General features: G+C 59.8%; 51 protein-coding genes, 3 tRNA genes, 1 pseudogene and 1 riboswitch (1 of these 56 only partly in view). Of the genes and pseudogenes, 12 read left to right on the top strand and 43 right to left on the bottom strand.

Annotated features, from left to right (window positions below; all coding sequences use genetic code 11):
* Positions 1-182: hypothetical protein (locus DM08_RS13095; protein ID WP_237560196.1), on the top strand; the 182-nt coding region annotated here is incomplete at its 5' end.
* 136 nt (positions 183-318) lie between these two features.
* Here DM08_RS13095 and DM08_RS13100 read toward each other — a convergent pair.
* The 5 genes and pseudogenes from DM08_RS13100 to DM08_RS00020 all read right to left on the bottom strand — a co-directional run.
* A pseudogene (locus DM08_RS13100) lies at positions 319-447 on the bottom strand (alkene reductase); the annotation flags it as partial.
* 53 nt (positions 448-500) lie between these two features.
* Complete coding sequence (locus DM08_RS00005; protein WP_035382487.1) at positions 501-1,067, bottom strand: YceI family protein; 567 nt, start codon at positions 1,065-1,067, stop codon at positions 501-503.
* Positions 1,068-1,092: 25 nt separating this feature from the next.
* Positions 1,093-1,656 (bottom strand): YceI family protein, encoded by a 564-nt coding sequence (locus DM08_RS00010; protein ID WP_035382489.1) that lies wholly within the window; start codon positions 1,654-1,656, stop codon positions 1,093-1,095.
* Entirely contained in the window at positions 1,649-2,191 is a 543-nt protein-coding gene (locus tag DM08_RS00015; protein ID WP_035382490.1) for a cytochrome b, read from the bottom strand. The genes DM08_RS00010 and DM08_RS00015 overlap by 8 nt, the downstream gene beginning before the upstream one ends.
* 191 nt (positions 2,192-2,382) lie before the next feature.
* On the bottom strand, positions 2,383-3,249 hold the full coding sequence (locus tag DM08_RS00020) for a pirin family protein (RefSeq protein WP_035382491.1): 867 nt from the start codon (positions 3,247-3,249) through the stop codon (positions 2,383-2,385).
* Positions 3,250-3,333: 84 nt separating this feature from the next.
* Here DM08_RS00020 and DM08_RS00025 point away from each other — a divergent pair, with 84 nt between their 5' ends.
* The 4 genes from DM08_RS00025 to DM08_RS00040 all read left to right on the top strand — a co-directional run bounded on the left by DM08_RS00025 (position 3,334) and on the right by DM08_RS00040 (position 5,962).
* Positions 3,334-4,239, top strand: coding sequence for a LysR family transcriptional regulator (locus DM08_RS00025; protein WP_035382492.1), 906 nt, complete (start codon positions 3,334-3,336; stop codon positions 4,237-4,239).
* Between the two features lie 80 nt (positions 4,240-4,319).
* Positions 4,320-5,717 carry a glutamate--tRNA ligase gene (gene gltX, locus DM08_RS00030; RefSeq protein ID WP_035382497.1) on the top strand — a complete coding sequence of 466 codons (1,398 nt, stop codon included), beginning with the start codon at positions 4,320-4,322 and terminating at the stop codon, positions 5,715-5,717.
* Between the two features lie 69 nt (positions 5,718-5,786).
* Positions 5,787-5,862 (top strand) — tRNA-Ala (locus tag DM08_RS00035).
* Positions 5,863-5,886: 24 nt separating this feature from the next.
* Positions 5,887-5,962 (top strand) — tRNA-Glu (locus tag DM08_RS00040).
* 611 nt (positions 5,963-6,573) lie between these two features.
* Here DM08_RS00040 and DM08_RS00045 read toward each other — a convergent pair.
* On the bottom strand, positions 6,574-7,011 hold the full coding sequence (locus tag DM08_RS00045) for a hypothetical protein (protein WP_035382503.1): 438 nt from the start codon (positions 7,009-7,011) through the stop codon (positions 6,574-6,576).
* 121 nt (positions 7,012-7,132) lie between these two features.
* A complete protein-coding gene (locus DM08_RS00050) occupies positions 7,133-7,969 on the bottom strand; it encodes a MobA/MobL family protein (RefSeq protein ID WP_035382504.1) in 837 nt (278 codons plus the stop codon).
* Between the two features lie 314 nt (positions 7,970-8,283).
* Between DM08_RS00050 and DM08_RS00055 the strand changes: the two genes are divergently transcribed.
* Positions 8,284-8,553, top strand: coding sequence for a hypothetical protein (locus tag DM08_RS00055; protein ID WP_035382513.1), 270 nt, complete (start codon positions 8,284-8,286; stop codon positions 8,551-8,553).
* Positions 8,554-9,313: 760 nt separating this feature from the next.
* Here DM08_RS00055 and DM08_RS12750 read toward each other — a convergent pair.
* From DM08_RS12750 to DM08_RS00080, 5 genes are all read right to left on the bottom strand, one after another.
* Positions 9,314-9,844 (bottom strand): hypothetical protein, encoded by a 531-nt coding sequence (locus DM08_RS12750; protein WP_152555740.1) that lies wholly within the window; start codon positions 9,842-9,844, stop codon positions 9,314-9,316.
* Positions 9,845-9,968: 124 nt separating this feature from the next.
* Positions 9,969-11,486, bottom strand: coding sequence for a DNA primase family protein (locus DM08_RS00065; protein ID WP_051937677.1), 1,518 nt, complete (start codon positions 11,484-11,486; stop codon positions 9,969-9,971).
* Between the two features lie 73 nt (positions 11,487-11,559).
* Complete coding sequence (locus tag DM08_RS00070; protein ID WP_035382516.1) at positions 11,560-11,847, bottom strand: ribbon-helix-helix domain-containing protein; 288 nt, start codon at positions 11,845-11,847, stop codon at positions 11,560-11,562.
* A gap of 409 nt (positions 11,848-12,256) precedes the next feature.
* Positions 12,257-13,789 (bottom strand): tyrosine-type recombinase/integrase, encoded by a 1,533-nt coding sequence (locus DM08_RS00075; protein ID WP_035382517.1) that lies wholly within the window; start codon positions 13,787-13,789, stop codon positions 12,257-12,259.
* Positions 13,790-13,878: 89 nt separating this feature from the next.
* Positions 13,879-13,969: transfer RNA gene (locus tag DM08_RS00080), tRNA-Ser, on the bottom strand.
* A gap of 86 nt (positions 13,970-14,055) precedes the next feature.
* Between DM08_RS00080 and mltF the strand changes: the two genes are divergently transcribed.
* Complete coding sequence (gene mltF / locus DM08_RS00085; protein WP_051937678.1) at positions 14,056-15,414, top strand: membrane-bound lytic murein transglycosylase MltF; 1,359 nt, start codon at positions 14,056-14,058, stop codon at positions 15,412-15,414.
* Here the strand turns inward: mltF and DM08_RS13255 are convergent.
* The 12 genes from DM08_RS13255 to DM08_RS00140 form a co-directional block, all read right to left on the bottom strand.
* Positions 15,411-15,545 carry a hypothetical protein gene (locus DM08_RS13255; protein WP_255358295.1) on the bottom strand — a complete coding sequence of 45 codons (135 nt, stop codon included), beginning with the start codon at positions 15,543-15,545 and terminating at the stop codon, positions 15,411-15,413. The genes mltF and DM08_RS13255 overlap by 4 nt on opposite strands.
* A 186-nt stretch (positions 15,546-15,731) precedes the next feature.
* The gene (gene serS / locus DM08_RS00090; RefSeq protein WP_035382518.1) at positions 15,732-17,090 is read right to left on the bottom strand and encodes a serine--tRNA ligase; all 1,359 of its coding nucleotides are present in this window, start codon (positions 17,088-17,090) and stop codon (positions 15,732-15,734) included.
* Positions 17,091-17,139: 49 nt separating this feature from the next.
* A complete protein-coding gene (locus tag DM08_RS00095; RefSeq protein ID WP_051937679.1) occupies positions 17,140-18,351 on the bottom strand; it encodes a hypothetical protein in 1,212 nt (403 codons plus the stop codon).
* A 2-nt stretch (positions 18,352-18,353) separates the two neighbouring features.
* Positions 18,354-19,907: an MBOAT family O-acyltransferase gene (locus tag DM08_RS00100; protein ID WP_035382519.1), complete on the bottom strand. Its 1,554-nt coding sequence runs from the start codon at positions 19,905-19,907 to the stop codon at positions 18,354-18,356.
* An 87-nt stretch (positions 19,908-19,994) separates the two neighbouring features.
* On the bottom strand, positions 19,995-21,692 hold the full coding sequence (locus DM08_RS00105) for a carbamoyltransferase family protein (protein WP_051937680.1): 1,698 nt from the start codon (positions 21,690-21,692) through the stop codon (positions 19,995-19,997).
* A gap of 30 nt (positions 21,693-21,722) precedes the next feature.
* A complete protein-coding gene (locus DM08_RS00110; RefSeq protein WP_275451037.1) occupies positions 21,723-23,039 on the bottom strand; it encodes a replication-associated recombination protein A in 1,317 nt (438 codons plus the stop codon).
* A 51-nt stretch (positions 23,040-23,090) separates the two neighbouring features.
* Positions 23,091-23,816 (bottom strand): UDP-2,3-diacylglucosamine diphosphatase, encoded by a 726-nt coding sequence (locus tag DM08_RS00115; RefSeq protein WP_035382520.1) that lies wholly within the window; start codon positions 23,814-23,816, stop codon positions 23,091-23,093.
* Between the two features lie 75 nt (positions 23,817-23,891).
* The gene (locus DM08_RS00120) at positions 23,892-24,386 is read right to left on the bottom strand and encodes a peptidylprolyl isomerase (RefSeq protein ID WP_035382521.1); all 495 of its coding nucleotides are present in this window, start codon (positions 24,384-24,386) and stop codon (positions 23,892-23,894) included.
* 125 nt (positions 24,387-24,511) lie between these two features.
* The gene (locus tag DM08_RS00125) at positions 24,512-25,678 is read right to left on the bottom strand and encodes a L,D-transpeptidase family protein (RefSeq protein WP_035382523.1); all 1,167 of its coding nucleotides are present in this window, start codon (positions 25,676-25,678) and stop codon (positions 24,512-24,514) included.
* A 5-nt stretch (positions 25,679-25,683) separates the two neighbouring features.
* Positions 25,684-26,631: a nuclear transport factor 2 family protein gene (locus DM08_RS00130; protein WP_035382525.1), complete on the bottom strand. Its 948-nt coding sequence runs from the start codon at positions 26,629-26,631 to the stop codon at positions 25,684-25,686.
* Positions 26,632-26,780: 149 nt separating this feature from the next.
* Positions 26,781-28,535, bottom strand: a complete 1,755-nt coding sequence (lpdA, locus tag DM08_RS00135; protein WP_035382527.1) for a dihydrolipoyl dehydrogenase — start codon at positions 28,533-28,535, stop codon at positions 26,781-26,783.
* A gap of 9 nt (positions 28,536-28,544) precedes the next feature.
* On the bottom strand, positions 28,545-29,804 hold the full coding sequence (locus DM08_RS00140) for a glutamate-5-semialdehyde dehydrogenase (protein ID WP_035382529.1): 1,260 nt from the start codon (positions 29,802-29,804) through the stop codon (positions 28,545-28,547).
* An 81-nt stretch (positions 29,805-29,885) separates the two neighbouring features.
* Here DM08_RS00140 and trpC point away from each other — a divergent pair, with 81 nt between their 5' ends.
* Entirely contained in the window at positions 29,886-30,701 is an 816-nt protein-coding gene (trpC, locus tag DM08_RS00145) for an indole-3-glycerol phosphate synthase TrpC (RefSeq protein WP_035382531.1), read from the top strand.
* Positions 30,702-30,818: 117 nt separating this feature from the next.
* Here the strand turns inward: trpC and DM08_RS00150 are convergent, their stop codons facing one another.
* Positions 30,819-32,048 (bottom strand): porin, encoded by a 1,230-nt coding sequence (locus DM08_RS00150; protein ID WP_035382533.1) that lies wholly within the window; start codon positions 32,046-32,048, stop codon positions 30,819-30,821.
* A 218-nt stretch (positions 32,049-32,266) separates the two neighbouring features.
* Here DM08_RS00150 and coq7 point away from each other — a divergent pair, with 218 nt between their 5' ends.
* Positions 32,267-32,893, top strand: coding sequence for a 2-polyprenyl-3-methyl-6-methoxy-1,4-benzoquinone monooxygenase (gene coq7 / locus DM08_RS00155; protein ID WP_035382535.1), 627 nt, complete (start codon positions 32,267-32,269; stop codon positions 32,891-32,893).
* Here the strand turns inward: coq7 and DM08_RS00160 are convergent.
* From DM08_RS00160 to DM08_RS00215, 12 genes are all read right to left on the bottom strand, one after another.
* Entirely contained in the window at positions 32,890-34,389 is a 1,500-nt protein-coding gene (locus DM08_RS00160; protein ID WP_035382537.1) for a YifB family Mg chelatase-like AAA ATPase, read from the bottom strand. The two genes, coq7 and DM08_RS00160, sit on opposite strands and share 4 nt — an antisense overlap.
* Before the next feature lie 18 nt (positions 34,390-34,407).
* Positions 34,408-34,680, bottom strand: coding sequence for an accessory factor UbiK family protein (locus DM08_RS00165; protein WP_035382539.1), 273 nt, complete (start codon positions 34,678-34,680; stop codon positions 34,408-34,410).
* Positions 34,681-34,821: 141 nt separating this feature from the next.
* On the bottom strand, positions 34,822-35,667 hold the full coding sequence (locus DM08_RS00170) for a sugar phosphate isomerase/epimerase (RefSeq protein WP_035382541.1): 846 nt from the start codon (positions 35,665-35,667) through the stop codon (positions 34,822-34,824).
* On the bottom strand, positions 35,667-37,415 hold the full coding sequence (gene atzF / locus DM08_RS00175; protein WP_035382542.1) for an allophanate hydrolase: 1,749 nt from the start codon (positions 37,413-37,415) through the stop codon (positions 35,667-35,669). The genes DM08_RS00170 and atzF overlap by 1 nt, the downstream gene beginning before the upstream one ends.
* Entirely contained in the window at positions 37,412-41,032 is a 3,621-nt protein-coding gene (gene uca, locus DM08_RS00180) for an urea carboxylase (protein ID WP_035382544.1), read from the bottom strand. The genes atzF and uca overlap by 4 nt, the downstream gene beginning before the upstream one ends.
* A 67-nt stretch (positions 41,033-41,099) precedes the next feature.
* On the bottom strand, positions 41,100-41,753 hold the full coding sequence (locus tag DM08_RS00185) for an urea amidolyase associated protein UAAP2 (RefSeq protein ID WP_035382546.1): 654 nt from the start codon (positions 41,751-41,753) through the stop codon (positions 41,100-41,102).
* Positions 41,750-42,478, bottom strand: coding sequence for an urea amidolyase associated protein UAAP1 (locus DM08_RS00190; protein ID WP_035382551.1), 729 nt, complete (start codon positions 42,476-42,478; stop codon positions 41,750-41,752). The genes DM08_RS00185 and DM08_RS00190 overlap by 4 nt, the downstream gene beginning before the upstream one ends.
* Before the next feature lie 11 nt (positions 42,479-42,489).
* Positions 42,490-43,845, bottom strand: coding sequence for a type III glutamate--ammonia ligase (gene glnT, locus DM08_RS00195; protein ID WP_035382553.1), 1,356 nt, complete (start codon positions 43,843-43,845; stop codon positions 42,490-42,492).
* 34 nt (positions 43,846-43,879) lie between these two features.
* Positions 43,880-44,641, bottom strand: a complete 762-nt coding sequence (locus DM08_RS00200) for a creatininase family protein (RefSeq protein ID WP_035382555.1) — start codon at positions 44,639-44,641, stop codon at positions 43,880-43,882.
* Positions 44,642-44,650: 9 nt separating this feature from the next.
* Entirely contained in the window at positions 44,651-45,568 is a 918-nt protein-coding gene (locus DM08_RS00205; RefSeq protein WP_035382993.1) for an ABC transporter ATP-binding protein, read from the bottom strand.
* A gap of 10 nt (positions 45,569-45,578) precedes the next feature.
* Positions 45,579-46,514 (bottom strand): ABC transporter permease, encoded by a 936-nt coding sequence (locus DM08_RS00210; protein WP_088177582.1) that lies wholly within the window; start codon positions 46,512-46,514, stop codon positions 45,579-45,581.
* A gap of 64 nt (positions 46,515-46,578) precedes the next feature.
* A complete protein-coding gene (locus DM08_RS00215; RefSeq protein WP_035382559.1) occupies positions 46,579-47,565 on the bottom strand; it encodes an ABC transporter substrate-binding protein in 987 nt (328 codons plus the stop codon).
* A gap of 57 nt (positions 47,566-47,622) precedes the next feature.
* Positions 47,623-47,731: riboswitch (guanidine-I (ykkC/yxkD leader) on the bottom strand.
* Positions 47,732-48,428: 697 nt separating this feature from the next.
* Here DM08_RS00215 and DM08_RS00220 point away from each other — a divergent pair.
* The 3 genes from DM08_RS00220 to DM08_RS00230 are packed head-to-tail and all read left to right on the top strand — an operon-like array spanning position 48,429 to position 51,092.
* Positions 48,429-49,232 carry a TorF family putative porin gene (locus DM08_RS00220; RefSeq protein WP_035382561.1) on the top strand — a complete coding sequence of 268 codons (804 nt, stop codon included), beginning with the start codon at positions 48,429-48,431 and terminating at the stop codon, positions 49,230-49,232.
* A 44-nt stretch (positions 49,233-49,276) separates the two neighbouring features.
* Entirely contained in the window at positions 49,277-49,615 is a 339-nt protein-coding gene (gene glnK / locus DM08_RS00225) for a P-II family nitrogen regulator (protein ID WP_035382563.1), read from the top strand.
* A 10-nt stretch (positions 49,616-49,625) separates the two neighbouring features.
* Positions 49,626-51,092, top strand: coding sequence for an ammonium transporter (locus DM08_RS00230; RefSeq protein ID WP_035382565.1), 1,467 nt, complete (start codon positions 49,626-49,628; stop codon positions 51,090-51,092).
* A 64-nt stretch (positions 51,093-51,156) separates the two neighbouring features.
* Here the strand turns inward: DM08_RS00230 and DM08_RS00235 are convergent, their stop codons facing one another.
* The 6 genes from DM08_RS00235 to DM08_RS00260 all read right to left on the bottom strand — a co-directional run.
* Positions 51,157-52,284, bottom strand: coding sequence for a deoxyguanosinetriphosphate triphosphohydrolase (locus tag DM08_RS00235; RefSeq protein ID WP_035382569.1), 1,128 nt, complete (start codon positions 52,282-52,284; stop codon positions 51,157-51,159).
* Positions 52,277-53,356, bottom strand: coding sequence for a 3-dehydroquinate synthase (gene aroB / locus DM08_RS00240; RefSeq protein ID WP_035382571.1), 1,080 nt, complete (start codon positions 53,354-53,356; stop codon positions 52,277-52,279). Before aroB ends, DM08_RS00235 begins: the two co-directional genes overlap by 8 nt.
* Positions 53,344-53,919 (bottom strand): shikimate kinase, encoded by a 576-nt coding sequence (locus DM08_RS00245; RefSeq protein WP_051937681.1) that lies wholly within the window; start codon positions 53,917-53,919, stop codon positions 53,344-53,346. The genes aroB and DM08_RS00245 overlap by 13 nt, the downstream gene beginning before the upstream one ends.
* A 93-nt stretch (positions 53,920-54,012) precedes the next feature.
* Positions 54,013-56,121: a type IV pilus secretin PilQ gene (gene pilQ, locus DM08_RS00250; protein WP_035382573.1), complete on the bottom strand. Its 2,109-nt coding sequence runs from the start codon at positions 56,119-56,121 to the stop codon at positions 54,013-54,015.
* Between the two features lie 13 nt (positions 56,122-56,134).
* On the bottom strand, positions 56,135-56,641 hold the full coding sequence (locus DM08_RS00255; RefSeq protein WP_035382575.1) for a pilus assembly protein PilP: 507 nt from the start codon (positions 56,639-56,641) through the stop codon (positions 56,135-56,137).
* A protein-coding gene (locus tag DM08_RS00260; RefSeq protein WP_035382577.1) for a type IV pilus inner membrane component PilO crosses the window boundary here: on the bottom strand, positions 56,638-56,793 show its end. 474 nt of this gene lie beyond the right edge of the window; only the last 156 of its 630 coding nucleotides appear in the window; its start codon lies off the right edge, out of view — the gene reads right to left on this strand; it ends in the stop codon at positions 56,638-56,640. The genes DM08_RS00255 and DM08_RS00260 overlap by 4 nt, the downstream gene beginning before the upstream one ends.

Genomic DNA, 56,793 nt, shown 5'->3' on the forward strand with positions numbered 1-56,793 from the left:
TAGAAATAACAGGGCTGCTCGCAAGCGGAAGCAAACGGGCAGCAGACAACAGAGTTTTAGCAGGAGACAACCGACAGCGATTGCATGGCAAACGAATTGATGGCAAACAGGTCAGACCGGCGCAGGCAATTCAGTTAATTGCGATGGCTCCCTGCCGCAGCAACACACGGCAAAGCCGCTAGGGCGATTTGAAACTTGCGCGCGAATTCCATCATGGCTCGGACGGCTCGCCGCCCAACAGGAAGCCGGATATACGGAAGCAGTTGCACCCAAAACCATCAACACGCGTTGCTTGCAAAACGGGAGGTGTCCATATACGTAGTAACGCGCCATCAGCGCATTCGGCGTATTGCCGAGCGCGCGGCTGCGCGTCATCGGGGCCATCACCACGCGATTGGGCAATCGCAGCGGGCCGAGTGTGGTGGGAGTGAATAAGGTTGATGTCATGGCGGCTCCTAAAACAGGTGAGGAATTCCCGCCCTAAAGGGCGGACAGTCTGGTTATTGCTTGATCGCTTCAACCGGCAGCGTCAGCGTGACTTCGTCGCTCACGTAAGGCACGGCCTTGCTCATGTTGAATTCGCTGCGTTTCACCTTGGTCGTGGCGGTCGCGCCGCAGGCATCTTTTTTCAACATCGGGTGCGGCATGCAGTGGAAGGAGTTCACCGTCAGCGTCACCGGGCGGGTCACGCCCTTGACGGTCAGATCGCCATCCACCGAGGCCACCTTGTCGCCATCGAAGCTCACCTTGCTCGACTTGAAAGTGATGGTCGGATACTTGGCGGTGGCGAACAGTTCGTCGCCCTGAATGTGCTCGTTGAACAGCGCGTAGCCGGTATTGACCGACTTGGCGTCGATGGTCACGTCCACCGCGCCGGTTTTGGCGGCGCGATCCAGCGTGATGGTGCCGCTGATCTTGTCGAAGCGGCTCAGCTGGATGGAGTAGCCGAGGTGGTTGTACTCGAAGCGCGGCAGCGAGTGCGTCGGCTCGATGGAGTAGGTCTCCGGGGCGGCGAGGGCGGTGCCGGACAGGGCAGAGGCGCAAACGAGGGCGAGGATGTTTTTCATGACGTTCTCCTGATGGTGGGTTGAGTTACTTCTTGCCGGGTGTGGCGGTGACGACGAGGTGGAACTTGATCTGGACTTCATTGGCGACAGCGCTGACGTCGGCCCATTCGCCTTCGCCGATCTTGTAATCGAGGCGGCGGATGCTGAAAGCACCGTCGAACGCGCCTTTCGCGCCATTGGTCGAGAAGGTGACCGGCGTGACGATGTCCAACGTGCGGCCCTTGAGGGTCAGCTTGCCGCTGGCCTCGTAGCGGTTGCCGCCCAGCGCCTTGATGCCGCTGGAAACGAAACTGGCCGTGGGAAAGGCGGCGGTGTTGAACCACAACTTGCCCGCCGCCTCCTGGTCGGCCTCGGCCACGCCGGTATCCAGGCTGGCCAGTGCGATGTCCAGCCGCGCCTGCGCGGTGGTCAATTTAGCCGGGTCAAAGCTGAGCTGCGCGTTGAACTTGCCGAACCTGCCTTCCATCGGCACGCCCATCTGTTTGTAGGCGAACGTTACCGAGCTTTCGGCGGGCAGCAGCTGCTTGAATTCGGCGGCGCCAGCAGATGAGGCCAAACAGAGCAGCAGGGCGGACAACAACTTATTCATTTCTTCCTCCGGGCAACATGCGTTGCAAGATCGTATCGCGGTCGATGAATCGATGTTTGATGACGGCGGCGAGATGCAGTCCGACCAGCAACAACAGGATGATGTTCAGTGCCTCATGCACTTCGGTCAGCAGTTTGCCGAGCTCTTTGTCCTTGCCGACCAGATCGGGCAGCGGCAGCACGCCGAACCACACCGTCTGGAAACCCTTGGCCGAACTCATCAGCCAGCCCGACAGCGGCACGGCCAGCATCAGGCCGTACAGCGCCAGATGGGTGAGGTGGCTGACGGTGATTTCCCACTGCGGTGTGCCCTGCGGCAACGGCGGCGGCGTGTGCGTCGCCCGCCAGATGACACGCAGCACAACCAGCATGAACACGCTGACGCCCAGCCATTTGTGGTAACTGTACAACTGCAACTTGGTCGGTGATAGCGGCAGGTCGTGCATGTACACGCCGAGCGGGAAAGCGGCGAAGATCAGCAGCGCCACCAGCCAGTGCAGGGCGATGGCGGGAGCGGTGTAGCGTGCGATGGACATGGCAATCTCCTTATTCCTGACAACTCGGCGGCGCCGTCATTCCCGCGTAGGCGGGAATCCAGCGAGGAAAATACTCCGCGCAGCGGACAAAATCTTCCGTCTGGCCCCGCCATGCGGGGACTTTTCAAGCGACTGGATTCCCGCCTGCGCGGGAATGACGAACGCTTGATTCTTCGGGTATTCAAACTTACTCACGCAAACCGCCCCGCGCGGAAATCGTCCAGCGCCTGATGGATCTCTTGCTGGGTGTTCATCACGAACGGGCCGTATTGCACGATGGGTTGGTTCAGCGGTTTGCCGGCGACCAGAATCAGCCGCGCCGCTTCCGGTGCGTGGATGGTCACGCCGTCCGCCTCGGGCGCGTTATCCAGTATCGCCATGCGTTGCGCTGCCACCCATGTCCCACCGATGTCCGCTGCTCCGCGATACACGTAGAGGAAGGCGTTGTGCGTGGCGGGCAGCGCGGCGGTGAAGTTGCTGCCTGCGGGCAGGTGCAGATCAAGGTAGAGCGGCTCGGTCTCGGCGCGCTGCACTGCGCCTGTCACGCTGCCGCTGGCACCCGCCAGTACGCGCACCGTCACGCCCTCCGGTGTGGTGTAGCCGGGGATCTCGGCGCTGGCGAAATCCTTGTACCAAGGCGCGGCCATCTTGGCGTGGGCGGGCAGGTTAAGCCAGAGCTGGAAACCTTCCATCACGCCGTCCTGCTGTTCGGGGATCTCGGAATGGATCACGCCGCGCCCGGCGGTCATCCACTGCATGCCGCCGTTCTCCAGCAGGCCTTCGTGTCCGGCGCTATCGCGGTGGTGCATGCGCCCGGCCAGCATGTAGGTGATGGTCTCGAAGCCACGATGCGGGTGGTCGGGGAAGCCGGCGATGTAGTCGTCCGGGTCGTCGCTGCCGAAGGCATCCAGCATCAGGAATGGGTCAAGGCGGTGTTGCAGTTTGCCGGTGAGCACGCGCGTCAGCTTCACGCCCGCGCCATCCGAAGTGGCGATGCCTTCGATCAGGCGTTCGATGCCGCGCGTGGTCGGCGGGGTCGGGGATGGGGTGGATGCCATATTGTTCTCCTCAAGTATGCGAGGCATGGTAGGCGCAATGAATCGATAGATAAAGCCGTCAAAGCGGGATAGACTGTTTCATCTATGGAACAAAACCAACTCTTTGCTGATGATTGTCTGCTGTTCGTTGCTATTGCCGAGCAGGGCAGTCTGGTGGGCGCGGCAGAATACCTCGCCATGCCCAAGGCCACCGTGTCGCGTCGTCTGGCTGGACTGGAGGCGACGCTGGGCCAGCGTCTGCTGCTGCGTACCACACGCCGTCTGGCGCTGACCGATTTTGGTCGCGACTTCCTCGACCACTGCCGCCGCGTGGCCGAGGAAGTCGCCCTGACGCAGGATTTCGTGCGCAGCCAGGCGTTGCAGCCGCGCGGGCCGTTGCGCGTCTCCATGCCGGAGGATTACGCCCGCCAGCGGCTCGCCTGTGCCATCGCCACGTTCATCGATGCCTGGCCCGAAGTGCAGCTCGATCTGGATCTGACCGCACGCCGGGTGGATCTGATCGGTGAGCGCTTCGATCTGGCGATCCGCATGGGGCAACTGGCGGACGATTCCGCGCTGGTGGCGCGCAAGATCGATGAGCAGTGCATGGGCTTGTACGCCAGTCCCATCTATCTGGCACTGCGCCCCGCACCGCAGCATCCGGACGAGCTGCTGCGGCACACTGCCGTGCGCATGGTGTCGGCCAGCGGCGCGCCTGTGCCGTGGCAGTTGGCGCGCGGCAAGGAAAACTGGGAGGGGGTGATGCCGGGCCGGTTGAGCGTGAACGCCCCCAGTACCATCCAGCAGTTGCTGCTCGGCGGCGCAGGCATCGGGCTGCTACCGGAACTGACAGCGGCGGACGAGGTCAGCAAGCAGCGGCTGGTGCGGATATTGCCGGAGTGGCAGCTGCCGGTCGTGCCGGTGTGGGCGGTGATGCCGATGCGGCGCTATCTGCCGCTCAAGACCTCGGCCTTCCTGACGCATATCGAGGGCTATTTGGCGGCTGCTTGAAGCGGCGCTGGCGGTGATTCAGTTACGCGGCCTACCGAGCTGACGTAAAATGCCGCATCTTCAATCTCTCGCATCGCACCATGACCGTACGCACCCGCTTCGCCCCCAGTCCCACCGGTTACCTCCACATCGGTGGTGCGCGCACCGCACTGTTCTCCTGGGCATATGCTCGCCGTCATGAGGGCACCTTCATCCTGCGCATCGAGGACACTGACGTGGAGCGTTCCACGCCCGAGGCAGTGCAGGCCATCCTCGATGGCATGAACTGGCTGGGTCTGGCGCACGACGAGGGCCCGTTCTACCAGATGCAGCGCATGGAGCGCTACAAGCAGGTCATCGCGCAGATGCTGGACGAAGGCACGGCCTACCGCTGCTACATGTCGATGGAAGAGCTGGACGCGATCCGCGAGGCCCAGCGCGCGCGCGGGGAGAAGCCGCGCTACGATGGTCGTTGGCGGCCCGAAGAGGGCAAGACCTTGCCCGAGGTCCCGGCAGGCGTGAATCCGGTGATCCGTTTCAAGAGCCCGAGCGAAGGCGTGACTGCCTGGATGGATACGGTGAAGGGCTACATCGAGTTTGCCAACAGCGAGCTAGATGACCTCATCATCGCCCGTTCTGACGGCACGCCCACGTACAACTTCTGCGTGGTGGTGGACGACCGCGACATGGGCATCACCCACGTCATCCGTGGCGACGACCACGTCAACAACACCCCGCGCCAGATCAACATCCTCAAGGCGCTGGGCGCGCCGGTGCCGCACTACGCGCACCTGTCGATGATTCTGGGCGACGACGGACAGAAGCTGTCCAAACGCCATGGCGCGGTGAGCGTGATGCAATACGACGAAGACGGCTACCTGCCGGAAGCGGTACTGAACTACCTCGCCCGCCTCGGCTGGTCGCACGGCGACGACGAGATATTCGACATGGCACAGTTCACCCAGTGGTTCGACCTCGACCACATCACGCCTTCGGCGGCGCAGTTCAACACCGAAAAACTCAACTGGCTGAACGCGCATTACCTCAAGCAGGCAGATGACGCGCGGCTGGCGGGGTTGGTACGCACTCGCCTGGAAGCGCGCGGTGTGACAGTGACAGATGCCCCGGCGCTGACCGACATTGTGGTGCTGTACAAGGGCCGCGTCGCCAACCTGAACCAGCTCGCCGATGAGGCCGAAGTGTTCTACATAGCCCTGCAACCCTCGGCGGAACTGCTGGCCGAACAGCTCATTCCGGAAGCCATCCCCGCACTGAAAGACCTCGCCGCAGGCCTGGCAAGTGTGGAGTGGAACGCCCCAGCCATCGGCGCGCTGATCAAGCAGGTCATCACCCAGCGCGGTCTGAAGATGCCCAAGCTGGCCATGCCACTGCGCGTGATGCTGGTCGGGCAGACCCACACGCCTTCAGTCGATGCTGTGGTTGCCCTGTTCCCGCGCGAACTGGCGCTGGCGCGGATCCAAGACGGCCTCGAAAAATAATCGCAAAACCTGCTTTACAACTGTCAGGTCGGTCAATATAATGCGCGCTCTTTTCGGGGCTCATCCCTCGGGGGTATAGCTCAGCTGGGAGAGCGCTTGCATGGCATGCAAGAGGTCAGCGGTTCGATCCCGCTTACCTCCACCAAGAAAAGAAAATGGAAAGTCCTACGTCCCCATCGTCTAGAGGCCTAGGACATCGCCCTTTCACGGCGGTAACCGGGGTTCGAATCCCCGTGGGGACGCCAGATAGCGTAAAAAGCCACTGTTCATCAGTGGCTTTTTTATTTTGTATGTCCCGTCTTGGTCTATCAGTGGGCCATGTGTCGGATAGCTAACTTGATGTCCGACTTGTGATGGGGCTCGCAACTTCCTCTTGCAAGCAATCGCCATCGTGCAGTGGCGGCACTCTTCGCGTGGGCTCGGTCTGAATGTGGCTATAGAAATAGGTATGGGCGTGGAATGTCTCGGCTATACTTTCCCCCGCTGAAATCATTCGTGCTATTGATTGATGCGCGACCAATCCGTTGTTTCAGGGGTGACACAAAGGCAGAGCCAGATCGTAGTAATGAAAACACTTCAATACATTCAATTTGCTCTATGTGGATTCTGGCGGAGAGGGAGGGATTCGAACCTCCGCCATACATAACCAACTGACATCAAACAATAAAACCCGTCTCGGAGAGGGTGAAAAAATAGTGGCCCCGATTACTGACACGTCCATTCTATCGAAAATGGGCTAACTCATCAGCCCATTTTCGATTCCGAACGGAACGGGCTTGTGAATAGTGATTGTCAGCAAAGGTTTGAATGACGGCGGCATCTTAATCAATATTTAGTTGCTGTTACTTTATTTAGGTCAGTTGCCAACCATTCCTAATAAGCCCCCATTCCTCTTGTTTAGTTCGCTTCTGGCTTGAACGCAAATCACCATACCTTGCGTTGTTCCAACTGGGGAGGACTGGAACTTACTGGACATAAACTTAGAAGCGGCATCCATCCCTGTTTTGAAAGAAGCATTCTTCGTTTCTCTCGGCATATTTCTGCAAATACTGGCATGCCTCCTGTCAATATCGCCAAATGTTTCAATGGCACGAGCTCCTTCCTCTTTTGAGCAACTCATAACCGCCGTATTGAGGAAGAAACTGATTTCAATCCAAGAGTTTTCGCAAAACTCGGGGGTTTGCTGAGTGCTCTCAGCAACGGACAACTGGCTAGTAAGTAGCAAAATGAAAGCCAGTATGTAGGAGGGCTTCATTTCATTTTTCTCTTTGGTTATATTGACATAATTTTTCATTGCGGAACCCAATAGATTAAAGCCATTCCATCCTAACACAGAGCAACACCTACCTTCATATCCTTAAAGATATAGGCCATCCGTTCTATATCGAAACCCAAAAGAGTATGCCGTAACATTCTTACAAACCAGATTTTCGCCCTCGACGTGGTTTCTGCGGGACATCAGGGGTGTGGGCAGGCTTGATTTCGGTCGGTTCTTGGGCGATTTCTGGGGGTGCTGGCTGGATGGTTTTGGGCTTGGGGCGGATGGCATCGAGGAGGCTTTCGGAGTGTTTCCGTGTGTCCTCCCTACGCTCCATCTTCTGCTCCATCCTATTTATGGTAGCCAAGTCATCTTGAAGTTTCTGGATGCGTTTATTGGCGTCCCGTGCCACCTCCTGCTTAACCTGCTCCGCAAGTGTCGTTGCCCCCTTTGCCTGCCCGACTTTCACGAAATTGGGGCGGGTTGGCCTGTTGAAGTAGGGGACGATTTTTCGGATGTGTTGCTCGTAGAGCGTCTTGATTTTTTCGAGCCAGTCGCCCCCGTTCATCTCGCGGGCTTTAGGATTGGCTCGGCTGAAATATCGGGCAGGGGGTAAATCTGGACGGTTGCCCCGCTCCGATAGCATCAAGTGGAGGTGCGGGTTATTGGTTGGAAGGTGAACGGCGAGGCGGTGGGCGTGATTTTCCGCCACCTCTCGGGCGTAGTTTTTCGACCACGCTACGGGGTCTTGTGCCTCGTTCGGGATGGCTACCACGATGGCACGAAAAGACCGCCCGTTAGCACGCTCAAAAGCGTCCGCTTGGTCGAAAAAATCTCGCCCATCCTCTGCCCATTCGGGGAGGTTGAAATCCCCGCAGAATGCCACCTCGTCTTTGTCTGCGAACGCCCCAACACCTGCGATGTAGTCAGCGTGCGTTGCCCCCCGTTTTTTAACCGCCTGCGTCGATTTTGTGCCCAGAAACCAAGTCGCCATAACCCCTCCGAAAATCTACGGTTAGCAGGTTTGGGAGGGTTGGCAAGGCTTCGAGGCAAGTTTGCGACAAGCGGTCTATTTTGCCCTTGGGCAAAACGCAACAGCCCCCAGCGTGGGGCTGTCGTTTGCTCTCGTAGAGAGAAACGAGTATTGCGATTGAGCCTCTGGGCTCAATGCTTCTTGCTGGGCTGTGCGAACCAAAGACCACCCCCAGAAATCGACCGCTCGTCGCAAAGTCGAGGCGAAGCCGCCCCGACTGCTTGACGGCGTGGCGTTCTCTGCTATGCGTGAAGGCATAACAGGCGGGAGGTTGAATGGAAAGCAAACAGGCACGGCGGGAACGGCTCGAAAAAAGACGGCGAGAGATAGAGCGGGAACTGGCACAACTACGGGGGCAAGAGAAAGCCAAGGCGAAGCAGGCGGACACGCATATTAAATGTGTGTTCGCGGGCTACATTTTCGAGACGCAAGCCCCTGCCGTGGTGGTGAAGTTTTTGCGGGAGGTCGTGGGTCAAGTCGCAACGAAACACCAGCCCGAACTAACCGCACTCATTGCGAAGATAGAGGCGAAAAATGGTCGATGACTGGAATATTCGGTTTGATGGTAAGTGCTGGGTCGCAACAGACCCAGAGACTGGCGAAGATGTATTATTTACCAGTCGGGAGGTGTTGATGGACTGGATTGTTAGGGAGGTCTTATTGCGTGAGCGAATCCGTCGAGCCATCCCAAGGCATCCGAAACCAAAGCCCCCCGAGGAGGATGAAACGGGGTCAGGGCAAGAGATGAACCGGTCCGAAGAACCCCAGAAGCAACCGAAAACCGCACCTTGACCGATGATTTTGCTGGGTGCGTTGCTTCAAATGATGGCTGTGAAAAACATCACAACCTTGGAACGATGTTGTAAGGCAGGAGGTGGACCACGCCAGTCGCAGAGATAAAATGGCTACCTTTCTGAAAAAGTGGCTAATCTTCAACCCCAGTTCATATCCGCCTTATAAATATCGGAATTTCCCAACTCCACTGGCAGGCACAAACAAATGAAGTTGAGAACCTGCCAAAGTAGTCCTTAACGTGAGAGCACTACTCTAATGATAGTAGCCAGAACATTTTGGAGTGCCCGCAGGTTTTGCGTGACACGCCCCTGTCACTCCGTTATTGCCCTTACAAGCACAGCTATAACAAAGAAGTTTACCGCACTTATTACATTTCTTTGGTGAAGCTGTACTGTTCCCACAACCTTGGCATTTTACGGTAGCCATTATCCCCTCCGTTTTTCCCTATCAATAATTGCACCATCTCGATTAATAACTTCATGATAATCAGATGGATGCCCATAATGTCAATTAACTACTTCCTTTTGTGGCCATCGCATACAGTTGGATTGTTCTGGCTGTATCATCCGTAAAGTATTGCCGATTATTTGAGTGAAACTTGGCGATTTCTGTTAATAAATCAGGGAAGTACCAAATCTCAACGCCACAAGCCTTTGCTTTTATTCGTGCTTCGTCTGTCGCTCCCCATGTTACGATAACTCTTGAATAGTTGCCATTCTCATAACCGTAATTCCTAAGTTCATCCAGAACTTCAGGGACTTCAAACTTGCGTTGGATGAAGTAATCCAGCGTTCTCCGTTGACCTGCTGCCTTTACTCGATCTTTTAAGTCTGCCGTTGAGAAGGCTTTTGTGGTGAGTTTTGAATAACTCCCAGAGATAGATACTCCACATTCAATGTGGTAACGACTGATTTCAGGATTTCGCGTATCTACTGCCAATAGGTCTATTTCATATTGACCTTGGCATTTGAGGTTAGGAATAGTAAACCATCCCTTTACATATCGGCAGTAAGACTCGACTATTTTTTCAGTCGTTTCCATATATACTCCATTTCACTATTGATTCGCGGAGCAGATAATACGCTGGTATCAGGATTTGTTTCAATCGAGCCCAGCCAAAATAGTGGGGAAGATATTGTTGCGAACCTCTCACACGCGAGGGGCGTCAAAATGGCTCCCCATCAATAATGTGTAATATATAACTCGACTCGGTCGGCGTTATAGGCTTCGTTACTTCCGCCTCTGCCTTTGGTTTGAGCGATATAGCAGAATATCTTTTTCGGATAGATTTCCCCCCCTTGCTACCCCGCCTTTGCTCGGTGTCGAACTCGAAGCGGTTGCGTAACCCCTTCCAAAACATTTCCACCCCTAATGGTTTTCGCTGTGCGTTCTCGCACCAGTCCGAATACGCCTGATAGATTTCGTCGTTCGCAGTCCAGACAGTAGCGGAGGCGTGAATACCTTCCTCTTCGGTCCAAGCCAGCACGGAGTCGCTTTCGATACGCATTGTTTGTTTCTGTAAGCGTATGACCTCGGGCAACTCTGCGTCAGGCAGCATTCGCCCCCTCCTGACAATACGCACCGCACCTACAAGCATCCAGTCGAGCACGATGTGTAACTCATTCTCGATGATTTTCTTGTCGAGGTCGGGGATACGATGCTCTTCGGCGATTTGAACCCTCCAAGGCACAAATATTATCCGTCGCCATACCCCGTCGGACTTGTCCGCTATGTGCGGGACATTGTTCGACGAAATCAGCCATTTGGCTCGGGAGCGATAAGACCGAACGGCTTTGTCATATTTCCTGTCGATGTCCACCCCGTTTCCGGTTGTCAACGATTTGAATATCTCCTCGTCGAACTTCGTGTTGGCAACTTCGTCAACAAGCACAAGCGATGCCCCTATTAGTGGTTCAAGGGCAAACCTCTCGGACAGCCTGTCCAATCTCAGTCGGCAAGACTGCCGATGGATGGCTTCGATAACCTCCATAAGCACTCCTTTCCCATTTGCCCCTTTTCCGACGAACCATCCCACCACGCCGTGGTTCTCGCTGAGCAAGGTTTGCCCGCACAACTCCTGAACCACTGCCCTAATATGTATGTCGGGAATAGACGCACAAAGAAACTGCCCGAAAAGACTTTGGGATGGGACAGGGCTTGGTGTGTATCGCCCTGAGTCGGTCGAGTGGCTGAGTGTGGCCTTGATGACATAATCCACCCCATATTCAGGGGCGGGTGGAACAACTCGAATGCTTCCGTCTTGCTGGATACAGAGATACCCCCCAAGGGTGGGAATGACTGGAAGTCTGGCGTATTCAGGGATAGGGCGGGTCAGGCGAAGGCGGTCAGAGGCATAGTTCCAAAGAGCGCTTGCCGTGTTGGATGTTGCCTTGTCGGGGTGGTTTCTGTCCAGCCACTCTGTGACGATTGCCTTGCCCTTTTCAGGCGGGACATATTCCCAGCAGAAGTTGCCCCACTGATAGATACAGCCCGAATCTGCTGGGCTTTCTGCTTTCATAGCCCACGGACTCGTGAACTGTTGATTCGGGGCAGATAAGATTTGGTCTGCGAAAATCTTATCGAGCGTGGGTTGCTTCACCTGATTGGCGGGGGAGGTTTTCGACCTTGTTGAGTTATTGGATGCGGTGGGTCGAGCACCGGCTGATTTCGGGTTAAATGCCATTATTTTTCCTTTCGTGTTATGTAGGCGATACGCCCTCCTTTGTTGAGTTGAAACTGGATATTTCTGGTGTCAGTTATTTGCCGACAGGAATGCCGATAGGCAACTGGTCGGGTTGACGAAGCCACGCCGAAATCAACTCCCTTGTGGCTTCACTCGTGTTCAGTCCTCGTGCCTCCGCTTCCCGCTCAAACTGCTCCATCAGCACAGGTTGAATGCGGACAAATAAAATCCGACTTTTTTGAGTGGATTTCCCTGTGCCAAGATAGGCGGGCAACGGGTGCTGGTCTCGCTCCCGTGCTTCGACATACCGCTTCCACGCTGTGGTTTTATGCTCTTCGTTGTTGAGATTGGTTTTCTCCATGATTTTTCCTTTCAGTAAATGAGACAGGCTTGAATGCCTGTGTCATACACGTACATATCAAATGGAAAGCATTTGTCAACGCCTGAAAATGTAAAAAAGTGTAAATAATCATCGGATAAAACCAACCATCTCTCTACACAGGTGGCACGGGGTAAAACTCGTAGCCTGTGGCAGAGGGGCTGGGCGGGAGCCTATGTGGGGTCTGGATTTGCTCCGAATGGCACAAGTGGCACAGGAGGCACAGGGGGAAATAAGGTGTAAGGGGTGAAGCGGGTGGGGGTATAAAGAGAAGCGGCAAAACTACCTGTGCCACTCGTGGCACCTGTGAAAGTGAGAGAGGGGGCGGGTTTCAGGCTGGCTTGGGTAATCGGAGTGCTTGTGGCACTCGTGCCATTACCAGCGTTGCCGATTACCCCTTCTTGTTTTTTGCGAGAGCCTTGTTTCGTTCTGCCACTAGTGGTTTGCGGGCAACTGCGCTTGCTTTTATCTCACATAAGCGTGTTAGTTCAGGTAGGAAGTGGTGTTTGGGATGTGTCAGCGAATCTGGGGTGATACACAGATACTGTAAGTGTGGATGAACCCACTCGGTCAGTGATTTGAGCGTAAAGCGTTGCCCGTAATCGGATGAGTTGGTGGTTTCATATTCGTGCCCGACATATTGGCAACGCACCTCTTCCGATACGCCCTTTTCCTTTAACAGGCTGTTGGATGTCTTGCGGAATGAGTGAAACACTTTCTGGCTATCACTGATATTCAGCGTGTCGAGATATTTACCAAAGCGTTCGCTGGGGGTGTTGCTGAACTTGCCAAAGCGGTCGGCAGTGAGATAGGGGAATAGCATTGTGCCGAAGCCCTTGGCATCCTCCACATAATCCAGAAAGCCCAATTCGATGAGAGTGGGGTGGATGGGGACGTTCCGTTTCGATGCATCGGTTTTGACGCTCTTGTAATCCTCGTCGTTGATTGAGATAGCCCAGATTCCGTCCACACAGACAATGTCCGTAATGGCAAGTTGGCACAACTCCTCAATGCGTCCGCCAGTATAAAGCCCCAGTAAGGGTAGCCAATAGTCGTCTGGCTTGGGACGGGCTTTGAGGTTTTCGGGCGAGAAGATGCTGGTCAACTCGTCTGTTGAGAATGGTTGATACGCCGTCTCGGCGCGGCACTTTTTCTCGTCTTTCTTTGTAAAGACCTTGTGCCCACGGGCGGGGTTGCTCCCTTCTGGATAGGCACCCGATGATATGGCGACCTCAAACAATCCGCCCAGAGCGGCGAGATATTTATTCTGGATGGTGCGGTCGCTAATGCCTTTGTGTTTCAGGTCGTCGATATAGTCGCCTATGTCTTGCCTACCAAGCTGTCGAATGGGGTAATGGGGCGTGTTCTTGCGATTCTTGACCCACTCGGCAAAGTTGTCGAGATTATTGCGATATTCGTAGAGGGTTTTCTCCTTCAACTTGTCCCGCTTGCGGGTGGAGAAGCGTTGAATCATTTCTTTCAGTGTCATTCCCCCCGCTTCGGGTTGGGGAGGGGGAATGTGGGCTGGTGCCCGAGGAGTGATTTTTGCTGGGGAGACAGTGCTGAGATTCATTTTCGTCAGCAACTGATACACCCCATCTACATCGGATGGGGTGTTGATATTCTTAATCTCCATGCCATTGGGCAAAAGGACATCAAACTTGGGCTTCGACCCAGAGGATTCTAGGCGGTTGAGTAAATCGTTAAAACTGTTAGGGTCGTTGGGATTGAATGCCATAGTTGAGCAGCCCGTTCTGTATTGGGCGATTATGGCAGAAATCTGGACTGATTTGAGTTTCGCCAATCTCGGCGACTTGGTGCCGAGTGAAAATCGACGCTCTTTTCGTAGACCGTTTTCGAGATACTGAATGCGGTAGTAATAAATCCCGTGGCGGGATTGGATGGTGTAAGCTGGCAACTTCATTGATTTCCCCGGATAGGGACCCCAATTAGTGCCACCGACTGCGAAACAGGGTATGAGTTATTGCTATGAAATCAAAAGGATGGGTGATTTGGCGGAGAGGGAGGGATTCGAACCCTCGGTACGGGGTTACCGTACGCCTGATTTCGAGTCAGGTACATTCGACCACTCTGCCACCTCTCCGAGGGGGCGCATTCTATCAGCAAGTTGAAAGGTTCGCGAGATTTGTTCGCCGACTTGGAGCACTCGGTCTGCTAGGGCTGCTGGCCTTGACGCTGTCCGCGTGCGAAGAGCCGAAGCCCGTCGCATTGCCGGCGTGGCAGCAGGGGCTGGTGGTGGTGGTGCCGAGTGAGGAGGCGGGCGAGGAAGCGGGGTTCGAGCGCGAACTGGTCGGCTTGTTCGCGCAGCAGTTGCAGTTGCCCGTCAGGTTGATCAGTGCCTCTCCCGATCAGGGTGCAGACATTCTGCAAGCGCGGCGGGCGCACTTTGCCGCGACTGGCATGAGTCGTAACGAGGAATCCACCTTCCACTTTGGTCCGGTGTATCGCACGACGCAGTTTCAGGTCGTGTGCGGAGCGGAACTTCCACCTGAAGTCAGTCATCTGGTCGATCTGCCCCTAGCGGTCGTGGCGGGCTCGGTGGAAGAGTCTGCCTTACTGGCGGCGCGGCAGAAGCAGCCTACCCTGCAATGGGCATCGCGCACTGATGCGACCATGCCCGAATTGCTGACGCAGGTCGCCGAGGGTGCGGCAGTTTGCACGGTCGTCGATGCGGATCAATTCAAGAGCCTGATCTTGTTGTATCCCGGCCTCAATCCCATGTTCAATCTGGGCGCACCGGTACAACAGGTGTGGGTGACACCGGCAGATGCGGCACCTGAGCTGCTCACCAGGATGGAAGAGTTCTTCGCTGGCATCCAGCGTGACGGGACATTGAGGAACTTGCTCGACCGACATTTCGGTGACCGCAAACGCGGCATCGAGCCCAGTGAAGCGGCAGATCTGCTGGCAGCGGTGGAGACGGAGCTGCCGCGCTACCGAAAACTGTTTGAGGAAGCCGGGCGGATCAGCGGTCTGGATTGGCATTTGATCGCGGCCATCGCTTTCCACGAATCGAAGTGGGACCCGCAGGCGACCTCGCCGACCAATGTGCGCGGCATGATGATGCTGACCGAAGATACGGCAGAGCGCATGGGAGTGCGTGACCGGCTCAACCCCCGCCAGAGCATCCGCGCCGGTGCCAAGTATCTAAAGCTGCTCAAGAGCCGACTGCCGGATTCCATCGCAGAGCCGGACCGCACCTGGTTCGCGCTGGCTGCCTACAATCAGGGTGCTGCGCATCTGGAAGATGCGCGCGTCCTGGCGCAGCGGCGCGGGCTCAATCCCGACCTTTGGGTGGATGTGAAGTCAGTGTTCCCGTTGCTGGCCGAACCGGAATACTTCGAGACCCTGAAGTTCGGCCATGCGCGCGGTGGAGAGGCTGTGTTCCTGGTGGAGCAGATCCGGGACTATATCCAGATACTTCGGGCGCGGACGGCGGTTGCCAAGGATGAGGAGGTCGAGCCCTCCATCCTGCACAGCTACTTCCATCCGTTCGAAGGTATGCCCAGGCTGCTGGGCATACTCTAGCTGGCTGCTGGCGCGGGCTCAGCCTGCTTGTTCGTGGTGCGTCCGCCCATGCAGGGACGTAGCACTTCCGAGATGCGCATACTGCCGTCGGCCTGCGGGTAATTTTGGCTTCGGCCATTCGCTGTGCTCATTTAACTTGCTTCGCAAGTTAGCCTGCACCGAAACAATCAACCAGCCCGAATGATTTCCTGCCCGCCCATATAGGGGCGTAGCACTTCCGGAATGCGTACGCTTCCATCGGCTTGTTGGTGGTTTTGGCTTCGGCCATTCGCTGTGCTCATTTAACTTGCTTCGCAAGTTAGCCTGCACCGAAACAATCAACCAGCCCGAATGATTTCCAGCCCGCCCATATAGGGACGTAGCACCTCAGGTATGCGCACGCTTCCATCGGCTTGTTGATTGTTTTCCAGCACCGCCACCAGTGTGCGGCCTACCGCCAGACCAGAGCCGTTTAGCGTGTGCAGCAACTCCGGTTTGCCCGCCGCATTGCGGAAACGGGCTTGCATGCGGCGCGCCTGGAAGGCTTCGAAGTTGGAGCAGGACGAGATTTCGCGGTAGGTATTTTGCGCGGGCAGCCACACTTCGATGTCGTAGGTGGTAGCCGACGAGAAGCCGATGTCGCCCGTGCACAGCTTCACCACACGATAGGGCAGTTCCAGCTTCTTGAGGATGGTCTCGGCGTGGCCGAGCAATTCCTCCAGCACATGATAAGAGGTGTCAGGATGCACCATCTGTACCAGCTCGACTTTCTCGAATTGGTGCTGGCGTATCATGCCGCGCGTGTCGCGGCCATAGGAACCGGCCTCGGAACGGAAGCACGGCGTGTGCGCCACAAACTTCAACGGCAGCTTTTCCAGCGGCACGATCTCGTCGCGCACCATGTTGGTGACGGGCACTTCGGCGGTGGGGATCAGGTAGAAATATTTCTCACGAATCTCCTCTCGGAGTGAGCCTGCTGTACCTTGACTAACAATGCGCGCCTGTTCTGCGGCACTTGGCTCCTCAAGGCCAAATGGGATTTTGAACAAATCTTCCTCGAACTTCGGCAACTGCCCGGTGCCGCGCATCGAGTCGGCGTTGACCATGAACGGGACGTAAGTCTCGGTATAGCCATGCTGTTCGGTGTGGGTGTCGAGCATGAACTGCGCCAGTGAGCGATGCAGCCGCGCCAGCGAGCCTTTCAGCAAAGTGAAGCGGGCACCGGAGATCTTGGTGGCGGTCTCGAAATCCAGCCCGCCCAGGCCTTCGCCCAGACTGACGTGATCCTGCACCGCAAAATCGAACTTCGTCGGCTCGCCGAAGCGGCGCACTTCCTCGTTGTCGGCCTCGGATTTCCCTACCGGCACGCTGGCATGCGGCACGTTGGGAATCACCGCCAGAAAAGCGTCCAGCGCCTGCAACACCTGCGGTAACTGGGCTTCCAGTTGCTTCAGCTCGTCACCGATACCGGCGACCTCGGCCATGATCGCAGAGGTATCCTCGCCCTTGGCCTTGGCTTGGCCGATGCGCTTGGAAGTGGCGTTGCGCTGCGCCTGCAAGTCCTGAGTACGCGTCTGGATGGTCTTGCGCTCGGCTTCCAGTTGCTCGAAGCGCGCCGTATCCAGCACGAAGCCGCGCGCGGCCAGGCGAGTGGCGACTCCACTCAGGTCGTTACGTAAGGTTTGAATGTCCAGCATGATGTCCCTCTGTTCAGTAGTGGCGCGCCGACCGCATCGGCAGGCGCGATTATAAGTTTTCCCCGGAGAGGCTTGGGCAGTGTTTGACGTGCTCGACCTCGCGTGCCGTGCGCTCGATTTCCGCGATATCCTCGGGGTGAGTGGCGCGATACTGCTGGCGCGCCGCCCGTATCCCGGCCAGATGCGGCTCGACATTCGCTGGCTCCAGACGCATGCCCCAGTCGCCCGCAGCCTCCGGAGTATCGAACATCCGTTTTACCACACGCTGCCCCAGCTCGGTGGTGTAGTGGGACGAATCGGAGTACCAGCGCATGGCGCGGCTGACATCGCCTTGCTTGGGCACGTCCTCGGTCGAGAAGGCATCGTAGCCGCTGAAATCCCACAGTGCTGCAGGAGGTCGCCCGGCACGAGCCGCTTCTTTCTGGTTGATGCTCACGAGCTGCCGCTTCCAGTTTTCCCACGGCTCCCACAGGCTCGCTGCCGCCAGCGTTTCCCATTGGCGGGCGTGCGAAGGCGAAATGAAGAGGCGCAGCTCGACCTGATGGTCGTGGGCCAGACGCAACATCTGGCGGAAGTCGTCCATCGGGACAACGCCGTTGCGCCCGATCAGAGTAAAGCTGCACGCCGGATAGGGCAGGTATTTCTCCATCAGATACATGCGCTCGTTGGCGATGAACTGCGGGCGATAGATGCCACGCAGGATGTTGAGATTCAACGGAGTGCGGAAGCCGTCGGCATAGCAGCAACTGCCCGCCGGGGTGGTCTTGAGGCGGTGTTTCATCCAGGCATCGTTCAGCGCACTGACCGACAGCAACAGAGCGTAAGGACGCATGGGATCGTAGTTCTCCTCGACATAGTCGGAAGGCAGGACAAAGTTCGCGTTGAAGGCAAAGAAATCCAGCCCGATCACCACGGTCCTCGCCTTGCCCTCGATGATGGCCAGCTCCATCAGGCGCAGCGTTTCGCGGATGGGCTGCCCGAACGTGGCCAGATTGTGTACCCGTAGCCCTGCGGGCAGGCCCTGCTCGCGACCAATGCCGATGTCGGTGCGCGAGGTGCCGATGAACACCACATCTGCCGGGCTGCGCGCCAGATGGACAGTCTTGAAGACGCGCTCGCTCATCACCACCAGCGGGCGGTCTCCAGCTTCGCCCTCATGGTCGCGGTAGATCGCATAGGGGTCGAGCCAGCCGTTGAAACCGGCCATCCCCCCGGCAAGCAGCAGGGTGGCGATCAGCAGATGGGCGAGGTAGCGCAACATGGCTAGAACTGGAAGTAGAGGAAGTCGCGCACCCGCGACAGGAAGGACAGCGACAGCACGAAGGCCAGTGCGGTCAGCCAGGCGTACACCGGATGGAAGCGCCAGCGCAGACGGGTCTCGGTCAGCGCCTCACCGTCCAGTACCGGGCGGAAGCCGCGCATCATTTGCTGCACATTGGGCAGCAGCCAGACGATCATCAGGCCGAGCAAGATGAGGATCAGTGCGCGATCACCGTTCACCTTGGATAGCGGAGCCAGGCCGTTCATCGCTACCCCGGCGAGCCAGTCGGGATGGCTCTCGTGCAGCGAGTACCACGCCGACTCCGACAGCGAAAGCCCATTCTGCCCAGCCATGCCGGCCAGGATGGAGAGCGCCGAAGCGAAATTCTCGGCGCGGAAGAACACCCAGGCCACCACCACCGCCAAGAAGGTCAGCAGCACCGACAGGATGCGCACCAGTCCGCCGCCCTCACCCAGCCCCAGCTTGCCGCGCAGTGCCCGCCAGCTGTGGTTGATGGCCAGATACAGGCCATGCAGCCCGCCCCAGACCACGAAAGTCCAACCAGCTCCGTGCCACAGTCCGCCGAGCAGCATCGTCACCATCATATTCAGATGGCGCCGAGCTGGGCCGCGCCGATTGCCACCCAGCGGGATGTAAAGATAGTCGCGCAGGAAGCGCGACAGGGTCATGTGCCAGCGTCGCCAGAAATCGATGATGCTAGCGGCCCGGTAGGGGGAGTTGAAGTTCAAGGGCAGCCGGACGTTGAACATCAGCGACAGGCCGATGGCCATGTCCGAGTAGCCGGAGAAATCGAAATACAGTTGCAGCGCATAGCTGAGTGCGCCTATCCAGGCCTCGAACACGGAGGGCGCACCGCCCGCGCTGGCCGCCGCGAAGATGGGGCCGGGGAACTCCGCCAGCGAGTCGGCCAGCAACACCTTTTTGGCCAAGCCAAGCACGAAGATGGTTAGCCCCAGGGCGAAGTTCTCGCCGTGGAACTTGAAGGTCGCCGGGCGGGCAAACTGAGGCATCATCTCTTTGTGATGCAGCACCGGGCCAGCGATCAGGTGGGGAAAGTAAGTGACGAACAGCAAGTAGTGGGCAAAGTTGTACTCCTTCACCTCGCCGCGCCAGGTATCCACCAGGAAGGCGATCTGGGTGAAAGTGAAGAAGGAAATGCCCAGCGGCAGGATGATCTTGTTGACTTCCCAAGCGGTTCCGGCTACTTCGTTGAGGTTGCTGACGAAGAAATTGGCGTACTTGAAATAGGCTAGCAGCAGCAGGTTCGCCGCGATGGCGACCACCAGCACCCGCTTCTGGGTGGCGCGCTCGTGCCGGACACCGGCCTTGGCGATCCAGGTGCCGAAGGTGTAGTTGGCGACGATGGACAGCAGCAGCAGCCCGACGTAGGCCGGATTCCAGTAGCCGTAGAAGAACAGTGAGGCGAAGGCCAGCCAGGCGGTGGCCAGCGTCTGGCCGGAGCGGGCCAGCCAGAAGAACCCGAGCAGGACGACGGGCAGGAAAATGAAGATGAAGGTATAGGAGTTGAACAGCATCAGTCGTTCGCCCGGGCAGTGGCTGAGCCGACGAACTGCAGCGTCCTGTCATCCATGGTGCTCACCTGCCGCTTCTCGGCCTGGGCATCAGCGCGGCTGCGCCCGGTACAGGAACGGCCCCAGCACCAGTGCATCCAGCCCGGCTGCCTCGAAAGCGCGTATCGCCTCGGCGGCGGTGCGCACGATGGGCTCCTCGTGCATGTTGAAGCTGGTGTTGATCACGCTGGGCACACCGGTGATGGTGCAGTATTCGCTCAGGATGTCGTAGTAGCCGGGGTTGTCCTCGCGCCTCAGCACTTGCGGGCGCGCCGTGCCGTCGATGTGCACTGCGGCCGGGATGTTTTGCTTGGCGATGTCGGACGCATCGTAGGTGATGGTCATGAAGCGCGCCGCGATCTGGTCTTCCGCCCAGTCCGGGAAATACTCATGGGCGCGTTCCTGCAAGATGACCGGCGCGAACGGCATGAATTCGGTGCGGGCGAACTTCTTGTTCAGCCACTGGTTGATGCTGGGGTCGTGGCAGGGAGCCATCACGGTGCGATTGCCCAGCGCGCGCGGGCCGTATTCCATGCCGCCATCGGCACGCGCCACCACCTTGCCGTCGGCCAGCAGACGACCGACGGTCTGTGCCAGATTCTCCGGCTCTTCGAAACTTACGCCCGCCGCTTGCAAGGCTTGCAGCGCATTCTCGCGATCGATCCGGGTGCCCAGATAGACGCCGCCCAGTGTCGGGCGCAGGCCGCCTAGTGCCAGCGCATAGACTTCCAGTGCCGCCCCGGTCGCCAGGCCGCCATCGCCCATATTGGGATGGACGTAGATGTTGTCGACACCGGGCAGCGCGAGGATGCGCTGGTTCAACTTGACGTTGGAGAACACCCCACCCGCCAGCACCAGCTTGCTCACGTTCAGCTTGCCGACCTGCTCCTGCACCCAGGCGCAGATCATCTGCTCGGTGTAGGCCTGAAGTCCGGCGGCGATGTCCTCGCGCGACAGGTCACCGCAGAGCTCCTTGACCACTTCGGTCCCCATCGGCGAGACCGGACGCAATGGCACCCGGGTCAGCCGAGCATCGAACAGGGTGTTCCAGTCCTTGGGGTTGGTGTGCGCCATCAAGCGCGACAGGAAGGGCTCGGGGTTGCCGAAGGCGGCCAAGCCCAGCACCTTGCCTTCGTGCCGACCGGCGATGAAGCCCAGATGGTGGGTGATGGCGGAATACAACAGGCCGATGCTGTTCAGGTAGGACAGGTGCAGGACCTCTTGCATTTTGCCATGTGCGCCTACCCAGACCGAGCCCCACGAGAAATCGCCCGCACCATCCAGCGTGATGACACCGACGCGCTCATCACCAAACGGGCTGCAATAGTAGGCTGAAGCAGCATGGGCGCGATGGTGGCCGATGGCTTGCATCGGCTTGTCGGCCAGTGCACCTTCGGGTTTGCGGCGCGGGCGCAGGGCGCGCGTATAGCGCTCGAACACGTGCTTCCAGTAGAACTTCTTCAGTTCGGGCTCTTGCTTGCCGAGCAGCGCCACGCGCTTGAACAGCTGATCGAGGATGGGTTTCTGATCCCAGCGCGAAAGGTTCGCCATCGCCACCACATCGACATCCTGCGCACGGATACCGGCGATGGACAGCACTTCGGCGATCGCTCCGGTGGGATAGGCGTTGTCGCACTTGATGCGCGAGATGCGCTCTTCCTCGACCGAGGCGACGACCTTGCCGTCGATCACCACTGCGGCGGCAGAGTTGTGGTCACGCCGATTGCCATTGATGCCAAGAACGATCATTTAGAACCTCAGAAAATATCGAATCACGAGCTATTTCGCCTGCTCGTCCAGCGCGCGCAGATGCGCCAATTTCTCGGCGATCTTGCCTTCCAGTCCGCGCCCGGTGGGCTGGTAGAAGCTCACCTCCGGCATGCCGTCGGGGAAATAGTGCTCGCCTGCTGCGTAACCTTCCGCCTCGTTATGCGCGTAGCGGTAATCCTTGCCGTAATCGAGCTGTTTCATCAGCTTGGTCGGCGCATTACGCAGGTGCAGCGGCACTTCGCGCGAGCTATCCTGTTTGACGAAAGCGCGGGCGGCATTATACGCGACATAGCCCGCGTTCGACTTGGCGGCAACGGCGAGGTAGAGCACCGCCTGCGCCAGCGCCAGTTCCCCTTCCGGCGAGCCGAGGCGCTCGTAGGTGGTAGCGGCATCGTTGCACAGCTGCATGGCGCGCGGGTCGGCCAGGCCGATGTCTTCCCAGGCCATGCGCACGATGCGGCGAGCCAGGTAGCGCGGGTCGGCACCGCCGTCCAGCATGCGGGTGAACCAGTACAGCGCCGCATCCGGATTGGAGCCGCGCACCGATTTGTGCAGCGCGGAGATCTGGTCGTAGAAAGCCTCTCCACCCTTATCGAAGCGGCGCATCTTCTGCGCCAGCGTGGCATCGAGGAATTTGGTGTCGACCTTGTCCAGCTTCGCGGCGTTGGCAGCGGTCTGCAACTGTTCCAGCACATTGAGCAGGCGGCGCGCATCGCCGTCGGCATAGCCGATCACGCGCTCTTTCGCCGCCGCGTCGAACTCCAGCCCCCGCAAATCGACCTGCAGCGCGCGCTCGAACAATTGCCCCATCTCGTCCTCGGACAAAGATTGCAGCACATACACCTGCGCCCGCGACAACAGCGCGTTGTTCAGTTCAAAAGAAGGGTTCTCGGTGGTCGCGCCGATAAAGGTGACCAGCCCCTGCTCGACGAAAGGCAGAAAGGCATCCTGCTGCGACTTGTTGAAACGGTGCACTTCATCGACGAATAGGATGGTGTGGCGGCCGCTCTGCTGCAAGGTCTGCTCGGCCTGCGCGATGGCATCGCGGATGTCCTTCACGCCGGACAGCACCGCCGACAGCGGCACGAACTCGGCATCGAACGCCGACGCCATCAGCCGCGCCAGCGTGGTCTTGCCCACGCCCGGCGGGCCCCACAGGATCATCGAATGCAGCTTGCCGGACTGGAACGCCAGCCGCAGCGGCTTGCCCTCGCCCAGCAGATGCGACTGGCCGATGACTTCGTCGATATGCTGCGGACGCAGCCGTTCGGCCAGCGGCGCGGCGGGAGTATGGGAGTGGAACAGGGAGTCTTGGGCTGCCATCATGGTGCGCAATGATAATCCGAATCGGCGTGTGCGCCGGAAAAAACCGGGCGGCTAGATGCCACGCAGGACTTCGCAACCGTCGGCAGCACAGCGCAACGCATAACCGTGTTCGTCCCAATCACCTAGCACCCAGCGCTCGCAGGTATGGTCATCGAGATGCAGCACATGGCGGTTGGGGCGGTGGGTGTGGCCGTGGATCAGGCGCGGGTAGGCATGTGCGCGCAACAACGCGGCGACGGCATCGACATTCACATCCATGATAGCCGCACTTTTGACCTGTTTCTCGTTGTGGCTGCGCTCGCGCAGTTGCTCGATGTAGGCCTTGCGCTCAGCAAGCGGCTGCGTCAGGAACTGCTGCTGCCAGGCTGGACTGCGGACTAGCTTACGGAACTGTTGGTACTCGGTATCGTCGGTGCACAGCGCATCACCGTGGCTGAGCAGCGTCGGCTTGCCATAGAGGTCGACCAGCACCGGATCGGCCAGCAGCGTGGCTCCGCAAGCGGATGCCAGCGCCTGGCCCATCAGCAGGTCGCGGTTGCCGTGCAGCAGATGGAGGCAAACGCCGCTAGCCGACAGCTCATGCAAGCTGTGGGTAATCTGACGATGGAACGGATCATCGAGATCGTCGTCGCCCGCCCAGTATTCGAACAGGTCGCCGAGGATGTATAGCGCCTCGGCGCGGGGAGCGTACTCGGACAGAAAACGCTCGAACGCAGCCGTGATCTGCGGCTGGCTCCGACATAGATGCAGGTCGGAAATGAGCAGGGTGTGAGTCATCGGGGCGGTGACCAATGGGCAGTCCGGAGTGAGCTCCGGCCTTTCCCTCTCCCGCCGGGAGAGGGAAGCAGGTGCTTATTGCACCACTTCAGCCTTGGTGATGATGACATCTTCCTTGGGCACATCCTGATGGAAACCGCTGTTACCGGTCTTCACCTTACGGATGGCATCGACCACGTCCGTGCCGTCCACCACCTTGCCGAACACGCAATAGCCCCAGCCCTGGCTGTTGGGGGCGGAGTGGTTGAGGAAGCTGTTGTTCTTGATGTTGATGAAGAACTGGGCGGTCGCCGAGTGCGGGTCGGAGGTGCGCGCCATGGCGATCGTGTACAGCTCGTTCTTCAAGCCGTTGTCGGCTTCGTTCTTGATCGGCGCATTGGTCGATTTCTGCTTCATGCCCGGCTCGAAACCGCCGCCCTGGATCATGAAACCATCGATCACGCGATGGAACACGGTGTTGCTGTAAAAGCCGCTGTTGACGTAGTCCAGGAAGTTCTTGACGGTGACCGGGGCTTTCTCGGCATCCAGTTCCAGAGTGATGATGCCGAAGTTGGTGTGCAGCTTGACCATGGGGTGTTTTCCTTGAGTTGACGTGTGAAGTGGGGCTGCGAACGCAGAGAGCGACAGCAGCAGGGATAGAAAGGCAAAGAATCTCTTCATGTGAAGTACCGGGGACGTGCGTTGGAGCTGAGCGGTCAGGCCGCGCCTTCGTACAGGATCTGCCAGCGCTCACCTTGCTTGATCCAATACTGGCGCTTTTTCATCTTGTTGTTCAGATTGTTGCTGGAGTAGTCCTGCTCGAAGTTGACCACGGCCATGTTGGTGGTGCCAGGGTAGGGGAACACGCTGAGATTGTTCACCTCGACCTTGATCCAGGCTTTGCCTGCATTGACCTTGCCTTTGTGGCTGGCCCAGGCGGCGTAGTCCATGTCTTCACTGTAGAAGTTACGGGCATAGTGTTTCAGGTAGGCCTCGGTATCGCGGCTGGACCAGTCGGTGCGCCAATGCTCGATCTCCTTCAGCAGTGCGTCACGCTCTGCCTTGTCCTTGTCATCCGACCATTCCATCTGGTTGGTGATGACCACGGGTGTCTTGCCGATCTGCAACATCTTGGACAGCCGGTTCAGGTCATCGTTGGCCAGCACCACGCAGCCGCTGCTGGCGAGCGGGGGGCGGCTGTAAGTGTCGCTCGGCGTGCCGTGGATCCAGATGCCATGGCCGCTGCGGCCATGCTTGATGTCCCATTCATTCGGGTAGCTCAGCGGGAAAGCTCCCACGCCATAGAAGTCGGTCAGGCTGCTGGCGGGCAAGCTGTCCTTGACGTAATACACGCCGATAGGCGTGCGCTTGTCGCCCTCGTTGGTCTTGTCCGCACCGGATTTGCCTATGCTGATGTAATAGTCCGTCACGTAACGCGGTTCGTTATCCACGTTCTCGAACACGTACAAGGTGGAGCGGCTGGCATCGACGACCAGAGCGTGCTTCTGTTCCGGATCCAGTTTCCAAAGGTGTTTGGGGATAGAGGAGACCGGGGTCTGGTCCTGATAGCGTTGTAACCGGGCTTGAGCTTCTGATCGCAGGTCCTCGATCTTGTCATGGGGCGCACCGGAAGCATTGCCGAAGCCGGTGAGCGGCTTGGCTCTGGCCATCAGCAGATCGGCCTTTACCAGCTGAGCCAGACGGAAGTTAGGATTGGCCTTGACCAAGGCATCGGCTTCACGTAGGGCCGCATCCATGTGGCCCTCCTTCAATGCCAGCAGGGCATGGGCGAGTTGGGCTTCCAAAGAGCGGGACTCGGCCATCGCCATCGCGGGGATGGCGAGTAGCGCGGCCAGAAGTGAGAGCCGGAGACGCTTGGTCATGCCGATTACTTGGCTTGCTCTTCCTGGATCTGCCAGCTATTGCCTGATTTGACCAGCAGCAAGGTCTTGGTGCCGGTCGAGTTCAGCTTGCTGGATTGATAGATCTGTTTGAACGTGACGCTGGCATGGGTGTCATCGATCTTGCTGACCTTGGCATTCTCGATGGAGACCTGAATGAATTTGGGCGCAGAGATGCGTTCTTCACGGGTTTTTTCCCAGGCCGCACGATCCTCGCCGCCCGGAGTCTTGAAATCCGGGGCGTAGAAGGACAGGTAGCGCTTCACGTCCTGTGTCGACCACGCAGCAGACCAGTCGTTGGTCATCTTCAGGATGGCAGCATCGCCAGCGTCAGCCGGTGCAGTCCGGGTCTCGGCGGCAGGTGCGATGGGTGCAGCGGGGGTTGCTGCAGCACTGGCCGTCTTGGCAGGCTTGGCTGCCTTGGTGCCAAACAGCTCGCGTATCAGCTCCAGCTTGGTTTGGGTCTTGGCGTTGCTGCGATCCAACTGGAGTGCGCGGTCATACGCCTGGCTGGCCATCTTGGCGTAGATGTCGCCGAGGTTCTCGTGGGCCGTAGCGTAGCTCGGGTGGGTGCGGATGGCGACTTCCAGTGCCACCTTGGCTTTTTCATACTGTCCCAGGCCGGCATACAGTACCGCCAGATTGTTGTATGGCTCGGGCAACTCGGGGTAGTCGTTGGTCAGAGCGGTGAAGACGGCGATCGCATCGTTGGGCTTGTTCTCTTCGACCAAAATCAGCCCCTTCAGGAAACGAGCCTGCGCATCCTTGGGTTTGTTCGCCAGAATGGAGTTCACCTTTTCCAGCGCCTTGGCATGTTGCCCCTGCTTGAACAGGGAGTTCGCATCCTGGAAGTCATCAGCGCCAGCAGTCAGGCTGAAGCAAAGCAAGAGTGCACAGAACACGCTGCGCTGGCCAATTGAACAGGACTTCTTCATGTCGTAGTCTTCCAAAATTGTTGGTTGAAATCACGGAAATAGCGTTGCTTGATAAGAATTATTCCTACTTGCCCCGACGCGCCCCGAACTATAAATATTTTTCGCCGAATTTACCATCTTTTTGAGTGGGATAAAGGGCTATTCCCGGACTAGTGGCGCTTGCGCGGTGGCATCAGGTCGGTGATGGTGCCTTCGGCCATTTCGGCGGCGAAGTTGAGCGTCTCCGACAGCGTGGGGTGCGGGTGGATGGTCAGGCCGATGTCTTCCATATCGGCCCCCATTTCCAACGCCAGCACGGCTTCGGCAATCAGCTCGCCCGCATTGGTGCCGACGATGGACGCGCCGAGAATGCGGCGGGTCTTGGGGTCGAGCAGCACTTTGGTCGAACCTTCGTCGCGACCGATGGACAAGGCGCGACCGGAAGCTGCCCAGGGAAACACGCCTTTTTCGTATTCGATGCCCTGCGCCTTGGCCTGGGTCTCGGTCAGTCCCATCCACGCCACTTCCGGATCGGTGTAGGCGACGGATGGGATGGTCAGCGGCTCGAAGAACGCCTTGTGTCCGGCGATGTTCTCCGCCGCCACCTTGCCCTCGTGCACTGCCTTGTGCGCCAGCATCGGGTCGCCGACGATGTCGCCGATGGCGTAGATGTGTGGCACGTTGGTGCGCTGCTGCTTGTCCACTGGGATGAAGCCGCGCTCGTTCACCGCCAGGCCTGCCGCCTCGGCGTTGATGGCGCGACCATTCGGGCGACGGCCCACAGCCATCAGCACGCGGTCGTACAACTGCGGCTCAGCAGGTGCCTGCTCGCCCTCGAACGTCACGCGCAGACCTTCCGGCAGCGCCTCGATCTGGGTCACCTTGGTCTTCAGCATGATGGACTCATAGCGCTTCTCGATGCGCTTGTGCAGCGGCTTGACGATGTCCTTGTCCGCGCCCGGCATCAGTTGATCCATCAGCTCGACCACGGAGATCTGCGCTCCCAGCGCGTCGTACACCGTCGCCATTTCCAGTCCGATGATGCCGCCGCCGATCACCAGCATGCGCTTGGGCACATCCTTCAGCGCCAGCGCGCCAGTGGAATCGATGATGCGCTCGTCTTCATAGGGGAAGCCGGGGATGCGTGCCACGCTGGAACCCGCCGCGACGATGCAATTGTCGAACGAGACGGTCTTCACGCCCTCGGCGGTTTGTACCTCCAGCATGTGCGACGCAACGAACTTCGCCACCCCATGCACGGTCTGCACCTTGCGCTGTTTGGCCAATCCCGCGAGGCCGCCGGTCAGCTTGCTGATGACGCTTTCCTTCCAGCCACGAATCTTGTCGATGTCGAAGGAGGGCTTGCCGAAGGTCACGCCGTGGTGGCTCACTTCTTCGGCTTCGGTAATGACTTTGGCGACATGCAACAGCGCCTTGGACGGGATACAACCCACGTTCAGACACACGCCGCCCAGCGTGGCGTGCTTTTCGATCAGCACCACCTGCTTGCCGAGGTCCGCCGCACGGAACGCCGCCGTGTAACCGCCGGGGCCTGCGCCCAGCACTACGACTTCGGCGTGGATGTCGCCTTTCGTCGAGTGCTGAGTGCTGGGTGCTGAGTGTTGAGTGGGGGCGGCGGAAGACTCGGGGGCAGTGGTTTTTGGCTCGGCACTCGGCACTCGTTGTTCGGTACTTTCCAGCAATACGATCACCGAGCCTTCGCCCACCTTGTCGCCCACTTTGACCTTCAGCTCCTTCACTACGCCTGCCGTCGGTGTCGGCACGTCCATGGTGGCCTTATCCGTTTCCAGCGTGATCAGCGTCTGCTCAGCCTCCACGCTGTCGCCCGCCTTTACGGCGATTTCGATGATGGCGACATCCTTGAAACCGCCGATGTCGGGTACTTTGATCTCAATGGTGCTCATGTTCTTTCCTTATTTTCTGATCTGCCCGTTGCCGAGCACGATGTATTTCTGCGAAGTCAGTCCTTCCAGTCCGACCGGCCCGCGCGCGTGGATCTTGTCGGTGGAGATGCCGATCTCTGCGCCCAAACCGTACTCGAAACCGTCGGCGAAGCGCGTCGAAGCGTTCACCATCACGCTGGACGAATCCACCTCGCGCAGGAAGCGCATCGCCTTGGTGTAGTTCTCGGTGACGATGCTGTCGGTATGTTGCGAGCTGTAGCTGTTGATGTGGTCGATGGCCGCATCCAGATCGGCCACCACGCGCACGGACAAGATCGGCGCGAGGTATTCGGTACGCCAGTCTTCTTCGGTGGCGGCCTTCATCTGCGGCACGAGGGCCTGCGCGGTAGCGTCGCCACGCAGTTCCACGCCCTTGGCGAGGTAGATCTTGCACAGCGGCGGCAGCACCTGGGCGGCGACGGCGGCATTCACCAGCAGCGTCTCCATCGCGTTGCACACGCCGTAGCGATGGGTCTTGGCGTTGTCGGCGATGACGATCGCCTTGGCGAGGTCGGCCTGGTCGTCGATGTAGACGTGGCAAATGCCGTCCAGATGTTTGATGACCGGCACTTTGGCATCGCTGGAGATGCGCGCGATCAGTCCCTTGCCCCCGCGCGGCACGATCACGTCCACGAACTCCTTCATGGTGATGAGCTCGCCCACGGCGGCGCGGTCAGTGGTGGCGACCACTTGTACGGCAGTTTCCGGCAGACCGGCGGCACGCAGGCCCGCCTGCACGCATTCGGCGATGGCGCGGTTGGAGTGGATGGCCTCTGAGCCGCCGCGCAGGATGGCGGCGTTGCCGGATTTCAGGCACAGCCCGGCAGCATCCGCTGTCACGTTGGGCCGCGATTCATAAATGATGCCGATCACGCCCAGCGGCACGCGCATCTTGCCGACCTGGATGCCGGAGGGGCGATAGCTCATGTCCGAGACCTCGCCCACCGGATCGGCCAGGGCGGCGATCTGGCGCAAGCCTTCGGCCATGCCGTCGATGACCTTGTCGCTCAGGGTCAGGCGGTCGATGGCGGCGGCATCCAGGCCGTTGGCGCGTGCGGCGGTGACATCCTTGGCATTGGCTTCCTGCAAGGCGGCGCGACTGTCCAGTATGGCCTGGGCCATGGCTTCCAGCGCGCGGTTCTTGGCGGCGGTGTCGGCCTGCGCAGTCAGGCGCGAAGCGGCGCGTGCGTTGCGTCCGACCTGCTGCATGTAGCTTGTTACGTCATCCATGATGATTGAGCGGATTTGTAGAGCGCGCATTTTACCGCAAGCGGGGTGTTAAAATGCGCGCCTTGTTAAAGTGAGGCCCGCATGTCCGACATCCTGAAGAAGATCCTGGCCGTCAAAGCCGAAGAAGTCGCCGCCGCGCGCGCCGTTCAGTCGCTGGAGCAGGTTCGCGCCGCCGCCGAGGCTGCTCCGACCCCGCGCGATTTCGTCGGCAGCATCCGCGCCAGGATCGCCGCCGGGCAGCCTGCGGTGATCGCCGAGATCAAGAAAGCCAGCCCCAGCAAGGGTGTGATCCGCGCCGACTTCCGGCCCGCCGAGATCGCCGCCAGCTATGCGCAACACGGTGCGGCGTGCCTGTCGGTGTTGACCGACGAGCAGTTCTTCCAGGGCTGTGAGGCTTACCTCCGGCAGGCGCGCGCCGCCTGCGAGTTGCCGGTGTTGCGCAAGGATTTCATGGTGGACGAATACCAGATCTGGCAGGCGCGCGCGATGGGTGCGGATGCCATCCTGCTGATCGCTGCCGCATTGACGCTGGAGCAGATGCAAGCCTTCGAAGCACTGGCGCATAGCTTGGGCATGGCTGTCTTGGTGGAAGTACACGATGGCGACGAACTCACTGCCGCACTGCAACTCAAGACTCCGCTGATCGGCATCAACAACCGCAACCTGCGCACCTTCAATGTCACGCTGCAAACCACGCTGGACTTGCTGCCGCAAATTAGGATCCCTCGCCTCTCGGGAGAGGGTGAGGGCAGTCGCATCGTCGTCACCGAGAGCGGCATCCTCGCCCCGGCGGATGTGGCGCTGATGCGTGAGCATGCCGTGCACACTTTCCTGGTCGGCGAAGCTTTCATGCGCGCTAACGATCCCGGCGCAGAGCTGGCACGCCTGTTCGTCTGAAATCATCCCGAATGGGTGGCCCGCCTACTTTGCGAAGATCGCGGCCATAAAAAAACGGGCATCCGAAGATGCCCGTTCTTGTTTCTGCATGCTAAACCCCGACTAGCGGGGCGGCAATTAGAAGGAGTGCTTCACGCCCAGAGAGAAGGCAGAAGGCTTGGAGCCAGCGCCGTTCAGGAACACGTTGCCATTGCCGATGCCAGCGTTGCCCAGAGCGTAGGTTGCATTTGCCTGATTGCTCAACTGAGTGTACAGAGCGTACAGAGTGGTGCGCTTGGTGAAGCTGTGGTCGTAACCGACGGATGCTTGCGCTGCGCCAGTGTTGCTCATCCCGCCGATACCAACTACGGCCAAATTGCCAGCCTTGCCGTATGCCAGTTTGATTGCATCATTGGCGGTCACGTTGACGCGACCAGACAGGTAGTAGGCATGGTGACCGAAGAGATCAGCATTGACCGGAGCTACGCCCAGCACAGCAAGTACACCGCCAAAGTTGTCCTTGGTCTTTTCGTACACGGCATTGACTTCGAACATATCAGCCTTGTAGCCTGCGCCCAACTTCCATGCAGATTCTTTGAGCGAGAAGCCTGCGGCGCCGCCACCCAAAGTCCCAGGTGCTGTACCCAAATCATGCACTTCATAAGCCAAGTTCATGGAGAACGGGCCATTGCCGTACATACCAGCCAGAGACCAAGCGGAACCCTTGGTTTGGGTAGCCAGGGTCTGGCCTTCAGCGCCAGCCACGTAAGCTACGATGCCGGTGAAACCACCCAGGTTAGGAGAAACGTAAGCCAGCACGTCGGTTTGACGACCATCGAACGAAGCTGCAGCGCCTGTTGGGAGTGTGCCAGCTGGAGCGCGGTTTGGGGCTGGTACTGCCGCTGTCACGGTGTTCAGACCGCCGCCCATCACTGCGCGGTTGTCAGCGATGGTGTCGCCGAACAGGTCGTAGCTACGAGTAGCCATCTTGTACGGAGTGTCGTGACGACCCAGCAGCACGGTACCGAAACCGCCGTTCAGGCCAGCGAAGGTATTGCGAGTAGCCAGACCGTTGGTCGGTGCTGCAGCTGCGCCGTTGGAGCCACCGTCGATGCTGATCAGGGATTCGACTTGCCAGACAGCGGTCAGGCCGTTGCCCAGATCTTCGTTGCCCTTCAGGCCCAGACGGGAGGTGTTGCTGGAAACCTTGTTGCTGCTGAAGCCTGGGGTGCCAGCGGTGTTGCTGCCGGTGTTGGTCACGTCCACGGACACGTTGGCTACGCCGTACACGACGACATTGCTGTCAGCCATTGCAACGGGAGCTACGAAAGCACCAGCTACAGCCAGAGCGATAAGACTCTTCTTCATAATTTGATCTCCAAATGAGTTGAACTTCTAAACCTGCGGATACTTTATGTCCTGCTTTTCCAGCAAGATGGACGGCATTCTGTCCGAACCCATTCGGCAGCACAAGCCGCACTGTAGCTTTTGTGCAACAAAACGTCCGCCGACGGGCTCCCCTTTTAGATTGACAGCACTATCGCCATTGCCTACATTGCCGGCGTGTCCTTACAGCCGGAGTCGTCATGTTGAATCTCGATCACCTCATCATTGGTTTTGACAAGGGACTGCGCACGCTGCTGAGCAAGGCGCAGACCGTGCGCGCCTATCCGGATGAGGATGTCGCCGAGACATCCCTGAGCGAGACTGAGAAGAAGCATGCCATCGGCCTGATGCGCATCAATCACAGCGGCGAGATCTGCGCGCAGGCGCTCTATCAGGGCCAGGCCCTGACCGCGCGTGACCCGCTCGTACAAAAGAAACTGGAGCAGGCGGCCTGGGAAGAGACCGAGCATCTGGCCTGGACTTCGCGCCGGGTGCAAGAGCTGGGCGGCCACCTGAGCGTGCTCAATCCCCTGTGGTACACCGGCTCGCTGGCGCTGGGCGCGTTCGCCGGACTGCTGGGCGACAAGTGGAATCTCGGTTTTCTGGCCGAGACCGAGCGTCAGGTCGGCGGTCATTTGCAGGAGCATTTGCAGGAACTGCCCGCGCAAGATGCCAAGAGCCGCGCCATCGTGCAGCAGATGTACACCGACGAGATCGGTCATTCCGACATGGCGCTGGAGATGGGCGGCGCCGAGCTGCCTGCGCCGGTCAAGCTGACCATGCAGCTGACCTCCAAACTCCTGACCCGTACCGCGTACTGGGTTTAGCCCGGCTGTCTATCCATCTTGCGGTATTGCACCGCCTCGGCGATGTGAGCGGGCAGCACCTTCATGCTCCCTGCCAGGTCGGCGATGGTGCGCGCCACTTTGAGGATGCGGTGGAAGGCGCGGGCGGACAGGTTCAGCCGCGTGATGGCCTGCTGGAGCAAGGCTATGCCAGTCTCGTCAGGCAGGCACAGCGCGTCGATCTCGCTTACGGTCAGCTGCGCGTTCGGCTTGCCTTGTCGGGCCAAGGCCAGCTCCCGCGCCTGTTCCACCCGCAGGCGCAGTGTGGCCGAGGTCTCCCCATCCATACTCTTGAGTAGGTCGTGCTGCGGTACGGCGGGCACTTCCAGCTGGATGTCGATGCGATCCAGCAGTGGCCCGGAGATGCGACTGCGGTAGCGAGCGATCTGGTCCGGCGTGCAGCGACACTTGCCGCTGAAGTGCCCAAGATAGCCGCACGGGCAGGGATTCATCGCGGCGACCAACTGGAACTGGGCGGCAAAATCAGCGCGGCGCGCGGCGCGCGAAATGGTGATGTGACCGGATTCCAGCGGTTCGCGCAGCACCTCCAGCACGCCGCGCTCGAATTCCGGCAGTTCGTCCAGAAACAACACACCGTGCAGTGCCATGGAGATCTCGCCCGGACGCGGGTTGCTGCCGCCGCCCACCAGTGCCACGGCGGAGGCCGTATGGTGTGGGGCACGGTAAGGGCGCTGCCGCCAGCGGCCGACATCGAAGCTGCCGCCCAAGGATTGCATCGCCGCGCTTTCCAGCGCTTCTGCCTCGGTCATGCTGGGCAGGATGCCGGGGAATCGCACGGCCAGCATGGACTTGCCTGTGCCCGGCGGGCCGGACATCAGTACGCTGTGGCCACCGGCGGCGGCGATCTCCAGCGCACGTTTGGCCTGACCTTGGCCTTTGACCTCGCACATGTCCGGATAGCCCGCTGTTTGCGGAAGGAGTTGTGGAAGGTGGCGATCGATGGCATCGCGTCCGGCCAGGTGAGCGGCGACCTGCAGCAGGGAGCGGGCGGGGTAGACGGCGGCCTGTTCGACCAGGGCGGCCTCTGCCGCATTGGCTTCCGGCAGGATGAACGCCCGTCCGCTGGACACGGCACGATAGGTCATCGCCAGCGCGCCACGTATCGGGCGCAACTCGCCGGTGAGTGCCAGCTCGCCGGCGAACTCATATTCCGACAGGCGTTGCGAGGGAATCTGCCCGGAGGCGGCGAGGATGCCCAGAGCGATGGGCAAATCAAAACGTCCGCTTTCCTTGGGCAGGTCGGCGGGCGCAAGATTGACGGTGATGCGGCGGGCGGGGAATTCGAACTGGCAGGTCAGCAGGGCGGCGCGTACCCGCTCCCGGCTTTCCTTGACCTCAGCCTCGGGCAGACCGACGATGGTGAAGCTGGGCAGGCCGTTGGCCAGATGGACCTCCACCGTCACTTCGGCGGCATCCATGCCGGACAACGCGCGGCTGTAGAGCACCGCTAGGCTCATGGCTGGCCTGCCTGGGGATCAGCCCAACTCGCCTGCTGGGGATGGCGGTGCGCCCGCCGTACTGCGCGCTTCCAGCTCGGTCACGCGCGCCTCAAGTGCGGCCAGCTTTTCCTGCGTGCGAGCCAGTAACTGCGATTGCACCTCGAAGTCTTCTCGTGTAACCAGATCCAGTTTGGAGAAACCTTGCGCCAGTAAAGCGCGTACATTCTTCTCCACATCCTTGGCAGGGCCGCTGGCCAGTGCTTCGTTCACCTTACTTGACAACTCGTCCAGAATTTTTGCATTAAACATGATCAGCTCCGACAGAGAGAAGTTCGGAGTCTATCAAACACCATGGACGCTCAGGAGGATTCTTGAGCCGAGCTCGACTGCATCATGGCATAAGCCATGTATGGAATGGAAACTCGGGCTCTGTGGCGACCCGAATCGAATTCACCGGTTCGCTACCCATTGTGCAAAATGATGCTGTTCAGTTGAAGCCATCCATTCATTAACCTCCACCAGATCGGCCACTGGCTCGTTAGTGAATGGCAGGATGTGCATATATCCATCCGGTCCGAACTCCGGAGTCATCGTGCTGGCCGTATACCCGCGCGCAGCTTGTGATGACCAGATCCTCTCCCAGCACCGCTGATGCGATGCCAGCGCGTGGGCATATTCAGGTGCAGCCGGGTGCGGCACCTGCGGACCTTGCGGATACCCCACCCGCGCATGGATGTGGTGGGCGTGCTGCGCCACCGCATCGATCACCTCAAGGTCATCATCCAGCAGGCGCTCCATTACCACCACCCAATGGCTAAGATCGCACGTGAGCCTGAGTTGCGGGATGCGTTGCAACAAGAGCAAGGTCGCCCAGGGATTGAACAGCGAGCGGCTGCGATGAGTTTCGAAGGAAAGCACCACACCATGCCGTTCGCCCGCCGCGAGGGCTTCATTGAAAAAATGTTCGTTCTGTTCCAGCGTCCAGGCATCACAACCGCCGATGATGGTGGCGAAGCGCGGCTGGAGTGGTTTGCCTTGCAGCAATTGACGTTCGACATCGGCCAGATGTTCCGCCACGCTGGCATGGCGTCGCGGCACGTAATCACCACCGGTCACGATCTCCTGGATGTAATCGAGCCGGTATTGCTGCAAAGCCTGCTCCAGCAGCGCCAGCTGTTCCGGGGGCCGATCTGCCGTGCCCTCAAGTCCCACATACCCATGGCCTGCGGCATGGGCGGCGGCAGCAGACAACGAGCCTGCATGCCCCCACAGGGTTTTGTACAGACGCAGCTCCATCAAGCGTGTGCCAGATAGGCGCGCCAGCCGCCGAACGAGGTGATGTCGCGAGCGTCTGCTGTAGCGTGTGCCTCGCAGACGAAGCCCTGCACGCAGCTGCCGTCGGCCAGTGTCAGCGTGCCGATGCCGAGCGGCACCGGGATGCCCGCCACGAACGAACCGAATTCGCGCACGGGAAGTTCCCACACCTCGACTTCGATCGCTGCGCCCCCGCTCGTCACCCGCACCATGCCGGGGCGGAAAGGTGGGCCACCCGGCAGGGCATACAGCTTGTAGTCGGGCGAACTGGTGGTGCTGCAGACCAGCTTCGCGCCACGGCTGGTGAGCTGGTGGTTGAGCGGCAGACCGGAGAGGTGTGCGCCGCACACGGCGACCCGCACCTGGCCGGAGGGGACGGCATCCGGTGTGGATGCCTCGCCCAGCCAGCGTTGTGCCAGATGCAGCAATGGCACATCCTGATGCGCGGGCGCGCAGACGGTGATGCCGAACGGCAGGCCCCTGCCATCGAAACCGGCGGGGATGGCGACCGCACTGTAGTCGAGCAGGTTCATGAAGTTGGTGTAATAACCCAGGTTGGCATTCAAACGCAGCGGATCGGCCTGCATCTGCGCCACAGTGTAGATCGTGCCTGCGGTCGGCGTCACCAGACAATCCGCGCTTCGCCACAGCGCATCGCACTCGCGCTTCAGTGCCTTGAGGCGATACAGGCCAGCGAAGGCATCCGCTGCGGAAAGTTTTTTTGCGCCTGCGATGATGTCATGCGTCACCGGAAACAATGCCTGCGGCTTCGAATCGATGAATTCGCGTATCGCCTGATAGCGCTCTGCCACCCAAGCCCCTTCGTACAACAGGCGTGCCGTTTCCAGGAAAGGCGTGAAATCAATCTCTACCTTGTGCCCGCCCAATTGCTTCATCCTGCCCACCGCTTCGGTAAACAAACGCTCCGCATCAAGGTCGCCGAAGAATTGCAGTTGATCCGACCTCGGCACCGCAAAGGTGAAACGCGGGGCGCACCCGAAATCGAAACCATGGGGCTGTGCCGGACGCGCATAGGCATCGCGGGCATCAAACCCTTGCGCGATGCTGAACACCGTCGCCACATCCGCCGCCTGTCTGGCAAAGACCGAGATCGTGTCGAGCGAGCGGCAAGCCGGCACCATGCCGCTCGCGGACAGCAATCCGCAGGTCGGTTTCAGCCCTACAAGATCGTTGAACGCGGCGGGCACGCGCCCGGAACCGGCGGTGTCCGTTCCCAGGCTGAACAGCACCTGGTTCAATGCCACTGCCACCGCCGAGCCGGAACTGGAGCCTCCCGAAATGTAGTCGGGATCAAAAGCGTTGCGACATGCGCCGTAAGGCGAGCGTGTGCCGTTCAGTCCGGTGGCAAACTGGTCGAGATTGGTCTTGCCGATGGGGATGGCTCCGGCATCCATCAGGCGCTGCACCACATATGCGCTATGTTGCGGCGTGTAAGCGAATTCGGGGCAGGCAGCCGTGGTCGGCACCCCGGCCAGATCGATGTTGTCCTTGATCGCAAAGGGCACGCCATACAGCGGTTGCTGTGCCATACCCTTAGCTTCCACCGCAGCGGCATGCGCCAGCAATGTCTCCAGCGGCAGCACGTGTATCCAGGTGTGATGCGTGTCCGCCAACGCTTGCGCATGTGCCTCGCGCACCCTCTGGCTCGGCGTTAAATCGCCAGCGGCATAGGCCCGCAACAATCCGCCCATGTCTTGTGCGTGCTTCATGATGCATCTTCCTCGATGACCAGCAGCATCTGTCCGGCCGCCACATGGCCACCCTGTTTGCAGAACAGCCGTCGCACGATGCCGCCGACCGGCGTGCTCACGGAGATCTCCATCTTCATGGATTCGACCACCAGCACATTGCTGCCTGCTTCCACCCGCTGGCCTTCTTCCACCAGCATCTTCCAGATGGTGCCCGTGACATGCGAGCTCACCGCGCGCGAACCGGCGGGCAGGTCGAGCTCGCTTTGCGTATCGGCTTCGCTCACCGTGCTGTCGCTGACATATTCGGCCTGCCCCGCCGCGCGCCAGCGCTCCCGTTCGGCCTCGAAAGAGGTCTGCTGCCGTTGCTTGAACACGCCGATGCTGGCCGCATTCTGCTGCAGGAAGGCGTTGTACTGCTTCAGGCTGAAAGTGCTCTCTTCCACGCGCAGGTTGAAACGTCCGGCGATGAAATCCTTGCGCAGCTGCAACAGCTCTTCCGCACTCACCGGGTAGAAGCGTATCTGGTCGAAGAAGCGCAACAGCCAGGGTTTGCCGTCCTTGAAGTCCGCCGTCTGCAGATAACGGTTCCACATCTGCACCGTGCGCCCGACGAACTGGTATCCGCCGGGGCCTTCCATGCCGTACACGCACAGGTAGGCACCGCCGATGCCGACCGCGTTCTCCGGTGTCCAGGTGCGTGCGGGGTTGTACTTGGTGGTCACCAGCCGGTGGCGCGGATCGACCGGCGTGGCGACCGGCGCACCGAGATAGACGTCGCCCAGTCCGAGCACCAGGTAGCTTGCCTCGAACAGGATGCGCTGAACATCGGCCACGCTGTCCAGACCGTTGATGCGGCGGATGAACTCGATGTTGCTCGGGCACCAGGGGGCATCAGGGCGCACCGACTGCATGTATTTCTCGATGGCGAGGCGTGTCGCCGCATCGTCCCACGACAGCGGCAAATGCACGATGCGCGTCGGCACTTCCATCTCCTCGATGGCGGGCAATGCCTGCTCGGCCTGCACCAGCGCAGCGAGCAGCGTGTCGCGCGGCAAGCTGCGGCCATCAAAATGTACTTGCAGGGAGCGAATGCCGGGCGTGAGGTCGAGGATGCCCTTGAGCTTGCCTGCCGCGACTTGTTGCTGCAGATACTGCATCAGCGCATGCACACGGAAGCGCAGGTCGAGGTCCAGTACCAGCGGCCCGTATTCGACCAGCACGTTGCGGTCGCCGGACTGGCGGTACACCACCTGCACCTGTGTCGCGCTGGCCGGGATGCGATGCAGCACCGGGCTGCCCATGCCGGAGGCGGCAGAAACCGGGGGCAGAGTCTCCGGCAGTTGCAATTGTTGTATCGACGCATCCTGCAAACGTTCCAGATGCTGCGCCTGTTCCAGCGACATCCAGCGGAAGTGCACGGTGTCACCCGGTTTGAGCTGCCCCATCTTCCACAGTTCGGCCTGCACTATGGTTACCGGACACACGAAGCCGCCCAGACTGGGACCGTCCGGGCCGAGGATCACCGGCATGTCGCCGGTGAAATCCACTGCACCGATGGCATAGGCGTTGTCATGGATGTTGGACGGATGCAGACCGGCCTCGCCGCCGTCGCTGCGCGCCCACTGTGGTCGCGGGCCGATCAGGCGCACCCCGGTGCGGTTGGAGTTGTAGTGCACCTCCCAATCGGTGGAGAAGAAAGTGCGGATATCCTCATCGGTGAAGAAGTTCGGCGCGCCATGCGGCCCGTACAACACACCGATCTCCCACACGCTGCCATAGCTGGGCAATAGGGCCGCAGGCAACTGGCGTGCGGTGTGCTGCGATGCCGCTTCGATATGCAGCACATCTCCCGTGCGCAGGGTGCGCCCGGCGTGGCCACCGAACTGGCCCAGCGTGAAAGTGGCTCTGCTGCCGAGGTACTCCGGCACATCGAAGCCGCCGTGCAGCGCGAGATACACGCGGCAACCGGCGCCGGTGAGCTTGCCGAATTGCAGCACGCTGCCCGCCTTCACCGCGTGCGAGCGCCACTGTGCCAGCGGTTCGCCATCCAGCCGCACTTCGATGGGCGCGCCGGTGACGGCGATCACGCTGTCGCAATTGAAGCGCAGCGTCGGCCCGGTGAACGTGATCTCCAGTCCAGCCGCGCCCTCGTCGTTACCGACCAGCCGGTTGGCGAGCCGGAATGCCAGCGCGTCCATGGGGCCGGAGGGAGGCACACCGATGTTCCAGTAGCCGGTGCGGCCGGGGTAGTCCTGCACCGTGGTCTGCACGCCGGGATCGAGCACATCCACGGTGTGCGCGCTGTAGTGGAAGCCGCCGAGAAAACGCGTGGTGTGTTGTCCCTGGCGGAACAGCGAAGCGCGCAGGATCTGGCGCAGATAATCGCAATTCGTCTCGATGCCATAGAGGCGCGTCTCAGCCAGCGCCGCTTCCAGTTTGGCGATGGCATCCTCCCGGTCCGCACCGCGCACAATGATCTTGGCCAGCATGGGGTCGTAGAACGGCGTCACTTCCACACCGCGCTCCACCCAGGTTTCGATGCGTGCGGCTGCCGGAAAATCGGCGCCGGTCAGCACACCGCAGGAAGGCTGGAACTCCTTGGCTGGGTCTTCTGCGTACACGCGCGCCTGAATGGAAGCGCCCTGCGGACGGATGACGAAGCTGTCCAGCGGCGCGAGGTCGGCGCTGGCCTGCCGCACCATCCACTCCACCAGATCGATGCCGGTCACTTCTTCGGTCACGCCATGCTCGACCTGCAAGCGCGTGTTCACCTCCAGGAAATAGAATTCGCCGGTGGCCGCATCGAAGATGTATTCCACCGTGCCCGCCGACTGATAACTGACCGCCTGCCCCAGCCGCACGGCGGTATCGAGCAGCGCCTGGCGCAACGCAGGTGTCAGGTTGGGCGCGGGTGTCTCTTCGATGACCTTTTGGTTGCGGCGCTGTACCGAACAATCGCGCTCGCCCAGCGCGATCACTTTGCCTTGCCCGTCGCCAAAGATCTGCACCTCGATGTGGCGCGCGTTCTCGACATATTTTTCCAGATACAGTCCGGCATCCTTGAAGTTGTTCTGCGCCAGGAAGCGCACCGATTCGTACGCCTCGGTCAGGTCGGTCTTGTTCCAGCACAGGCGCATGCCGATGCCGCCGCCGCCCGCCGTGCTCTTCAGCATCACCGGGTAGCCGATCTGCGCAGCTTCGTGCAGTGCCGTGTCCACATCCGCCAGCAGCCCGGTGCCCGGCAGCAGCGGCACCTGGTTCTGCATAGCCAGCTCACGCGCGGTGTGCTTCAGCCCGAAGGCGCGCATCTGCTGCGGGGTTGGGCCGATGAAGGTGATACCTGTCGCAGCACATTGTTCGGCAAAGTCGGCCTTCTCGCTGAGGAAGCCATAACCCGGATGAATGGCCTGCGCGCCGCTCTCACGTGCGGCACGCAATATCTTTGCGGTATCCAGATAACTTTCTGCCGCCGCTCCTGCGCCGATCAGATAGGCCTCGTCGGCTTCGATCACATGGCGCGACAGTGCATCCGCTTCGGTATATACCGCAACCGATTTCACGCCCAGGCGGCGCAAGGTGCGAATGATGCGGCAGGCGATGGCGCCGCGATTGGCGATCAGGACTTTGTCGAACATGTTGCGTCTCCGAGCAGGTCGTCCTGCTTCTGTGTTTGCGCTGCGGGGCCGTCCCCGTAGCCTCGTTTTAATCCCAGACCAGCAAGCGTATCGGTGTCGGGTTGTAGGCGTTGCAGGGATTGTTCAACTGCGGGCAGTTGGAGATCAGCACCAGCACATCCATCTCGGCCTTCATCTCAACGTATTTGCCCGGTGCCGAGATGCCATCGACGAACTCCAATCCGCCATCTTCGGTCACCGGCACGTTCATGAAGAAATTGATGTTGCTCGGTATGTCGCGCTTGCCCAAACCAAGTTGTTCGCAGCGCGGATCATGGGCCAGCGCATGCAAAAAGTTGTCACGGCAGCTGTGCATGTGGCGTTTCTCCAACGCATAACGCACGGTGTTGCTCTCGGCTGCACAAGCACCGCCCAGCGTATCGTGACGGCCACAGGTGTCCGCCACGATGCGCAGCATCACCTCACCAAAATTGGAATACAGCTTACTGCCCGTGGTCAGGTATACCCGCATCTGACGGCTCAGTGTGTCGGTGGCACTGTAGCGCTCCTGCGCGTTCTCCGCGTTGTAGAACAAGGTATCCACGGCCTGGTTGCCCTCCAGGTCCACGATGCGGAAGGTCTGGCCCTTGTTGACGCGACCGACCCAGGGTTCGCCCGCCGCGCAAATTTCGCTGACCACCGCGCTGGCCGGATCCAACCGGCTTTCCGCCAAGGTATTCATGCTGCACCTCCGCAACACATGTAAAAGCGGCGCGTGTTTTCCAGTCCGCGTTCGTTCTCGGCCAGATTGCCGCAACCCGGCTTGCTGGCAGGGGTCGGCAGGGCCACCAGTTCGATGGCGGCGGGCTGATAGGCTTGCGCTGTCTCCAACGGATGCGGCGCAGTGGACAACACGACCAAGGTGTCCATCTCGAAACGCAGGCCGACATAATCCGATGGCTTGCTGTTGCCGCGCTGGAAAGTCATTTCGCCCGCCTCGTTGACGGTGACCTTGCTGAAGAAGTTGATGTTGGACACCACGTCACGCCGCCCCAATCCCCACTTGCCCAATTCGATCAGCAGCCCATCCAGCCCGCTGCGATACATGGCATTGCGATGTTCCTGAAAGCGCGCCTCGCCATATTTGTGCTTGAGCATGGCGGCATCCATCACGCCACACACGGTGTCGTGCCAGCCCACGGTGTCCTCGGTGATGCAGCAGAAGATGCGTCCCATGTCGGATTGGCAGGCATGCCCCTTGGTCAGGCGGAAGGTATGTTGCGACTTCAGCGTGTCCGCCATGTTGTAGCGTTCCAGCTTTTCTTCCAGGTTGTAAAACAGCACGGCGGCATTCGCCCCCCCCTGCAAGTCCACCAGCCGCAACGTGGTGCCGCGCCGGATGATGCCGGACCAGTGCCCGCCGCCGGGGATGCGCTCTACCCACAAGTTTGTTTCGTTCTTGTTCATGTGGCCACCCCTTAAAAGAATTTCAGGTAACGCTGCAATTCCCACTCGGATACGTGGTTGTGATAGTCCGTCCATTCCTGGCGCTTGAAATTGACGAAGCTGCCGAACATCAGCTCGCCGAACACCTGCTTGCTGAACGGATCGGCCTCGAACGCTTCCACGGCTTCACCCAAGGTACGCGGCAAATAGCGTATGCCGCGCTCATGCAATTCGTTCTCCGAGTAATGGTACATATTCTCCACATGGGGCGCGCCGGGATCCAGCCCTTCGCGTATGCCTTCCAGACCGGCGGCCAGCAGCGTTGCGGCCGCCAGATAGGGGTTGCACGACATATCCACGGCGCGACATTCGACGCGCCCGCCGCCCAGCGGAATGCGCAGCATGTTGGTGCGGTTGTTGGTGCCGTAGGAGATGTGCACCGGTGCCCAGGTGAAGCCGGACATACTGCCGCGCCGCACCAGACGTTTGTAGCTGTTCACGGTCGGTGCGATGGTGGCGCAGATCGCCGGGGCGTGCTTCAGGATGCCCGCGATGAACTGGTAGCCCAGCTTGCTCAGCCCGGCAGGATCGCTCTTGTCCTCGAACAGGTTCTTGCCGGTCTTGCTGTCGGCCAGCGACATGTTGTAGTGCGCACCGCTGCCGGTGCGGTCCTTGAACGGCTTGGGCATGAAGGTGGCGAAGTGCCCGCGCTTGCGCGCCAGTTCGTTGGCCATCAGGCGGAAGAAAATGAAGCGGTCGGCCATTTTGAGGCCGTCGCAATACATGAAGTCGGTTTCGAACTGGCCGTTGGCATCTTCGTGGTCGAAGGAATACACGTCCCAGCCGAGGTCGTTCATGGCCTGCACCAGTTCATCGAGATAACCGTAACTGTCGAGATAGCCGCGCACGTCATAACAAGGCTTGGCCAGGGTGTCGCGTTCGCTGGTAGGCACGGGCTTGCCATCCGGCCCGTCCTTGAGCACAAAGAACTCGGTCTCGATGCCGAGATTGAACACATAACCCATCTGTGCCGCCTGCTCGGTGACACGCTGGAGGATGCCGCGCGAGCAGGCTTCGAACGGCTGTCCCTTGTGATACAGGTCGCTGGCGAACCACACGACTTCCTTGTTCCAGGGCAGCACCGTGGCGCTGGACAAGTCGGGATGCGAGGATACTTCCTCGTCGTTCACTTCCTGCGGCACGCCATCCAGAGCGGCGCCGGTGAACAGCTCCGAACCCTTGACCATCTGCTCGAAGTGGCTGAGCGGCACCACCTTGCTCTTGCCCACGCCGTGCATGTCCACGAAGCTGGCGAGCGCGTATTTCACTCCCTGACTTTCCAGTGCAGTTCTGACTGCCTGTGTATCGGCCTTTTGATCGGTGCGCATGCAAATTGCTCCTGTTGATAAGTGAAGTGATGTTTCAGCCTTCGTGGCCAAAGTAGGAGTGAGTCAATGGCGGTGTCTCACTCATGCCTTTCGCTACCAAGGTACTCAAGTCTTGCACCAGCCAGTCGAACCACTTGTGTCCTTTGTCTGCAGTGGCCTGACTGGGTTTGCCGGTCACACCGTTCAAGCTGGTGCGGTTCACCGGATGCGGAAAGATGCAGCCGCAAGTGCGATCCGGATCGTCCGCTTCGGCCAGTTTGTCCGGGCGCACGCCTTGCGGTGCGATCGCCAGCATCAGCGACGTTTCGGCATCGTTGGCATGCCAGTCGTCCGCGTCGGCACGATGGAATTCGCATACGCGCTCGCTCAGGGTGGCGGTGTTGATCACGGCCACCATCAGGTCGTCGTGCTCGGCGCGCAGCATCTCCAGCGCACAGCGCAAGGGCGCGGCATTGGTGACATGCGCATTGACGATGAACAGGCGGCGCACGCCGCTGTGGTAGGCCCAGTCGCCGATCTGCTTGACCAGCTCGATCAGGGTGATGGGCTGCACCGCAATCGTTCCCGGCCAGCGCTGGCTGTGCCCCAGCGAACAGCCATAGGGCAAGACCGGCAGCATGGGCACACCGGTCCGTGCCGAGACCATCGCACACAGTTCCTCGGCGATGATGCTGTCCACGCCGCAGCCCAGGTGCGGGCCATGCTGCTCGGTTGCCCCCACCGGCAACAGCGCCGCTTGGCCGCAACGCTGCAATGTCTCTGGGAACTCGGTCCAAGTCAGGTCAGACCAGCGCATGCTCGCCTCTCATTCCACGTTGTCCGCAACATTGGTGAAACGGATCATGTGCGGCTTCACAGCCTGCTCATTTTCCGATTCGGCGACAGGTGCCGGATGAATGAGCTGTTCCAGCCGCGCCTTGGTGGCAAGAAACTCGGGCGAGGTAAACTGCGCGGCGGATCTGGGGCGCGGCACCGGTACCTCAATGATCTCCTGCACCTCGCCCGGATGCGGCTTGAGCACCAGGATACGGTCAGCCAGATAGATGGCCTCGTCCAGATCGTGCGTGATGAACAGCACGGTGATGTCGATGTTGCGCCAGATATCGAGCAGGTGCGATTGCATCTTGGCGCGGGTCTGTGCATCCAGAGCGCCAAAGGGCTCATCCATCAGCAAAATACGGGGTTGATTGACCAGTGCGCGCGCGATGGCGACGCGCTGGCGCATGCCGCCGGAAAGCTGGTGCGGATAGGCATCGGCAAATTTTTCCAAACCGACCAGTTCCAGCCACAGCAGGGCTTCGCGTTCGGCATGGCTGGTGCTCTGGCCGTTCGCCAGCGGACCGAACATGACGTTCTTTTTCACAGTGAGCCAGGGGAACAACGAGTAGCCCTGAAACACCATGCCACGATCCTGTCCCGGACCTGTGATGGGTTTGCCATCCAGCAGGGCCTCGCCAGAACTTTGCTGTTCCAATCCGGCAAGGATACGGATCAGCGTGGACTTACCACACCCCGATGAGCCGATCACGCAGATGAATTCGCGGCGATGGATGCTGAAGTTGATATCGCGCAGCGCATCCACCTCGCCGTGGGTGCTGCGGAAGCGCTTGTTCAGGTTGCGTACCTCCAGCACGACATCGCGCTCGCGGATGCTGGCGAAGCGCGCCTGGACTGCTTCGGATTGTTCCAGATAGCTCGGCAAATGAGCGGAGTTGGCGTTCATCATCATCCTTTCAGCGACGTTCCTGAGAGCGATCCCAGGGGAACAGTGTCTTGCTCAGACGCGCAAGAAGCAGGTCCGACACGAAACCGATCAGGCCAATCACCATGATGCCGGCATAAACATTGTCGAAATGCTGGTAGCGAGCCTGCTGTGTGATGTACCAGGTGATGCCGGAGCTGGTGCCTATCAACTCGGCCACGATCAGGTAAGTCCAGGCCCAGCCGAGCAGGATGCGCTGATCCCGGTACAGGTCCGGCAGGATGCCCGGCACGACTACGCGGCTCAGCAATTGCAGGCGGCGCGTGCCCAATGTGCGTGCGGCTTCGATCAGCGTGGGTTCCAGCTTGCGCGTGGTATTGGCGACGATGAGCACCTGCTGGAACAGCGTGCCGATCACGATGATGGCGATCTTGGGGCCGTCGTAGATACCCAGTATCGCCACGGCCAGCGCACCGAATGCCGGGGCCGGAAGATAGCGGAAGAATTCGATGAACGGCTCGGCCAATCGTCCCACCGGCACATAGGTACCCGCCAGAACGCCCAGCGGTACGCCGATCAGCGAAGAGATCAGGAAACCCCAGAAGATGATCTGGATGCTGTGCCAAAGACTGGCCGGCATCGAGAGGGTGTCGGTCTGTTGCAACGGCTCGAACAAGCCGCGATACAAAGCCTGTGCCACTTCATGTGGTGCAGGCAGGTAGATCGGGTTGGCCGGTGTGCCTGCGGGCAACGCTTGCTGCGCCTGCCGCATATTTTCCACCTCGGTCGCGAACATCTCCTTGTCAACCAGCATCCCAATCTGGAAATAGTCCACTCCGCCAGACTCGGTGACCATCACTTTGGGATGCCAGATGAAAGGGGCGTAGCTGACCAAGCTCCAGATCAGTAGCGGGAGCAGGAACGAGCCTATTCCAAATGCCAGACGCTTGCGCGTGCTTGCATCCATGCCTCGCAGTAATTTTGGAAATGTGCTCATCTCTGCTCCGTACCTACCCGATGACGTTCAAACCTCAATTGGCATTGATGAAAGAAGCATCGATATAGCTGTCCACACTCTGTGCAGCGCCATAGACACCGTTCGCCACATTGAAGTCATCTGCCACCTTGGTGGAACCGTAGATGGATTTGAACCCCGCTGCTTTGGCAAACACCTTCTTGCCTTCAGCCAGGCTGAGCAGCTTGGTGCCTTTCAGATAGGGCAAATATTCCTGCGGGGAGACACCAGAACGTGCTGCCATGATCTTGACTGCATCAGGCTGGGTCTTGGGGTCGGTGATGTAAGCCACCACGCGATCCCAGACCTTCATCAACTTCAGCCATTCCGCTTTGTTCTTTTTAGCGCTGGCTGGATTGACTGCCAGCACGTCGTAGATCAGACCAGGCTCATCGGCCGAGGTCAGCACCGGACGCGATCCGGGCACACCTTTCATCGCCTGCCCTGCGATAGGCTGCCATGCACCGACCGCCGAGATATCCCCGGAGGCCAGCACTTGCGGCATCTCGTTGGTCTTGGCATTCACCAGGATCACATCGGACTCTTTCATCCCTGCCTTCTTCAGGCCGTTCAGCAGCAGCAAGTGTTCGACCAGGCCAGACTCGACCGCAACTTTCTTACCCTTGAGCTCCTTGAGCGATTTGATGCCGGGCTTGGCGATGATCATGTCGTTGCCGTTGGAATAGTCGGTCGGCATGATGATCACGCTCTTGCCACCGGCCGAGCCAGTCACCAGCGCATCACCATTGGTCATCAGTACCGCGTCCACCTTGCCGGCGGCAAAGGCTTCCATGGAGGCAGAGTAGTCGAACCATTCGAACTTGGCCTTGATGCCGGCCTCCTTGAGCCAGCCTTTGTCGATGGCGACCTGCCAAGCGACCCAGCCGGGCCAGTCGCTATAGCCGACACTGACATCTGCACGCGCGGGCGCAGAAAGGGTTGCAAGACCGATGGATAAAGACAGTGCCGCTAATGTGCGACCGATAAGATGTTTTGCTTGCATGACCGGACTCCTTGGCGAGTTAAAAAGTTCGAGAGGGCTCAGCGATTCCAGACCGCTTCCTCCCGGGCTTTTATCCCTCCGTGGAGCCCCGTCATGTGACGGAGCCGAAAACTCTCGGACCTGACGCTCCTATATTGCCGGAGCCGGAACCCTAGTTTCCATTGATGACAGTGGCAGGTAATCTGCCCTTCTCGCTGCTGATATAAGCAATGCGTATGCCAGCTGAGTGTGAATTCATAACCATATGAAAGTAATGCGAAAAAATTGTATCGCAACAAGCGGGTTGCTTGCGCATGCACTGAGATCGTGCCCATAAACGCGGGTTGCGCCCCAAGAGTAACCATAAAAACGAATGTGAGACTCGACCGGCACATCAGCACTGGTCGTTGGATTACTCACTGACCGGTTATATTCAGCACGAATGCTCTATCACTTGCTCAAGAGGTCCTCATTCCGCCAGCATATAGTTGCTCAAGATGGATGGGGCGGTGCCATTTGCAGCAATGATGCAAAGACGTAATGCCATCGGTCTGCCTGCCATTCGAGCATAAGGGATTGGTTCAGCCGATAGGCGATTCGTACCATGAATCCAGTTGACCTGTATCTGAGCTGCCCCTGCTGCCCCTTGTCAGGGCACGTTGCAACCTTATTCATTGAAGCTTGTGCCGGAGTCGTCTGCATGCCCTCAAATGGTGCATCGTTGATATCTTACCTGTCCATTTTTGGGCCTGATCTTCCTGTCTAGCCAAGGGTATGATCTCAACAATATGTTTTTTAATGGGAATAATTCTCTGGCACGGCTTCTGCTTTATACGGCCTGCGGAAATCGTTTGCCGTTATCTCAACTACCGAAAGGAAACATCATGCTGAACAAGAAACTGCTGAACACTTTGGTACTCGCCGCTCTGGCCGTTCCAACTTTGGCAATGGCTGAGGATGCACCTGCAGCTGCCGATGCGGCAGCTTCCCCACATACTGTTACCGGAAACGTTGGAATTGTTTCTGATTATGTGTACCGTGGCATTGCACAAACCTCTCACAATCCTGCCATTCAAGGTGGTTTTGACTACGCACATGCCAGCGGCTTGTACGCAGGTGTATGGGGTTCCAATGTAAGCTGGATCGCTGACAGCGGCGCAGTTGCAGCCGGCAGCGTAGGCATGGAGCTGGACACCTATGCTGGCTTCAAGAACACCTTCGCTGAAGATTTTTCTTATGATGTAGGCTTCGTTCGCTACAACTATCTGGGCAAATACACGCCCGCAGCCGGTTTCGCCAAAGCTGATACCGATGAAATTTACGGTGCGGTCGGCTACAAGTGGATCAGTGCCAAGTACTCCTATGGTCTGGGCCAATTCCTGACCGTTCCAGGTGCAGCAGGTACCAATTATTTGGATTTGACTGCGACGGTTCCTGTTGCAGACACCGGCATCACCGTAGTTGCTCACGTCGGCAAGCAAACCTACAAGGGTGCGACGGCTGCCGCATTCGCGAACAGCCCAACTTACACTGACTACAAGTTTGGCGTAACCAAGGACTTCGGTGGCTACGTGTTCGGTCTGGCTTACACCAGTACTAACGCCACACCGTTTTACACTTACCCGACAACTGTTGGTGGCAACTGGGGTAAAGGCGTAGTGGCAGCTTCGCTAACTCACGCACTGTAATGAATCGGGGGCGGTTCGCCGCCCCCCATACCAAGGAGAATGCGATGAAAATGGTCACAGCAATCATCAAACCGTTCAAGCTGGACGAGGTACGTGAAGCGTTGTCCGCCATCGGCGTGCAGGGCATCACCGTCACCGAAGTCAAAGGCTTCGGGCGGCAAAAGGGGCACACCGAGCTGTATCGCGGTGCCGAGTACGTGGTGGACTTTCTGCCCAAGATCAAGCTGGAAGCCGCAGTGGCGAGCGAATTGCTGGATCAGGTGATCGAGGCGATCGAGAAGTCCGCCAAGACCGGCAAGATCGGCGACGGCAAGATCTTTGTGCAAGAGGTCGAGCAAGTGATCCGTATCCGTACCGGCGAAACCGGTCCTGAAGCCCTGTAAGGAGAACGAGATGAAGAAATTCTTGGCTGTATTTACTTTGTTGGCATCACTGGGCGGGTTTGCTGTCGCCGCCCATGCTGCCGATGCTGCCAGTGCAGCGGAAGCCGTTTCGGCGGTCGTCGCTGCGACTCCGGCGGCGGATGTCGCTGCTGCAGCTTCTGCCGTGGCGGAAGCCGCTCCGGCACCCGTGCCCAACAAGGGCGACACCTCGTGGATGTTGATCTCCACCGTGCTGGTTATCTTCATGAGCCTGCCCGGCTTGGCCCTGTTCTACGGTGGCCTGGTGCGCAGCAAGAACATGCTGTCGGTACTGACACAAGTGTTCGTGATTTTCTGCGTGATCGCACTGCTGTGGGTCACCTACGGCTATAGCGTGGCGTTCAGCGCGGGCGGGTCGATGAATGCGTTCTTCGGTGGATTGTCCAAAGCCTTCCTGGCAGGCATCACGCCTGACTCGGTGGTGGAGACCTTCAGCAAGGGCGTAGTGATCCCGGAACTGCTGTTCATGGTGTTCCAGTTGACCTTCGCTGCCATCACCGTGGCGCTGATCGTCGGCGGCTTCGTCGAACGTATCAAGTTCTCCGCACTGCTGGTGTTCGCCGTGCTGTGGTTCACCTTCTCTTACCTGCCGATGGCGCACATGGTCTGGTTCTGGGGCGGTCCTTCGGCCTACGCTGACCCGGCTGGCTTCATCTTCGGCAAGGGCGCGCTGGACTTCGCTGGCGGTACCGTGGTGCACATCAACGCGGCGATGGCGGCTCTGGTCGGTGCGTTCGTGGTGGGCAAGCGCATCGGCTTCGGCAAGGAGAAGATGGCTCCGCACAGCCTGACCATGACCATGATCGGCGCTTCCATGCTGTGGGTGGGCTGGTTCGGTTTCAACGCCGGTTCCAACCTGGAAGCCACTGGCACTGCAGTGCTGGCGATGGTCAACACCACCGTGGCGACTGCCGCAGCGGCCTTGTCCTGGATGGCGGCGGAATGGCTGTTGCGCGGCAAGCCCAGCTTGTTGGGCGTGGCTTCCGGTTGCGTGGCTGGCTTGGTAGCGGTTACACCGGCTTGTGGCTTCATCGGCCCGATGGGCGCCATCGTCCTCGGCTTGCTGGCTGGCGTACTGTGCTTCTGGGGTGTCACTGGCCTGAAGAAGATACTGGGCGCGGATGACTCGCTGGATGTGTTCGGCGTGCACGGCGTGGGCGGTATCCTCGGCGCACTGGGCACCGGCGTACTGGCAGCACCTAGCCTGGGCGGCACTGGCGTGTTCGACTACGCAGCTGGCAAGGTCGGTGAGTACTCGATCCCGGCGCAAGTGACCAGCCAGGCCTGGGGCGTGGGCACCACCATCCTGTGGTCCGGCATCGTCAGCTTCGTGTTGTTCAAGCTGATCGACATGACCATCGGTCTGCGTGTCAGCGACGAAGCTGAGCGCGAGGGTCTGGATACTTCGACCCACGGTGAGCGGGCTTACGATCACTAAACCCGTCTGCTGCAACGATAAAAAGGGCGCCTTGAGCGCCCTTTTTATCGTCCGTTCGATCCGGCTAGACCTGGATCTCTTCTACCGCAAAGATGCGCCGATGTTCGCGGATGGCATAGCGGTCGGTCATTCCGGCAATGTAGTCGGCCACGGCGCGGGCGCGGTCCGCCTCGGCCTGGTGGGCGTATTGCGGCGGCAGTAATCGCGGGTCTTCCATGAAGGCGGCGAACAGGTCGGTGACGATGCGGCGCGCCTTGGCGCTCATGCGCATCACGCGGTAATGGCGGTACAGGTTGGAGTGCAGGAAGCGCTTCAGTTCGCGGTTCATCTCGCGCACTTCGGCACTGAAACCCACCAGAGACGGCGCGAGTCGTACCTCTTCCAGCGAACCGGGCTGGCAGGCGGCGATGGCACGTTCGGTCTCCTGCATCAGATCGGTGACCAGGGTGTTGATCATGCGGCGGATGGTCTCGTGCACCACCCGGCGCTCGACTAGCTGCGGATGGGCCCGGCGTACTTCGTCCAGATGCCGCGCGAACAGGCGCACGGTGGCGAGTTGCTCCAGCGTGATGAGGCCGGAGCGCAGGCCGTCGTCCACATCATGGTTGTTGTAGGCCACTTCGTCGGCCAGGTTGGCGATCTGCGCTTCCAGCGTGGGGCGGCGATCAGCCAGGAATCGCCCAGCAACTTCGCCCAGCTGGCGGGCGTTGTCCAGCGAGCAATGCTTTAGGATGCCCTCGCGGGTCTCGAAGCACAGGTTCAGACCGTCGAATTCGGCATAGCGCTCTTCCAGCACGTCCACCACCCGCAGCGATTGCAGGTTGTGCTCGAAGCCGCCGTAGTTCGCCATGCACTCGTTCAGCGCCTCCTGCCCGGCATGGCCGAACGGCGTGTGGCCAAGATCGTGCGCCAGCGCCAGCGCCTCGGTGAGGTCTTCGTTCAGACGCAGCCGACGCGCCATCGAGCGGCCGATCTGGGCCACTTCGATGCTGTGGGTGAGCCGGGTGCGGAACAGGTCCCCCTCGTGGTTTACGAACACCTGAGTCTTGTATTCCAGCCGGCGGAAGGCGTTGGAATGGATGATGCGGTCGCGGTCGCGCTGGAACTCGCTGCGCCCTTCCGGCGCGGTTTCAGCGATACGCCGTCCGCGCGAGTTGGCGGCAGAAACGGCGTAAGGCGCAAGCTCAGCCATGGACGGCTTCCAGCGTCTGGCGCAATAGCTCGGACGGTGCTTCCGACACTACGGCGCGGCCTATGGATTTGAGCAGCACGAAGCGGATCTTGCCGCCCTCGACTTTCTTGTCCAGCCCCATCAGATCCAGATACTGCGCCACGCCCAGCTTGGGCGGGACGAGCGGCAGGCGGGCGCGCTCGAACAGGGCGCGGGTGCGCGCCACGTCGGCGGCGCTGATCCAGCCCAGCCGCTGCGACAGGTCAGCCGCCATCATCGTGCCCGCCGCCACCGCCGCGCCGTGCAGCCACACGCCGTAGCCGCAGCCGTTCTCGATGGCGTGGCCGAAGGTGTGGCCGAGATTGAGCAGGGCGCGCTCGCCGGATTCGCGTTCGTCGGCGGCCACCACCTCGGCCTTGTTCTGGCAACTGCGCGCGATGGCTTCCTGCAATGCCGCCGGGTCACGCGCCAGCAGCGCTTCCATGTTGGCCTCCAGCCACTCCAGAAACGGCAAGTCGCGGATCAGGCCGTATTTGATGACTTCGGCCAGCCCAGCGGAGAGTTCCTCGTCCGGCAGGGTGTTGAGCGTGTCGGTGTCGGCGATCACGGCCTTGGGCTGGTAGAACGCGCCTATCATGTTCTTGCCCAGCGGGTGGTTGATGCCGGTCTTGCCGCCGACCGAGGAATCGACTTGCGATAGCAGCGTGGTCGGAATCTGGATGAAGGGCACGCCGCGCAGATAGGTGGCGGCGGCGTAGCCGGTCATGTCGCCGATGACCCCGCCGCCCAGCGCGATCAGCGGCGTACTGCGCTCGCAGCGGTGGGTCAGCAGCGCGTCATAGATCAGGTTCAGCGTCTCGGCGGTCTTGTATTCCTCGCCGTCGGGCAGGATCACCGGCAGCACGCTCACGCCGTTGGCTTCCAGCAGCCCCTGCACCTGCGCCAGATACAGCGGCGCGACGGTGGTATTGGTGACGATGGCGCAGCGCTTCTTGGGCAGGTGCGGCAGCAGCAGTTCGGCACGACTCAACAGACCACGGCCGATATGGATGGGATAGGAGCGTTCGGCCAGGCCGACGGTCAGGGTTTGCATGGTTCGCTTCCGTTGAGGGGCGATAGCCCCAGTTTCTTGATCAGTTCGGAGACCAGCGTCTGCACGCCTTGCTTGCCGGTGAGGACGATCAGGTCGGCGACTTCGGTGTAGAGCGGGTCGCGCTGGCTCAGCAGTTCCTGCAATTTTGCGCGCGGGTCAGCGGTTTGCAGCAGGGGGCGGTTGCGGTCGTGGCGGGTGCGCTGCCAGAGTTCGTGGAGCGAGCCTTTCAGATAGACGACCACTCCGTTCTCGCGTATCTCGCCCCGGTTCTCGGGGCGGATCACGGCACCACCGCCAGTGGCCAGGATGATGTCGTTGCGTTGCATCAAGTCATGGATGACGCCGCTCTCGCGGCGGCGGAAGCCTTCCTCGCCTTCGACCTCGAAGATATGCGGGATGGAAACGCCGGTGCGGCGCTGGATCTCGTCATCGCTATCGATGAAAGTCTTGCCCAGCTGGCGCGCTAGACACTTGCCGACGGTGGTCTTGCCTGCGCCCATCATGCCGACCAGAACGACATTGCCGGACGTGCGCTTGGGGTGAGGTGTGGTTTCTGATCGCATGGGGGCGAATTGTAACGAAAAGCACCCGCGCCGAGAAACAAAAAGCCCGCAAACAGTATGCGGGCTTCTGTGGAGTCGGGCGACAAGTACGGGTCAGCGCAGGTTCAGGCTATCCTTGAGCACCTTGGGGGACAGGAAGATCAACAGCTCGCCCTTGTCGTCCTGCCGTTTGGTGTTCTTGAACAGATGGCCGAGCACCGGCACATCGCCCAGCAGCGGCACCTTGTTGATGGTGGTGATGTCGGTCTGGGTATGCACGCCGCCTATCATCACCGTGCCGCCGTTCTCCACCAGAACTTGGGTCTCCACCTTGTTGGTGTCCACGGTAGGTACGCCCTGCACGTACAAGGTGCCGACCGTGTCCTTGTTGATGGTGACGTTCATGATGACGTTCTCGTCCGGGGTGATCTGCGGCTTCACCTTGAGCTGCAGCGCGGCTTTCTTGAAGGCGATGGTCGGAGGGGCACCGACAGCGGAGATGGTCTGGTACGGGATCTCGGTGCCCTGTTCGATGATCGCTTCCTTCTGGTCGGCGGTCACCACACGCGGGCTAGAGATGATGCGTCCCTTGCCATCGGTTTCGGAGGCGGTGATCTCCAGCGAGAGCAGCTTGCTCAGCCCCTTGTTGAACAGCAGCATGGAGAACGTGCCCGCTGCGTTCGCTACCGGCAGGTTGACGTTGGGCGTGTTGGCGTTGGCCGTGAACGTGCCGCCTGCCACGCCGTTGATCGGGTTGATCACCCCCGCCGGTGCGATGACCTGATTGGCACCGATGTTGCCGCGCACGTTGCCGCCGCCGATGATGTCGGTCGAGCCGTAACCCAAGCGTGCGCCGAGGTTGCGGCCAAACTTGTTCGAGGCCTCGATGATGCGTGCCTCGATCATCACTTGCCGTACCGGTACGTCAATCTGCTTGATGAGGCTGCGTACGGACTCCAGTTGCGCGGCGGTGTCCTGCACGAAGATGGTGTTGGTGCGGGCATCGACCACCGCGCTGCCGCGCTTGGACAGGATGCGCTGCTTGTCATTCGACAGGATGCCGGCTACGGCATCGGCTTGTTGGTAGTTCAGCTGGAAGCTCTCGGTGTGTACCGATTCCAGGTCGGAGATCTCCTGCTTGGCGGTGAGTGCCAGCTTCTCTTTGGCGGCCAGTTCTTCGCGCGGGGCGATCTGGACCACATTGCCGTGACGGCGCATGTCCAGCCCACGACTCTGCATGATGATGTCCAGTGCCTGATCCCATGGCACCTCTTTCAGGCGCAGCGTCAGGTTGCCGGTCACCGAGTCGCTGATCACGATGTTCATATTGGTAAAGTCGGCGATGACGTTGAGTGCCTCGCGTACCGTGATGTTCTGGAAGTTCAGGGATAGCTTCTCGCCGCTGTAGGCGCCCGCTCTGGCCAGTTTGTTGGGATCTTCCACCACGGGCTTGATCTCGACCACGAAACGGTCATCGGTCTGATAGCTGGCATATTCCCACTGGCCCTTGGGTTCGATCAGCATGTGTGCGCCATCGCCCTGCGTGTAGGTGTCTATCTTTTGCACCGGCGTGCCGAAATCGACCACGTCCAAGGTGTTCTGGAGGTTGGTCGGCAACTGGGTCTTGCCGAAGTCGATCAGCAGGTTGCGCCCTTGACGGCGCACGTCGATGCCGATGTTCACATCGGACAGATCGACCTGGATGCGGCCCTCGCCATTCTTGCCACGGCGGAAATCGATGTTGCGCAAGCTGTGACGCTGGCCGGCAGAGGCGCTCTCGGGCATGAAGCGCGAATTGCTGCTGGCGGTCGGAGCCGAAGTCTGTAAGGAGATCAGGTAGTCGTTACCCACCAGCTTGGTGCTGTAGGGGAGCGCACGGTTGAGATTGAGGATGAGGCGGGTACGGTCCTCGCCCTGAACGACCTCGACGTTACGCAAATCACCTTGGCTCATCGATAGTTCCGGGTTGGCAAGCTGATTAGCCGTTCCCATGAAATCGACGATGATGCGGGAGGGACCGTCGACGCTGAAACTTTCGGGGAGACGGGCAGGGGTCTTGCTCAGGCTGACCTTGACGACCAGTATGCCGGGGTCGGCTGCATCGGTGGCGATGGCTTGCAGGCCGTTCTGCCAGTCTGCGGCAAAGGCGTTGGCGGTGCCCAGCAGCAGTGCGGACATCGCGCACTGCGCGAGCCGTGTCTTTATCTTGTCGAACAATCTCATATCGAACTCCCGTTCATTCCACCAGTTGCAGCGCGCTCTGACGTTCAGACCAATCGCCGCCACTGTCCTGTACCACTTCCCGGACCAGGATCTCGACCTCGCTTACCGAGACGATCTTGCCGTAGTTCTGGCCCATGTAATTGCCTGCATGGACGTGGTGTATGCGTCCGTCCGGCGCGCGTACCACCGCATAGCCGGTCTTGCCCATCTGGAAATAGCCGACCATCTTCAGGCTCTCCAGCGGATATTCTTCCAGCATCTCATGGTGTCGGTTCAGATCCGGCTCGTTCAGGCCGGGATGCTCGCCCGGCCTGAGTCCTGCCTTGCGTGGCTTGAACGGATCGGGCAGGTTGTCCGTGTTGTCGTAGCTGAACGCCTGGTAGGGCTTGGCCTCGGGAGGCGGGCTGACCTTGCCGCGCATACCCTCGCTCGACTTCTCCACGAAATCCCTGAGGTCGGGAAACTCGTCGCCTGCACACGCGGTTAGCAGAAGCGCGAACAACGGGGCCAGCCACTTCATTTTGCCCCTCCCGCAGCCTTGGCGGCTTTCTTCTGTGCGGCGACTTCGGCATCGTCCAGATAGCGATAGGTCTTCGCTGTGGCATCCATCCCCAGCACGCCGGAGCTGTTCTGGCTGATGGCGATGTCGTTGAGCGTGACGATGCGCGAGAG

Source organism: Ferriphaselus sp. R-1 (assembly GCF_000746095.1).
Classification (GTDB): Bacteria; Pseudomonadota; Gammaproteobacteria; order Burkholderiales; family Gallionellaceae; genus Ferriphaselus.

What these genes read in the sequence shown, in the direction of transcription:
- DM08_RS00005 (WP_035382487.1), bottom strand. Translation starts at nt 1,067, where the DNA reads ATGAAAAACATCCTCGCCCTCGTTTGCGCCTCTGCCCTGTCCGGCACC.
- DM08_RS00010 (WP_035382489.1), bottom strand. Translation starts at nt 1,656, where the DNA reads ATGAATAAGTTGTTGTCCGCCCTGCTGCTCTGTTTGGCCTCATCTGCT.
- DM08_RS00015 (WP_035382490.1), bottom strand. Translation starts at nt 2,191, where the DNA reads ATGTCCATCGCACGCTACACCGCTCCCGCCATCGCCCTGCACTGGCTG.
- DM08_RS00020 (WP_035382491.1), bottom strand. Translation starts at nt 3,249, where the DNA reads ATGGCATCCACCCCATCCCCGACCCCGCCGACCACGCGCGGCATCGAA.
- DM08_RS00025 (WP_035382492.1), top strand. Translation starts at nt 3,334, where the DNA reads ATGGAACAAAACCAACTCTTTGCTGATGATTGTCTGCTGTTCGTTGCT.
- gltX (WP_035382497.1), top strand. Translation starts at nt 4,320, where the DNA reads ATGACCGTACGCACCCGCTTCGCCCCCAGTCCCACCGGTTACCTCCAC.
- DM08_RS00045 (WP_035382503.1), bottom strand. Translation starts at nt 7,011, where the DNA reads ATGAAAAATTATGTCAATATAACCAAAGAGAAAAATGAAATGAAGCCC.
- DM08_RS00050 (WP_035382504.1), bottom strand. Translation starts at nt 7,969, where the DNA reads ATGGCGACTTGGTTTCTGGGCACAAAATCGACGCAGGCGGTTAAAAAA.
- DM08_RS00055 (WP_035382513.1), top strand. Translation starts at nt 8,284, where the DNA reads ATGGAAAGCAAACAGGCACGGCGGGAACGGCTCGAAAAAAGACGGCGA.
- DM08_RS12750 (WP_152555740.1), bottom strand. Translation starts at nt 9,844, where the DNA reads ATGGAAACGACTGAAAAAATAGTCGAGTCTTACTGCCGATATGTAAAG.
- DM08_RS00065 (WP_051937677.1), bottom strand. Translation starts at nt 11,486, where the DNA reads ATGGCATTTAACCCGAAATCAGCCGGTGCTCGACCCACCGCATCCAAT.
- DM08_RS00070 (WP_035382516.1), bottom strand. Translation starts at nt 11,847, where the DNA reads ATGGAGAAAACCAATCTCAACAACGAAGAGCATAAAACCACAGCGTGG.
- DM08_RS00075 (WP_035382517.1), bottom strand. Translation starts at nt 13,789, where the DNA reads ATGAAGTTGCCAGCTTACACCATCCAATCCCGCCACGGGATTTATTAC.
- DM08_RS13255 (WP_255358295.1), bottom strand. Translation starts at nt 15,545, where the DNA reads ATGAGCACAGCGAATGGCCGAAGCCAAAATTACCCGCAGGCCGACGGC.
- serS (WP_035382518.1), bottom strand. Translation starts at nt 17,090, where the DNA reads ATGCTGGACATTCAAACCTTACGTAACGACCTGAGTGGAGTCGCCACT.
- DM08_RS00095 (WP_051937679.1), bottom strand. Translation starts at nt 18,351, where the DNA reads ATGTTGCGCTACCTCGCCCATCTGCTGATCGCCACCCTGCTGCTTGCC.
- DM08_RS00100 (WP_035382519.1), bottom strand. Translation starts at nt 19,907, where the DNA reads ATGCTGTTCAACTCCTATACCTTCATCTTCATTTTCCTGCCCGTCGTC.
- DM08_RS00105 (WP_051937680.1), bottom strand. Translation starts at nt 21,692, where the DNA reads ATGATCGTTCTTGGCATCAATGGCAATCGGCGTGACCACAACTCTGCC.
- DM08_RS00110 (WP_275451037.1), bottom strand. Translation starts at nt 23,039, where the DNA reads ATGATGGCAGCCCAAGACTCCCTGTTCCACTCCCATACTCCCGCCGCG.
- DM08_RS00115 (WP_035382520.1), bottom strand. Translation starts at nt 23,816, where the DNA reads ATGACTCACACCCTGCTCATTTCCGACCTGCATCTATGTCGGAGCCAG.
- DM08_RS00120 (WP_035382521.1), bottom strand. Translation starts at nt 24,386, where the DNA reads ATGGTCAAGCTGCACACCAACTTCGGCATCATCACTCTGGAACTGGAT.
- DM08_RS00125 (WP_035382523.1), bottom strand. Translation starts at nt 25,678, where the DNA reads ATGACCAAGCGTCTCCGGCTCTCACTTCTGGCCGCGCTACTCGCCATC.
- DM08_RS00130 (WP_035382525.1), bottom strand. Translation starts at nt 26,631, where the DNA reads ATGAAGAAGTCCTGTTCAATTGGCCAGCGCAGCGTGTTCTGTGCACTC.
- lpdA (WP_035382527.1), bottom strand. Translation starts at nt 28,535, where the DNA reads ATGAGCACCATTGAGATCAAAGTACCCGACATCGGCGGTTTCAAGGAT.
- DM08_RS00140 (WP_035382529.1), bottom strand. Translation starts at nt 29,804, where the DNA reads ATGGATGACGTAACAAGCTACATGCAGCAGGTCGGACGCAACGCACGC.
- trpC (WP_035382531.1), top strand. Translation starts at nt 29,886, where the DNA reads ATGTCCGACATCCTGAAGAAGATCCTGGCCGTCAAAGCCGAAGAAGTC.
- DM08_RS00150 (WP_035382533.1), bottom strand. Translation starts at nt 32,048, where the DNA reads ATGAAGAAGAGTCTTATCGCTCTGGCTGTAGCTGGTGCTTTCGTAGCT.
- coq7 (WP_035382535.1), top strand. Translation starts at nt 32,267, where the DNA reads ATGTTGAATCTCGATCACCTCATCATTGGTTTTGACAAGGGACTGCGC.
- DM08_RS00160 (WP_035382537.1), bottom strand. Translation starts at nt 34,389, where the DNA reads ATGAGCCTAGCGGTGCTCTACAGCCGCGCGTTGTCCGGCATGGATGCC.
- DM08_RS00165 (WP_035382539.1), bottom strand. Translation starts at nt 34,680, where the DNA reads ATGTTTAATGCAAAAATTCTGGACGAGTTGTCAAGTAAGGTGAACGAA.
- DM08_RS00170 (WP_035382541.1), bottom strand. Translation starts at nt 35,667, where the DNA reads ATGGAGCTGCGTCTGTACAAAACCCTGTGGGGGCATGCAGGCTCGTTG.
- atzF (WP_035382542.1), bottom strand. Translation starts at nt 37,415, where the DNA reads ATGAAGCACGCACAAGACATGGGCGGATTGTTGCGGGCCTATGCCGCT.
- uca (WP_035382544.1), bottom strand. Translation starts at nt 41,032, where the DNA reads ATGTTCGACAAAGTCCTGATCGCCAATCGCGGCGCCATCGCCTGCCGC.
- DM08_RS00185 (WP_035382546.1), bottom strand. Translation starts at nt 41,753, where the DNA reads ATGAATACCTTGGCGGAAAGCCGGTTGGATCCGGCCAGCGCGGTGGTC.
- DM08_RS00190 (WP_035382551.1), bottom strand. Translation starts at nt 42,478, where the DNA reads ATGAACAAGAACGAAACAAACTTGTGGGTAGAGCGCATCCCCGGCGGC.
- glnT (WP_035382553.1), bottom strand. Translation starts at nt 43,845, where the DNA reads ATGCGCACCGATCAAAAGGCCGATACACAGGCAGTCAGAACTGCACTG.
- DM08_RS00200 (WP_035382555.1), bottom strand. Translation starts at nt 44,641, where the DNA reads ATGCGCTGGTCTGACCTGACTTGGACCGAGTTCCCAGAGACATTGCAG.
- DM08_RS00205 (WP_035382993.1), bottom strand. Translation starts at nt 45,568, where the DNA reads ATGAACGCCAACTCCGCTCATTTGCCGAGCTATCTGGAACAATCCGAA.
- DM08_RS00210 (WP_088177582.1), bottom strand. Translation starts at nt 46,514, where the DNA reads ATGGATGCAAGCACGCGCAAGCGTCTGGCATTTGGAATAGGCTCGTTC.
- DM08_RS00215 (WP_035382559.1), bottom strand. Translation starts at nt 47,565, where the DNA reads ATGCAAGCAAAACATCTTATCGGTCGCACATTAGCGGCACTGTCTTTA.
- DM08_RS00220 (WP_035382561.1), top strand. Translation starts at nt 48,429, where the DNA reads ATGCTGAACAAGAAACTGCTGAACACTTTGGTACTCGCCGCTCTGGCC.
- glnK (WP_035382563.1), top strand. Translation starts at nt 49,277, where the DNA reads ATGAAAATGGTCACAGCAATCATCAAACCGTTCAAGCTGGACGAGGTA.
- DM08_RS00230 (WP_035382565.1), top strand. Translation starts at nt 49,626, where the DNA reads ATGAAGAAATTCTTGGCTGTATTTACTTTGTTGGCATCACTGGGCGGG.
- DM08_RS00235 (WP_035382569.1), bottom strand. Translation starts at nt 52,284, where the DNA reads ATGGCTGAGCTTGCGCCTTACGCCGTTTCTGCCGCCAACTCGCGCGGA.
- aroB (WP_035382571.1), bottom strand. Translation starts at nt 53,356, where the DNA reads ATGCAAACCCTGACCGTCGGCCTGGCCGAACGCTCCTATCCCATCCAT.
- DM08_RS00245 (WP_051937681.1), bottom strand. Translation starts at nt 53,919, where the DNA reads ATGCGATCAGAAACCACACCTCACCCCAAGCGCACGTCCGGCAATGTC.
- pilQ (WP_035382573.1), bottom strand. Translation starts at nt 56,121, where the DNA reads ATGAGATTGTTCGACAAGATAAAGACACGGCTCGCGCAGTGCGCGATG.
- DM08_RS00255 (WP_035382575.1), bottom strand. Translation starts at nt 56,641, where the DNA reads ATGAAGTGGCTGGCCCCGTTGTTCGCGCTTCTGCTAACCGCGTGTGCA.